Source organism: Pleurocapsa sp. PCC 7327, assembly GCF_000317025.1.
In the GTDB taxonomy this organism is placed as follows: domain Bacteria; phylum Cyanobacteriota; class Cyanobacteriia; order Cyanobacteriales; family Microcystaceae; genus Hydrococcus.
In genome coordinates, this window is sequence record NC_019689.1 from 4618187 (window position 1) to 4675857 (window position 57671).

Sequence of the window (57671 nt, forward strand, 5' to 3'; positions counted from 1 at the left end):
GCTAGCGCTGACCACAAAAATCCCGACTGGTACGGCTTCTATAAATTGAGTCAGTTGTTGCTCGCTCTCTCGCAAGGCAACTTCTACTTTTTGACGTTTCGCGACTTCTTCTTGAAGATGGACTAATAGTTCGGCTTGTGCCTTTTGTGCGAGTCGTTCTTTTTTCAAAGCAGCTTTCATCTGCTGGACGTGTTGTAGCGTTTTGTTGGTGGTAATTTCTAAATCTTGAAAATCGATCGGCTTGGTTAAAAAATCAAACGCACCGCGATTCATTGCGGCTCTAATATTGTCGAGATCGCCATAGGCAGACATAATAATGACCTTGATAATTGGGTTTTTCTCTCCTAGTTTGGTAAGCAAGGTTAACCCATCCATTTCTGGCATATAAATATCGGTCAATACTACATCGATATCGGGATAAACTTCTAATTTTTCTAGCGCTTCAATCCCATTATGAGCAAAAATGAGTTCGAGTTGATTCTGGCGAATTTTTTTTCTGAATCTCTGACGAAGTAAAGTTTCTAAGTCTAACTCATCATCTACTACCAGGATTTTATCTGGCATTATTTTCTCCTAGATAGTACAAATTTTTATTAAATTTATTATTATAAATTCCAAATTTTTTTCTTAAGCGTCTCAAATTCTATCGGTTTGTTAATATAATCATCTGCACCGTATTGCATGGCGATTTGATAGGTCTGCTCGTCTCCATAAGCAGTAATCATAAAAACTTTAACTTGAGGGTAGTTTTCTTTAAGGATTTTCAGCAGTTCTATTCCATTCATCCCCGGCATATTGATATCAGCCAAGATTAAAACGAGATATTCAGAATTTTTGACCTTTAAAGTTTGAAGAGCTTCTTCTGCTGAAAAAGCAAAAGAGAAGTTAATGGCTCCTTGTCTAATCTCTTTTCTAAATTTTTGAGTAAATAAAGATTGAACATCTTTTTCATCATCAATTACCATGACTTTCATATCGGTCTTCCTCGGTCGGGGACAACAGTTTTAGGTAAGGTAATAATAAATTCAGTATATCGAGAAGCTTCAGTTTCAATGCGAATATCGCCTTGATGGGCTTGTACGATGATATCGTGACTGATAGATAAACCTAGACCCGTTCCTTCTCCGGTTGGCTTAGTCGTGAAGAAGGGGGTAAATATTTTGTCGGCAATTTCTGACGGAATTCCATTGCCATTGTCGCGAATGCGTATTTCAACGGAGTCGCCTAAATTTTGAGTGCTAACAACTAACAGTGGTAAGAATTCTTGCTCTTCGCTATTGAGGGGATTGTGATATTCGGTTTTTTTCCGATGGAGGGCGTAACAAGCGTTGTTGATGATATTTAGAAAAACTCGACTGATATCCTGAGGAATAACATAGATGGGTTCGAGGCTATCGTCATAATGGGTTTCTATAGCAACATAAAAAGAAGAATCCTTGGCTCTCATTCCGTGATAGGCTAAATTGACAGCTTCTGCAAGCAGTGCATTGATGTCAGTTAGTTGTTGGGAGGCGCTTTCGCCCCGCGAGTGCATTAGCATTCCATGCACAATTTTATCAGCTCTTTTGCCATGTTCGTTAATTTTTTGTGCGTTTTGACTGAGATCGTGTAAGATATCTTGGATATAAGTTAAGCTATCCGAATCTAGGTTATCTTTTTGCAATTCGATTTCTTCGAGAAGTTCTTGGGCTAACTCTATAGATAGTTCGGCAAAATTGTTAACAAAGTTGAGAGGATTTTTAATTTCGTGAGCGATTCCAGCTGTTAGGGTTCCCAGAGAGGCGAGTTTCTCTTGAGCAATTATTTGAGCTTGGGTTTTTTTCAATGTTTGTAGAGCATTAGCTAATTCTTCATTTTTTCGTTGAAGTTCTCGCGTTCTTTCTTCTACTTTTATCTCTAAAGTTCTGCTGTATTCTTCCAATCGTTCATAAAGACGAGAATTTTCAATAGAGATAGCTGCTTGAGATGAAAGCATTTGTAAAACTTCAACGCGATCGGGAGTAAAAGCATCTGTAGTTAAATTATTTTCTAAATACAAAATTCCACAAAGTTTGCCTTGGTGAATAAGAGGAATGCAGAGAATCGATTTAGGTTGAGTTTTGACAATATAGGAATCGGCAATAAATTGTTTTTCGCAAGTAGCATTGCCGAAAACGACATTTTGATGAGTTCGGATAACATAGTTGACAATAGCAACTGATAAAAGAGTCGTTTGAGTAGCAGAATTAATAAAGTCTATAGGAATCGATCGCAAGGTGGCGACTTTTTCAGACTCTACCGAACTTTCTGCTTCAATTAGCCATTTACCTTCTTTTTCCAGAATGAGAAAACCTTTTTGCGCCCCAGCATTTTCAATTACAATTTTCATCAGGCTTTCTAGTAACTTTCCTAAGGCAATCTCACTCGATATGGCTTGATAAGCTTTTAGAATTGTAGATAGATCGAATGAAAAAAAAGAGGGAACTTTGTTTACAGAAGTACTTGGCAATTCGTCTGCGTTAGAATGTAGCATCTTATCGTTTTCAATATTTTTCTGCACGATGGTATTTGAGAAGAACTGAGGATAGTTTTGTTCTAAATGCCTAACTTTAGTCATTCCTCCCCATCTCAGATAGCCATAGTAAGCATCCCTTAGATAGACTCTAGCAATTTTGTCTTTGCCTTTACTAAGATAAAACTTAGCAGCTAGTTCGTTAGACAAATTTTCGTTAAGATAATATTCATTTTCGCGTGCTGATGCGATCGCGCGATCGTAAAGTTCCATTGCTTCTAAGTCTTGGTTAGAGATGCGCGCAATCTCTGCGGAAATTAATAGGTATTTATGTAAAAAGTTTTCCGGACAATTATCCGACCAAACTTTAAATTTTTTCTGATTTTCTAAGATAGTTGACCAATAATTCCATTTCTGTATTTCTTCAGTGGTTTCTGAATAAAGTGCTAATAAAGTTAATGAATAATAAAAGTAATGTTCGACAACTCGTAATACACCAAAAGAAAAAGCTAAAATTTTCTCTGATTCTTTTGCTACAATAAGAGCTAGCTTGTAGTTGTTAAATAAATAAAACAATTGCAGTTTAAGAATATAATAAAAATTTAAATGCATGCCAAGGTCAAGCTCTTGTATTTCTTTTAAATATTTTGCTTCACTAAAGCTATTATTACTAAACTCAAGTGCAGAATCGGTTAACCCTTGCAAGCATAAAATCATTTGCTGAAGAAGTCTCTGAAAATAAATTCCATGGATATTTTTGTTTTTATCTACATAATCTGTAAATATTTTTAATTCTTGAGCAATTAGAGCTAATGGATCTCCCTTTAAATATATTTTTGATGCCAGATCGTTAAGAGCGTAGGTAGCAAAATTAGGATCTCCTGTTTCATTTCCGAATTCAAAAGCTTTCCTTAAAAAATACCAATCTTCTTTGGTATGTTTTTTCCAATGATTAATAAAAGCACCAAACATGAAATAAATTTTACTGTCTAAAGTAAGATTCTGAAATTTTTTATTAACTTGAAAAGCTAACTGTCCAAATTCATATCCGCTTTGGTAGTTACCAAAACCCGATCCTATAATCAGTCCATAGGCACTATAAGCAAAAGCAGAAACTTCTGTATTCCCATAACGTAAAGACCTATTCATCATTTTTAACATTAAGAGAATTCCCAAATCTAAATTGATAAAGTAAGCTGGTGCAGCTAAACTCATAAAAATATTCATAATAGCTCTTGAATTTTTATTTACCATTTCAGGCAAGTTATAGATATCGTCAAGAGTTTTACCAGCAAGTTGAAATTGAATTCGGCTAAATTCTCTTTGAATAGCTTTTTTAATATCGGTTTTAGTTAAATTAATTTTAAAAAGACTAAGACTTTGTATTCCCAACTCAAAGGCTTCTTTAGTTTTTCCGATATTGGTATATAAAACTATCTTAAGTATATAAACCTGAGCTTTATCGACTTTAGTTCTAGCGTTTTCAAGAATTAAATTAAATCTTCGTTCTGCTTTATCAAATTTTCCAGTCAAGTATTCACACTCTGCCAGTTCGAGATTGAGAGAAAAACTTAATTGATAATCCGTTTTCCAGCTATCTCCGAGCAAGAAACCGAGAGCAGTTTCAAAATAGTTTGAAGCAGCTTCATAAGCCGAAGATCGCTTAGCCTTTTTTGCCGCTATCATATTTAGTCTGACAAGTCGCGCTTTTGCAATTTTAGTTTTGATTAGTTGACTGCTTGCATTTAAATGGTTGACAATTTCAAATATTCGTTCTTCTAATTTATCTGGGGAAGTATTATCTAAAAATAGATTTCCTATTTTTAAATGAATGTTTTGTTTTTTTTCTTCTGGAATGAGAGAATAAGCAGCCTGCTGAACGCGATCGTGAATAAAGTGATAAGTAAATTTACTATTTTCTTTGATGTCAAGTTCGGGCAAAATGCTGTCAAGCTTGTTAGGAATTTTATAATAATTTTCACTGGGTGAAATTAAGCCTTTATCTAAGGCTTCCCATAGTTTATTTTCTGTTTCTTTTAAATTGTCTCCAGTCACAAATGCTAAAGTATTTAGATTGAATTGATTTCCTAAGCAAGCTGCGATTTCTAGGGTTTTTCGCGTAGCTGTTGAAAGCTTCTTAATTTTGTCAACCACAAATTCGGCTACATTATCAGCGATTTGCAGACTTTTAATTTTTTCTAAATCCCATTGCCAGCATTTTTTCTTAAAATTAAATTTTATCAGTTGTTTTTTGTATAAAAAATTGAGAAGTTGATTAATAAAAAAAGGGTTACCATGCGTTTTATCTAAAATTGGTTTTGTTAAAGGATTAACCAGATTATCCCGACAGGTAAATGTATCGGCGATTAGCTGTCTAATATTGTAAGTATTTAATGGCTGAAGCATTAAAGTATCAACTTTTATCTCTAAAGCTTCTAATTTCTTTAAAGTTATCATTAAAGGATGGCTATCGCTGATTTCATTATTTCGATATGTACCAACAATTAGTAGATATTTAATCTCCGATTGAGTAATTAACAAATGAATTAAATTTAAGGAAGCGAGATCGCTCCATTGTAAGTCATCAAAAAATAAAACTAAAGGATGTTCTTTCTGGCTAAACACTCCGATAAATTTCTGAAGAACGGAATTAAATCTATTCTGAGATTCTTGCGCTGATAGTTGTGGTACAGTCGATTGTTTGCCAATAATCAATTCAACTTCTGGAATAACATCGATAATAATTTGACCATTACTTCCCAAAGCTTCTAAAAGTTTTTCTTTCCAAGTTTGTATTCTTTCTTCACTTTCAGTTAGTATCTGAAGAATCAATTCACGAAATGCTTCAATGAGAAAATAATAGGGAATATCTCGTTTTAGTTGAGAAAATTTTCCAGAAACAAAGTAACCTCCTCTTTGAATGATAGGTTTATGAATCTCATTGACTAATGTAGTTTTACCAATGCCTGCAAAACCCGAGATCAAAATAAGTTTATTTTTTCCTTGACTGACGCTCTCAAAGGTATTTAACAATGTTGCGATCTCTTGTTCTCTGCCATAAAGTTTCTGAGAAATTTTTAATTTTTTAGAAACGTCTTGACGAGCCAATATAAATTTTTGTATTTTGCCTTTTTTTTGCCACTGAATTAAGCACTTTTCCAAGTCATTTTTAAGTCCGTAATGACTTTGATATCTATCCTCTGCTGTTTTGCATAATAGCTTATCAATAATATCTGAAATTATTTGAGGAATCTCTTGATTAAGCTGATGAAGCGACACGAATTTTTTGGCAATATGACAGTGAACTAATTGCATGGGATCGGTTGTTAAAAAAGGCAAACAACCTGCCAGAATTTCATAAAAAGTAATCCCTAAAGAATAAAAATCAGTACGATAATCTATTGAGCGATTTATGCGACCTGATTGTTCGGGAGATATGTAGGCTAAATTGCCTTTTAATATACTGGGATTAGTAAAAATCTGATTTTCATCTGAAAGAGTAGATGCTAGACTAAAATTGGTGATTTTAACTGTTTGATTGACTGGATCGAGCCAAATTGTTTGAGGATTTAAATTTTTATGAATAACGTCGCGTTCGTGAATAGCTTGAATAATCTCTACAATTTCAATAGAAATTTTTAAAAAATCCGCGATCACCACTTTATTATTAAAGCAATAAGTCTTAAGTGGTAAGCCTGCAAAATCTTCATAAACCAAAACCATATTATTTTGAAATATTTCTAACTCATAGGGTTTGAGAATACCTGAAATATTTAACTCTTTAGTAATTTGATATTCTTGTTGTAGTTGAAGAATGTCTGTAGGTTGAAAAGATTCGGTTTGAAAAGTTTTTAGAATAAAATTTTTACCATCTTTGTTGCGATAACCTCGACAGATAACTGTATGACCATCTCGGTCAATTACTTCAGTAATCGTGTAATTTATAAGTTTATTCATATCAATTACTTCCGCTTCTCTAGCGAAGCTATCAACTGAATTCGATATGATTTTTATTATAAGCTCGGTTGGCTTTGAAGATTCTTATTGCCTCGAACTCTAGCGATCTTTAAGACCCAAAAAATCCGTCTAATATCTCCAAAATGGAAGATTGCACAGAAAGTTTCAGTTTATTTTCCTTTTTGTCATCGCAAAAATCTCTCTATGAGATCTAGGCGCGTAAGCCAAAAAGATCTATTATTGCTATTACGATTAGGTAAATAGCCATGATGTAGTTAAGAAGTCTGGGGATTGCGAGAATCAAGATGCCTGCCAAAAGCGCAAGCAGTCCATTAATCCTGAGATGTACTTGCACCACTTCTTGAGCGAGAAGCATTTGAGGAAGAAACCTATAGTCAAGCATATTTCCTCCCTTCTAGCGATCGGAGCGCTTTTAATAGAAAACGTGCTTCTAACTTAGCTCAACTCAAGCCAAGGCGAATATATCTTAGGAGGTAAAAGTAACGCTTTACTCTGTTAGGGGTTGAGATAACCGATTAACTCGTTCCCCGACCATTCCAGGGTATCGCCGATTGCCTTACCGTCGTGATAGGCAGCGAGTAGAACTTCGCTGGTTTTTCCCCACGCGATCGCACCCGTAGCATCCAGCGCGATCGCACCTAAATCTCGTCGATGCTCGTAGGATTCCTTCATCGAACGTTCCATCGCTTCTGCTAGCGATAACCCGTCGCTGACGCGCACCACAATCCGCGCCGCCAGACATTCATCGATGATATCTTCGCCAATTCCCGTACAGCTTACTGCCGCATATTTGCTGGCATAATTCCCTGCAGGCATGGCAGAATCGCTCACGCGTCCGATTCTCTCCAACCCTTTACCGCCTGTCGAAGTGCCAACCGCCAATCGTCCTTGCTTGTCGAGGACAACGACACCAATCGTACCCCGTCGCGCTTCCTGAGAAGTCACCAACGCCTGTTCGGCAACAACTCCTGCCATCTTTTTCCTAAAGTTATCTTCTCGTTCCTGAATCCACTCTTGCAGGCGGATATTGATGAGCGGATCGTAAATGGGAAGCTTGAGTTCTCGCAACAGTTCTGCTGCGCCATAATCGGAAAGAACGCGATCGCATTCGTTTTGCAGCGCTTGAGCGAGCTGAATCGGATTTTTAACGCGAGAGACGTTGATAACGCCACTGAAGCGTTGCGCCGCCCCGTCCATCAGAGATGCACTCATGCGGATTTGTCCGTCCGATTGCAGAACCGATCCCGTTCCTGCATTAAAGCAAGGGTCATCTTCTAGTAGCTGGCAACCCCGAACAACAGCATCAACAGCGTTCGTCCCTTGCAGCAGCAGATCGTAAATTTCTTTGACGACGAAATGGAGAGACTTACGCACAGCTTCCAGTCCGCCTTTCCCTTTGAGAGAACTGCCAGCCCCGCCGTGAATGATGAGTTTGGGTTGCCGATCGGTCATACTGTCCCTTTCTATTTGCCTAATCCATCAGCTAGCTTAGCAGTTATCCGTCTCTAATTAGTAAAGTTTTTTGAACTGAACTGTAGCAGGGTTAGCAAAAATGGTTAATAAGGTTTCAGATAATAAATAGTTGGACTATTAATCTATGATTATCAGTCAAAACTTGCCTATCGTTATCAGCACTATTTCGCTTGTCGTATCAACATTTTCTCTCGCGTTCGCGCTGTGGTCTTACAAAGCAAAGGTTACAGTTGCAGTTAAAAGCGCATGGGCAATAAAGCGAAATGGCAGTAGTTTATCTCTCAACATAATTTTGGAAATTACAAATAATGCAAATTCTCCTTTAACCGCAAAGGGATTATCGCTCATGATTGAGTTGCCAAACACACGCCTTCATAAGTCTTTTTTTCCACCTATATACCTCAAGGCATTTGAATCGTCAGAGGTATATATCGGAACCGAAGCTGCGCACCTCTTCACGCAAATAGCCGAGTCGTTTTTCGTTAACAAACGAATATTAGTTACCAAACTAGGCGGAGATGCGTCTAAAGTTGATATTAAGCACGAAGGAGTTTGTGTTTTTCCAAATAATTTTTTTGTCCCACCACAATTTGTTGACTCTTTTCTAAAACTTCATAATGCATCTGAAGAAAAAATTCATGTTAAGCTGTCTGTCGATACATCAAGGAAATGTGTAAAGAAATGCGTGCCATTTGAACTAGCCCAACAAGGCGTTTCAGCCAACTCATTTGCCTACGTTTCGCTACTAGAGGAGTTGAGTACTCTTCAGTAAGTTTCATTGGCTGAGTTCTTCACTCCCAGTTTTATGCAGAGCTACACGCAATTTTCAAGCTTTGAATCAATGTTACAAGCAAGTGGTTTTTCTGTTGAGTCTGCTGAGGATTTTCTCGCCATCCCTGAAACTGAATGGGATGAGTTTATCAGCCAAAGAACTCAGTTTTCTAATTGGCAGGAAATGCAGAAAGCCGCAGCAGCAGAACTCATGAACAAAAAGGTTGAATTTTCTTGAGTACCTAGCTAGACATATATTGCGGCATAACCATTCAAATCCAGCGAACAGAACGAACCGCTTTCTGCTTTGTTTCAAGGTTACTTATCGCCGCTCGACTCAATTGTTAGCGATTCAAAAACGCGATCGCTCGTCTTCTCGTCTTGAGACTGCAAGAAAGATCGTCAAAGTTGGCGAATTCCCTCAATCAATCCCTGACAAACTCCGGCAAGGAAATTTAAATCTAGCGTTTCTATGCGATCGCTCGGTTGGTGGTAGTGGGGATTGCGCATAAAAGCCGTATCCGTGACCATAATGGCTCGATAGCCCCGATCCCAAAACGGCGAATGGTCGCTCAGTCGCGTAGCAGGAACTAATCGACCTTGTTGGGGAACTAGCAGCCATTCGCAGGGCGTTCCAGAGCGACGAATGATACGGCTGAGACGAATTATGTCTCCAATTGGAGACAAATTGCCGATCAAAGCAATAAAATCACCGCGATTGGGATAAAAATACTGGAGTCCGATTGGATAGCGCTGGGAGTTGGGAGTGCGATCGCAATAACCGAGCATTTCTAAAGACAGCATTAAGCGCAGGCGTTGCCCTGCTTGCTTCAAATGCTCTGCATAAGCAGCACTTCCCAATAAGCCGTACTCTTCTAGATCGAAGGCAACCAAGCGGACTGGAGACTGAGGCGGTTCGGCAGCAAAAGCTTTTGCCAACTCCAACAACACGGCTACGCCAGAAGCATTATCGTCTGCGCCTGGGGTTCCTGGAACGGCATCATAATGAGCGCCGATTAAAATGGGGGGAGAGGTTTTATTCCCTAAACTGGGTAAGTTAAGAATGAGATTCTTGTGGGTGTTGCCCCGAATTTGAAATTCATGGGTTTCTACCTCTCCCCATTGTTGAAGTTCTTGGCGGATATATTGTTGAACGAAAAAATGTCCAGCCGAGGCTAGGTAGGGATCTCGCTCGCGTACGAGCATTGTCAGGTGATTATACAGGCAGCTTTTCACATTAACTGATACGCCGAATGGCTTCTAGCAAACCTCTGGCTTTATTCATCGTCTCTTCGTATTCTTGTTCTGGATCGGAATCTGCTACCAATCCAGCTCCCGCCTGCACGGAAACCAAATGTCGATTGTCATTGGTTGGGCGAACGACCATAGTACGAATCGCGATCGCGCTGTTTAATTGACCTTCAAAATCGTAGTATCCATAAACTCCAGAATAAGGTCCTCTCCGTTCTGGTTCGAGTTCGTGAATAATTTCCATCGCCCGGATTTTCGGCGCACCGCTAACGGTTCCAGCCGGAAAACAGGCTTTCATCAAATCCCATGCCGTCTTTGCCGGCGCTAATTCTCCCACCACATTACTGACGATGTGCATGACGTGCGAATAGCGCTCGATTAGCATAAATTCATCCACTTTCACGCTTCCCCGAACGCAAACCCGACCGAGATCGTTCCGCCCCAAGTCTACTAGCATGATATGTTCGGCGATTTCTTTAGGATCTTTTAACAAATCTTCTGCTAAAGCATTATCTTCAGCCGTCGTCTTTCCACGCCTGCGAGTGCCCGCAATCGGACGCAGAGTGGCTTTTATCGCTCCTTGTTCCGTTCGTTCGGCTTTAACCATGATCTCTGGACTGGAGCCGATGATTTGCCAATCGCCGAAGTTGTAATATGCCATGTAGGGAGAAGGATTGATCGTGCGCAGCGAGCGATACAGTTCAAAGGGATTGCCGCTAAAAGGAGCTTGCAAGCGTTGGGAGAGAACTACCTGAAAGATCTCTCCCGCACGGATATATTCTTTAGCTTTTCTGACGTTTTCGCAGAACTGCGATCGCGACGTGTTACTTTGGTATTCCAACTCAGTTGCCTGTGGGAGGTCTCTCAACGTTAGCGCGGCGGCTTCAACAGGTAGCGGCAATTGTAGTTTGATGACTAACTTCGTTACGCGATCGCAAGCTTGTTGATATGCCTCTTCTAAACTAATCGTTTTATCGCGTAGATCGGCATAGGCGATCGCCCAAATTTTATTCTTGACGCGATCGAAAATAATCAAATTATCGATTTGCATCCAGATCCCATCGGGCAAATCTTCATCAGTTGCTGGATATATTGGCACTCTCGGCTCGATCCAACGAATTAGTTCGTATCCCCACACCCCGAATAAACCGCCAATTCCTGGCGGCAGTTGAGGCAATTTCACGGGATGAATGGGTTCTAGACAGCCAGCCAGAATCTCGAAAGGATCGCCCTCATAGCTTTGAGATGAGCCATCGCGATACGTTTGCGTCGTCGTGTTGCCTTTAGCTTGCAAAATCCAAACCGGATCGCACCCTAAAAAACTATAACGTCCTAGTTTTTCTCCGCCTTCTACCGATTCCAATAAAAAACTATAAGGCTGACCCGCACACACCTTATACCAAGCAGAGACAGGGGTTTCTAGGTCAGCCACCCATTCTTGATAGACCGGAATAAAATTGCCCTGTTGAGCCAGGGCAGAAAACTGAGCAAAATCGGGAAAAATCATGGTCAGTTACGGTAGAGACGCGATATATTGCGTCTGTACATGAGTTATCAGTTACCAGTTATTCAGTTGTTAATTATGGGTCGCCGAACCAACTGGTTACTGATAACCGAATTATTTAGACATCGTATGGCATTTTACCAGAGAACTTCAGCGTTGCTGGCTCTGGATTTTTGCCGATACTTCTGTCTTTCTTCCCAACCGCGACGCGACCTTCATTAACTTTTTCTGGGAAAACGCCATCTGCGGGATGGAGATACTGGATTTCACCGTTGGGATAAATCCGGTAAATTTTATAGTTTTCGATTTTGGGCTTAAATTTTGTCCGCAACTGGGCGCCCAGTGCCAGACATTGCTCTTTGCGAGCGAGATAGAGGAGATTTTCTCCTTCGTTCATGATGGCTGCCCCGCCAGTAGGCATTTCAAATACCTGTTCCTTGGGGCTAGTCCAAGTAATAGCATATTTTTCTTCTACGTCGGCTTTGGTAAGTAAGCCACCAGTGCTGCCACCGAACTTGGGAGGTTTTCCAGTAAGCGCTTCTGCCATAATTTAATGTTATCTCTTGCGAAGGTATTTTAGGGAATCCTATCACTGAGTTCGTCGCTGACCGATCGCTTTGTCAAGAACTGTAACAAATCCAGGAACCAGAAGTCAGATCGACTTCTTCAAGATATAGCTTCTAGAACAACTTCTATAGCTCTCTGTTTCTGGGGATCGGCTCCTTGAGCGTAGGGAATCGGAGAAGGAACGCTAATATCTGGCGTTACGCCTTTTCCTTCTAATCTTTCGCCATCGACCGAGACATCGACAACGGCTAGATAGAGCAAATTCCCATCTTTCATCAAAAAAGGACGACCGGCGACGACATATCCCGCTGTCTTCGAGCCAACCACTTTACCAATATTGTATTTTTGAAAAGCAAAGGCGAGAATTTCTTTAGCGCTTCTGGTTCCTTCGTTAACCAAGGCGACGACTGGCTTTTCCCAATCGTAGCTAATCTTATTTCGACTGCCATCGCGAGAGGTATTGACGATGTCGGGACTTTTGCCCGCGAACAGGCGAAGATAGCCCATGTCTACACCGCCCCAACCGTCGCGCAAGTCTAAAACTAATCCATCTGCCCCTTTAAGGCGACCGTAGATTAGTTCTTCTTCAAACTGTCGCAGATCTCGCTCGTTGCTGACGCGCGACCAAATATGAATGTAACCAATTTTTCGATCGTTTTTTTCAATTATTTCAACGCTAGCTTTCTGAGCTTCCAAAAACATCTGAGTCGCGTTGTAGATTTTGGGTTCGATCGCGATTTCTTCTGGAGAGTTGGGATCGGCGGTTCGTCGAACCAGTAACTTGACTTTCTGTCCTACTTTATCCTGAAAAGACTTAATCGGTTGATAGGGTTTGCCATCTGCTTCTAGTATTTCGTCTCCTACCTTCAATCCGGCTTTAGCGGCAGGACTATCGTCTAGAATAGCGATCGCAAAGGTTTTGCCCTCAATTTCTTTGGTAAATGCCCCAATGCCGCTATATTCAAGCTTGCCATTGGGAAGATGTTTTTTGGCTTTTTGTTGTAGCTCGCTGTATCCGTCAAAAATTCCCAAAAGCTGATAGTAAGCAGGTTCTGCTTGAGTGTAGAGACGCGTGTGAGAAGTTTTCAATTCCGAGAGCATCTGATTGATAACGATAGCAACTTCTTCGACAGACTTAGTGTTTTCCACCTGCGGTTCGTACTTCTCTTTCATTGCCCTCCAGTCCACGCCGTTAAATTTTGGATCGTAAAAATTTTGGTTAACTGTTTCCCACACTTCATCAAAAAGTACAGACGGCGATTCTTGTGAGGTCGCAATGATTGGTAATAAGCTACATAGCAGCCATATGGACAGGCTAATGAGAGTAACTCTAGCCCAGTGGCTTAGTTTAGGAAATTTGTAGCCTTTCCTGTTAAATGACATAAAGAAAACTGTTGCATAAGGGTCGAGCTGTCAGTTTGGCTGCCCCTTCATAACGATAACGCACTCCCAAATGTTGCCAGAAATAGCAAGCGATCGCATCCTTTGGTCAATAGCGATCGACTTTTAACATCATCTATGATAAGTACGATCGCCGTAAAATTTAGCGATAGACCGCAACATCTTGCAGGCAATAGGTATGCGGGGAACTACGCAAGCGGCTAAGAATTCAAAGAGTGGTAGATGAGTGAGAAAACATTACCCATGCCAAAAGCTTTAGATCGGCGGAAAAATCTTTTATTTTTCTATTTTGCCTTCGTTCTAATGGCTGCAATTTTGCTTTTTCTCCGAAATCCAGTTTCTTTTGTCAGGGAAGATCTTTGGGGAGAAGATGGAAGAGACTACATTGCTGGCGTTATCAATCACGGATTTTGGCAAACTTTATATCTAAACTTTGTTCAGAAAGGCTACCTGCAATTTTTCAAGGTTTTTATTGCAGCTTTAGGTTTAGGAATCAATCAAATTTTCTTTAATGGGGAAATTCTCTTTCTGCCAAGAATAATAGCAGTAATGTCATACTTAATCTATGCCTGCATCTTTTGTCTTCCCATTCTTCTATTTCATTCTAAGATCGAAGTTAAGTATCTAGTTGCTATTGCTATCAGTACTTGCTTAGTCGATCTGGGACCAATGGATAGCTTTTTGGTTTTTGGAAGAATATTAAATGTTGGATTTTTGTCTATATATTTTTGTTTTTTGCTAGTTGGTTATCGCATTTTATTTATCGATAAAATCAGAAATTGTACTCTATACTTGATTGATTTTTTGATTTTTTTGTGCATAATAACTCAACCTATTAATGTTTTCTTATTTGTTTTTATTTTTATAGATTATTTGGCTAAAATACTCTTTATATTATTTAAAATTGGGATTAATATAACAAGTTTTAAACCTATATCAAAAAACTCAATAATAAGTTTATTTATACTTTGTATTGGAACGATTATTTACTTTTTAAGTATCTTAATTATTGATTTAAAGCCAAAGACTTATGCCACGGTATATGGCAATCCTCCAAATATGGAATATAGCTATAAACTCTTTTTTGGAAAATTATGGTTTAATCAGCTATTAGCTCCTATTTATGCTAGATTGCCAGAATCTTTAATAGTTTTTTTTCTTTTTGTTCTAGTAGTATTTACGCTAATTTCAAGAGAAAAACTACTGATATATTGTCTGTACTCTCTGATTAGTATTTCTTGGATGACTGTCTATTGGAGACCAGGTTTATTAGTAGCAATGAAAAATGTCGAATCGCTAAGAGTGACTGTTTATACTATGGCTTCAAATTTAATATTTATATTTATGACGTTTGTAATGCTAGCCGATTTAATAGAAAGATTTAGCAGCTTTAAGATTGCCAAGCTCAAGATTAATAACATACTAATTTGTTCTCTAGTCGGTTTATACATAGCAACGGGTTGGCATAGTATTAAGACGGCTAATTTTCAACCAACTATTTCTCTCAAACAAGGGTTGTGCATGGCTAAAGCTTCTGGCTCTAACCGAGAAGATGGTTTAGTTCAAGTACCCGCCAATCCCACTAGAGATATGGATATGTTGTTGCCAAAAAGACTGATAGAATGCAAAGTTAAATAGAATTCTATAGCAAAACCAAAAAGCGTTAGGGTGAGTTAATAATAGATAAAAGCAGACACAGTGCAATAGTATTTTTTGTTTCCCCATTTTCTAAGAATATGTTAATGATTTTCATTGTTGGGCAATTATGAAATCAAAAATTAGGGGACAACTTTTAAAAGTTTTACTTGTTGTGATTCAACAAATCTATAACAAAAATATTTCCATCGTCATAAATCCTTCTTCTCGTTTCGCCAAGTTTTTTCAAATTCTCGTGAAAATCCAAAGTGTGCTCTACCGCAACTCTGACCCATGGGTGGAGATGAGACGTTCCCGCCTTTTTCCAAAAGCTGCCCTTAGCTGCTGGTTCGCTTATATAAGCATATGCTACATATCTAATTGATTGGGAAGTTAGATAATCTGCCAATAATTTTTCTCCCTTAAAACAAGGCATGCCGGGGAGAGGACTAGCGCCACAAGGCACATCAATAATAAAGATTTGATTGCGCTTGAAATCGAGTAAAAAAGGTTTATCTAGCCTTGTTAAAATTGTCTCGCCCGCTGGAACCGATCGCTGCATTTTAGTATATTCATCGACCTCTGTTGATTCAAACACTACGGCTTCGTTAGCGATTCCACGTCGAATATTTTCCAGTTGGCTTTGGTAAAATTCTATTGATGCATTCCAACCATTGCCACTTCCAATAAGCATGCCGAGCGCGATCGCACTAATCAGCACGAAAGTCCAATTTTTTGGCAATTTATCCTGCTCTTGACTGCTTACATAACTCAAAATAATAACAGTCAAGACAGCGATCGCGGCAAAGACAAAAGGAAAGGTATAACGAGAGCTACGACCTCCAGTACTTAAAAGTACGATCGCCGCTCCTAAACAGGCACTAATTGTAAGCGCTACAGATGCAGCGCGCTCTTTCGACTCCGGTTTTCTCCAAAGTTGTAATCCAACATAGCTAATAATTAGTAAAACAAGAGCAATATAATCAACATCAATTGCAGTTTTAAACACCTCAAAGAGCATTTTGAATGAGAGGAGTTCGCTGTAAGGTAGTATGTATTTTTCGTCGTATACCGAGCCATGATAGCCTTTTCCTAACAGGGGATATAGTAAGGTTCCCGACGATTGATAGAGCGAAATCATCCAAGGAAGAAGAAAGATGAATGTTAATACTATGACTGCTAAAAACTCTAATATTGCTTTTTGTTTATTTTCCGTTCTGGCAATATAAAAAAAGTAGCTAGAAGACAGGAAAATAACAGCGGCTGGAATTAAATTAGTTTTTGCAGCACAGAGCGCTGCAGTTATCGCAGCTATAATTACAGCATTGGCTATATATTTATTAGCTCTTAATTTATCCCAATTGAGAGTACAAAAAAGGCTCAAAAATAGAGCCAGTCCAATAACGCTACTGGTGGAATTTCTATACGCCGGAATTATCAACAGCCATGGGATTAAGATTAAAATTGCTATTCTTTTCAAGAGATTTTTTTCTTGAATAAACCCTAGGATAAGTCCGAAAACTGCGATCGAGGCAATTCCCGGATCGATGAGACGAAGATTTTGTTCGGAAAGGATGCTCAGAACAAAAGTATGTAAGAATGATTGTCCTCCTAGAGAAGATACCAACCTTCGTTCGCTGAAAGGATCGGGTCCCATCGATCCTATTTGCAACATCTTTTCAGGAAAGACAAAATAGGCGTGATAGTCATCGTGCGAATGAAAATTATTAGTAGAAACCCAACCAGCATATTGAACAAAAATTAGTATAATAATTAGAATAGAGCTAACTAAAACTAATCGATCTTTCTGGCAATCACGAAGATACTGAAATAGACTATTTAAAATTAAGTTTCTATTCTGGTAATAATTGACTGCCCAAGCAATTACACCTAAGCTCAAGAGAATAATAATTGTTGTCGGCGAAATTGTCCAAGTAAGATTGAGTACTCCTCCAAAAATGATACTAAAAGCAATTCCCCAAGCCGCTTTTTGCCCCCAGTTAACTCGGTCTTTTGGGAAAAGAAAGAGGGCGATCGCTCCCCCCCAACCGATGCAAGACAACAGAACAAAAATTCCCCAGAAAAAGGCAAAAAGGTATGAATTTGCTGCTTCGTTAGGATCGAGAATGCTCATTATTATTTCACTCCTATTTAATAACCAAGTTTGTAATAATTCTTGAGTTAAATTTTAAAAAAAACTTATTTTTTTTACTTTAATAATTTAAAAGATCGAGAATAAAAATGTCGCCGTCATCGTATATTTTCTTTCTAGTCTTGCTCAGTTTTATGAGATTATCTTGAAAATCTAAAGTATGGTGAGCAATTGTTCGGAACCAAACATGTACGTTTGGCTTGAGTGACTCTATAGCTTGCTGGCGTGGAAAACCTGCTTCTTTTGCATAAGAATAAACCACATATTTTATAGATTTTGAAACTAGATAGTCAGCTAAAACTTCACTTCCTTGAAAGAAAGGCATCCCTGGCGGGGGACTAGCTCCACCAGGCCAGTCAACTACAAAAATTTGATTCCGCTTAAAATTCAGGAGAAAAGGTTTTTCTAGTCTGACTAAAATAGTTGTCGACTCTGGAATAGATTGCTGCATTTTGAGATATTGCTCAATTTCTTGAGCGGAAACTAACGGCCTATTACTTAATCCCACTCTGATATTGCCAATTAATAAGTTTGCATACCTCTGCCAGTTAACATGACTAATTGCATCGCTACCTCCTATGAGCAAACCGAGCATCAGCATAGCAATAAGCAAAAAACTGGAAGCCGAAACCTTGTTTTTATTTGTATCTTCTGGGTTAGCACAAGCATTGATTAGCAATATAAATATTGCCGTATAAAGAAAAGGAAATGGATAGCGATAGAAGCTGCTAGATGAACCTCCAGCAGATAAAGTTACCACTATCGTTCCTAATCCAACGCTAATTATTAAAGAAGGAATCAAGCCCCGTTTATTAACAAACTGCGGTAGGAATAAAAAGCACAACAAGCCAAGTACTATAAAAACAAAAAAATAAATCCAAAATATTAATCTAATAATAATTTGAATTGAGCTAGAAAATGTTAGCTCGCTTGAAGGTGATAGATAAGTACCATATACAGATCCATGATAGCCTTTGCCTAAAAGTGGATATAATAAAGTTCCTGATGATTGGTACATTGATATCATCCAAGGCAAAAGAAATACAAACACTAATATAAACGAGATAATAAATTCATAGATTGCTGTTTTGCATTGCCTTCCAGAACCAAGAATATAAAAAAAATAACTAGAAAAAAATAAAAGGCTACAAGTTGGAATCAGACTAGCTTTTAACGAGCAGATTGCTGCTGCAATAATTGCTATAATCAAAGCCTTAGAAAAAAAAATGTTTGATTTTAAGTCATCGCAATCAAGCAAAACAAAAAAACTCAAAAAAAGAGCAACAGGAGTTACAGTACTTGAAATATTCGGCTTGGGATAAGGAAGAATCAGAAAGACGATAAGTAGAAAAATAGAGAGATACTTAGATATATGTTTTTTTCTGAGATAACCTATCAGAATCCCTAGGGATATGACTAAAGCAATTCCCGGATCGATAAGATTCAAATTTTGAGTTTCAAGCATACTAAGAACGAGAGTTTGTAAGAATGATTGTCCTCCTAACGCAACCATTCTTCTTTCGTTAAAAGGATCGGCTCCGATAGATCCTATCTGGAGCATCTTCTGAGGAAAGACTAAATAGCCTTGGTAATCATCGCTGCGTTCAAATATATGAGTACGCACCCAGCCAGTACACTCTACTAAAATCAGTAAGAAAACGATAAAAACGCCAAGAATAAATAGCTTATCTTGGAAACAGTTGCGTACCCGATTGAAAAAATTTCTCAATGATCGTCTATTTTGGTAAAAATCGACTAGACAATTAAGAAAACCTGCTCCCAAGTAAATTAAAATTGTTGTGCGCGAAATAGTCCAAGTAAGATTTAATACTCCGCCGACACAAACACTAAAAGCCATCCCCCAAGCTGCTCTTTGTCCCCAATCAACTTGGTTCCTAGGAAAAAGGAAGCGATTAATGGCTCCTCCCCAACCAATAAAAGATAAAAAAATAAAAGTTCCCCAGGTAAAGGCGAATAAATATGAAGTTACTGCTATAGCGCGATTGAGAATATTCATTATTTTTTTGTTCCGATCCAAGCAAAAAGAAATCTATTATTGTCTTTTTTTCTTTAGCTATTGGATGCAATTCTGTGAGCATTCGCCATGACAGTTAAAGTGATAGTTGTTGCTGGAATAGAAGGAAAAACTGTAGCGTCTACGACATGAACCTTTTCAAACCCCAGCGGTCGTCCCAGAATATCGCTTTCAAAATCTGAGGGATTTAATCTCATGGGAAAAACGCCGCCGCTATGGAAACTTCTTCCAGCTTTGGCGATGCGTAACAATTGCGGGATCGGAATTCCCTTCAGATATTTTTGCTGACTCAATAGCTTAGCGATAACTCCTCTGATAACTTTTTTAGTCAGATCGTTTTGATTAGCACTGAGAATCAATTTGCTCGTAGATTCACCGCTATTTTTTTCTAATCGTACCGAAATAGTTGGTGAAATATCTGAATGGAGATATCCCTGTATAACCATCAACCTACCGAGTAGTTCTTCTGTTGGAATCTTAAAAAGTGGATATAGAGAACCCGTTATTTTCTGAATGAACGATAAATATAGATCGTTATATGTATAAATTCCTAAATGAATAGTATGCTCGCTTAAACTTTTATCGAATAATTCAATAAAAACTTGTGCTAGAGTATGAAGTTTTTCATTGACTATATCCTTTATATTTTTATAGCGAAGAAATGGTAGGAGAAAATATTGGCTATCTTTAATCGACAAAGCGCGATCGTAAGCTTGCAAAGATTCAAGAATTATTTTAGTGGTTGACAAAACTCCACAGGCTAAATACACTTTTTCAGCTTCAAAATTCAACGATTCGTCAGTTATTCTAGAGCGAGCAACGATTGTTGCGCTCCCGTTTGATTCAACTATCTTTTGAACGACGACATCTTTAATGTAATTAAAGTTTTTAGCTTGTTTGAGTTGTTCTAGGGTCGATGAAGTATTGTAGATTAAACCATAAGGACAGCCATACATGCATAACCCGCAGTAGACGCACCCGAAGTCATTTGTCTTGGGTTGGGTACGAATGGCTAGGCGAGAATAGCCGAATTTAAACCCTTGCGCTTCGAGTCTATTTTGGTTTCGCTTCAAATCTTCAATCAGTGCTATCGCCTGTTTGCTCGGACATAGTTTTTGGTAGTTACTACCGTACAAGGGAAAAAGCGATTCTAGATCGTCTTTGACTGCCGAGAAAGGCATGAATGAGAGCACGGATTCGTAGTGTGGTGCTAAGTCGGCAGTTGAAATCGGCCAGTCTGCTATGTCCGATTGTAAATAAGGGAGAAGCCCCGCTCCCCACACATTGCTTAAACCTGCTTTTGCTAAAGAGGGATTGCTTTCAACTCCCTCTTGAACGATGGGAATATATTTGTCGGTTTCGCGATAGGGAAAGTCGGAACCATAAATAAGTTTGAGAGGAACGCCCTTGCTTTCAATCGCCATCCCTTGGCGGATAAAATTTAGGCGAGCCGCATCCCACTCTTGGGATTGACTTTTACTTAATTGCTCGACAACTTCTCTTCGCTCAGGTTCTAGCTCTAAACCAGCGTCAATAATTGTCACATCCAAACCTTTTTGGACTAGCGCATGGGCACAAGCTACTCCGGCAGGACCAGAGCCAATGACATATCTCACACCAGAATCTCCTTTATCTAATTCAGACCAAAATATTTGCGTATAACTGCAATATTCTTTTCCACTTCAGAGCGAGAATACCGGGGATAGGTTGGTAAAAAGATTAACTCCTCAGAGACGTGCCTTGCATTGGGGCAATCGCGATAAAATTCTTTAAATGCTGATAAATCGGCGTTATTGTGATAATGTTGAGCCGCCACATCGCGACAATGCTTCATCATGAACTTGAGAAGCTCGTCTCTTTTGGCATATTGAATCGGGAAATAGGTATAAATATGGGAAAAATCGCGGCGATCGGGAGGGATAATTAATTCCTTAAGATCTTTGAGTCCCTCATAATAAGTCAGACCATTTTCAATCCTCACCTTGCTATCGCGATCGATCTTGTCGAGCTGAGATAAGGCAAGGCGAGCTTGAAAGGAAGTAAACTGAGATTTATATGATTCGGGAAGTTTATCTTTTCGACTCGCATCGAGTTCGATGCGGACAATTTTATTGATAAATTCAATATCGTTGAGGAAGCCAAATCGAAAAATCCAGTAGGTAAATAATTTAAAAACAAGGGGATTAGTGGCAATGTCGGCCAACAAGCCTGACTTGACTTTTTGAAATAAATATGGTACGGGAGGATAGGCAAAACTCGCTAACTCGGTACGGATTTTTTCAATGACATCTTGGCGATTGGAAATTACGGCTCCTCCTAGCCAGGCATTGATATTTTTGTACATGCCAAAGCTGAATACGCCTGCATCCCCGATCGCGCCTACTGGCTTTCCCTGCTCTCTGGTGCCAAATCCCTGGGCGCAATCTTCAATCAAAGGAACGTTAAAGCGATCGCAGATTTCTTTAATCCGGTGCGCCTCGGCAGCCAGCCCGTGTAGGTGAGTAATCAAAACTGCCCCCGTATTGGGATTGATAAGGCGTTCGACTTCGGCAACGGAGATATTACACGTCTCGCGGTCAACGTCGGCAAATACCGGACGACCACCCGCACTAATCACCATATTGGTGATATCGACAATCGTGTAGGGAGACATGATGACTTCCTGACCTGGCTTTATCAGCGCCTTGACGGTGAGGTAAACGCCTACCCGATTCTGAGGGACGCAGACCGCATACTCGGTGCCAAATCTGCTACAGAGTTCTTTTTCCAGAATTTCAATTTCTTTGCGGTCTTCCTGAGAGCGTTTTCTCAGTAGTAAATCTTCTAACAAGAAAAGATAGCTATTTCGATTAGTGTAAATTCGATATCGAGGATTGGGTGCAAAAGTTAACATCGTTAATATGCCTCACGAGGTAAACGTATTTAGGAGCGATCGGGTTTGACTAGATTTAGATACATATAGAGTCCCAGCCCTACTACTACCAAGCTCCCCATCAGAAAAACTTGGATAGCCGTTGCTGCGGCAATGCCCTGTGCAGGCTTGTAAGCCAATAAGCCCAACGTGAAAGCGAAAGCATACTGATAGGTGCCGACGAAGCCGGGAGCAGATGGAATGAGAGAACTCAAGCTAGTCACGCCCGTTACCAGCAGCATTTCCCATACACCCAGAGATACATTAACCGCCTTTAATACCGCCCAAATAACAAGCGCCTCCAGCAGCCAAATAATGAGAGAAAGATTGACAACCCGCACCGCGCCAACTCCGCGCATCACGCTCAAGCCTTGGCGAAAACTTTCTACGCGGCTAGAAATAGCAGACGGAAAACGGTCAAACCAATCCTTTGCCGACCCAGACTTTTTCCCCAAAAGCAAAAGGGCGATAAAAATACCGATAAAAAGTAGGGCGCTGACTGCCGTAAGACTGCTTAGGAGTGGATGATCGGGAATAAATAACTGTCCCAGAACCAAGCAAAGTACGACGATCAGACCATCTAAGACTCGCTCTGCCAAAATAGAACCGACAATTGCAGAACGGGACAGACGATAGCGCCGCCCAGCAAAATCTGCTCGGACTAATTCGCCCAGGCGAGCAGGCAAAACGACGTTGGCTGCATATCCCACTATCAGCGCGATTGCGACAGATTGAAGCGAGAGAGTTTTGACATCCTGGAGCAAGACGCGCCAACGCGATCCTCTCAGCCAAAGATCGGCAACGTAGAAACCAAGCGAAATAAACAGCCATCCCACATTAGATTGGGAGAGAATCGTGCTTACTTGCTCCAAACTGGTTTGGCGCAGGGCAAGCCATAAAAAAGCTGCGCCGATCGCAATTCCGATCGCTCCACGGGCAAAATTACGCCAATGACCGATGGTCATAAGTTTTAAGTTTCAACGTAATATAACAGGTTTGATATCGGACCAAAGAGCCGGAAATGTTTTTTAGTCACTTTAACATCCGCTGGAAAAAAACTTAACATGTCTTTTTCCGAGAGGATATTAAAATGCTCTTCCCTAGCCCAAAAATCCTGACCGACCCAGGTCAGAATTTGGCGAAACCAAGCAGGAGGCAGCCAGTGAATCAGGGGAAACCCCGTGACTAAATCGACTGGATACCAGCGGTTTGGCGTAGTAATGAAACAAGTCCGTCCGACGCGACAGAGTTCGCGAACGAAAGCTTTTTGTTTTTCGCGGCTTCCTACATGGGCGATGGTTGCAAAACTGACGACCAGATCGAAGCTTTTATCGGCAAATGGCAAATTCAGCCCATTGGCTTGTACGAATTTTAGTCCTGGGTAATCTTGCTCTAGAAATGATGCGTCCTCCATTCCCGAAGCTGTAAGGCTTTGAGGATAGGGATAGAGCCGCTCAAAAAAATTGCAATCTTCGCGACGATCTGAAGTGACTCCCACATCCAACACTGTGGTTTCTGGCGTTACACGGGCTACTTGCATCAGCGACTCAAACATTTTTTGACGAGCGTACCAAGAGAGTTTGGTAGCAAAACCGCCAATTTTAGGTCCGATGTAAGGGCTTTCTTTATAGGTCGAGGAAGTCATAAGCTAAGCCGTTCTAGTAGTCAGGTTTACTGAAAAATCAAGCAATTTCTCGGTGCTTTAATCCTAGTACGCTCAAAAAGAAGCTCGATAGAACGATCTGAAAACCAAGCGACAGCGAAGTCACTGCCGGGATAACGATTCGCATCGTCTTGGAAGGGTCGAGTACGCCAAAATCTTGGGTTCCCCAAATGCCAAAAGCATAGATAGAACCCCCTATTCCGGCTAACAAAAGCAGACTGCCGACAATCAGTCCTTTCTCTAAGTCGATATAGCGAAATAACCTGCTCAATCGGGGATCTTCAGGTAGTAGTCCTTCGCTAATCGCAAAGATTTTGGTGAATACGGCGAAAAGAACGGCTTGGAAGCCCACCAGAATTGCCGTCGCTGCGAACAAGAGCGTGTGGATGTCGAAGGGTCCTCTCGGTCCTGGTAAAAGCCAAAGTCCGACGACTAAACCCAGAAGCATCAGCAGTGCGCCAGGATAGAGAAACAGCCAGCGCGGACTGTAGAGCAGCAGGAAACGCAAATGCCGCCAACCATCTCGCCAGCTACGCAGGTGCGGAGGACGGCTGCGACCGTCGGGAGAGAGCGTGGTCGGGACTTCAGTAATTTTCATCTTATGCAGGGTGGCTTTAACCACCATTTCACTGGCAAATTCCATCCCAGTGGTGCGCAAGTCGAGTGCTGCGATCGCGTCTTTTCTAAAACCCCGCAGTCCGCAGTGAAAATCGCCGCAGGGACTGGCAAAAAATAGTCGCCCTACCCACGTCAGCACGGGATTTCCTAAATATTTGTGCAAAGGCGGCATCGCCCCTGGTTTGATGCCGCCTTGAAAGCGATTTCCCATCACCAAGTCGTGACCTGCACGCAGTTGTTCGAGAAAGGGAGCTAACTGAGTAAAGTCGTAACTATCGTCGGCATCGCCCATGATGATATACTGGCCCTTGGCGGTAGCAATTCCACCCCGCAGGGCGCTACCATATCCCTTCTGCTCGACATAAACGACGCGAGCACCCATGCGAATAGCAATCTCCTGCGAGCCGTCAGTACTGCCGTTATCAGCAACGACAATTTCACCAGCAATCTGGTGTTGGTCTAAGTATTGCTGAGCTTTCTTAATGCAGGTGGCTAGAGTTTCTGCTTCATTTAAGCAAGGCATGACAATAGAAAGTTCGGGAGAGAGAGTTTTACTGTCAGGCGACTGGCTGAAATTTAAGTGATTTATCATGATTTATTCAACCTGGCTCGCTATTACGAGCTAATGCGAAGTAAATCTTGCGCTATTGAAGAATTTTAACTTTACTCGCTAAACCTCTGAATCAATTCAGACCGTCAAAATTGCGGATAAATCTAGATAAATATCCAAAAAAACTAGAAAATTTGTTACTTATGCTGGAGTAAAGTAGTCAACAAGTTCAGTATAGTGACGGATTTTATTTAGTCAAGAGTGGTTAAGATATTTGAAGATTTATTAAAATTATGTAAATTAAAGAATTTTTTAGCGTTCTAGAACCCGTCTAACCCGTGAAAGCTCTTAAAACTTTTAAGACACTAAAACCAGAACAACTGAGCAATCTGCTCGTTTTATTTGCGACTGGTCTATTCTTTTGGACGAGTATCACTACCTTGCTGCCAACTTTGCCCGCCTATGTTGAGGATCTTGGCGGAACGCCGCAGCAGGTGGGAATAGTAATGGGCTGTTTTGCGATTGGTCTGTTGCTCTCCCGAACTTGGTTGGGACAATTAGCAGACCAAAAAAGTCGTAAGGTAGTCGTGCTAATTGGAACTGTGGTCGGCGGGATTGCACCATTGGGTTATCTGTTCGTGGAATCTATTTACCCTTTAATGGCAATACGAGCGTTTCACGGGATTAGTATTGCTGCGTTTACAACGGGATATAGCGCTTTAGTAGTAGACATATCGCCCGTGAAGCAACGAGGCGAGTTAATCGGTTACATGAGTTTAGCCGTTCCTATCGGTATGGCAATCGGTCCCGCTTTGGGGGGATATTTGCAAGCTTCCGTCGGTTATACGCCTCTATTTTTGGTTTCTGCCAGTTTGGGTTTTTTGGGTTTTGTCTTAGCCAGTCGAATAACACAAGACAGTCAGCAAACTATCTCTTCTAAGCAACTAGAAGATGAATTCACTCCACTTCAAAGTCGAAAGTTTTGGGAAATTTTCATGGCTCCTTCTTTTCTGGTGCTAACCTTAATTATGTTGCTTGTTGGCTTGTTGTTTGGAACGCTAGCATCATTCTTACCACTATTTATTCGAGAGATCAAGCTCGATTTGAATGCAGGATTATTTTATACGGCAGCCGCGATCGCTAGTTTTTCCGTCCGCATTTTTGTCGGTAGAGCAAGCGATCGCTACGGTCGAGGACTATTCATCACAGCTAGTTTAACCTGCTATAGCCTATCGATGCTACTATTAAGCTTAAGCTCCGCGACCACGCCGTCTTTGTTTATTCTTGCTGCAATTTTAGAAGGGGCGGGAGGCGGCGTGCTGATTCCCATGACGATTGCTTTACTTTCGGATCGTTCTTACGACGGCGAACGCGGAAAAGTTTATGCGGTTTGTATTGGCGGGTTTGATGTCGGGATCGCGCTTGCGGGTCCAATTCTAGGAGCCTTAGCAGCAATTATAGGCTATCGAGGCGTATTTTCTATGGGGATTAGTTTAGCCTCGATCTCCTTAGCATTATTTATTACCCTATGCAACAAAAACTTGAGCGATTCTCTTCGCTTTGCTTTCGGTAAAGGAAAGGATCTTTATGCTTTAGATTAATTCAAATTCTCCCTATATTCCTGTTTGAGAAATTCCACGAGTTTTTAAAATATCCGTCACCGTACAACAATAATTCATTAAGCCAAAGCTTTCAGGGCTAGTGATATTTTGATAAGTAGAATGCCGATTATTAAGAAGAAACCTATCCCAAGCAGCCATTTGAACCCGAAATACAGCTATAAAAAAATTAGCCAACCAAACATATAAAGGAATGCGAAAATAAATTCTTTTATTAAAATAAGCACAAATTTCTTCTATAGCTTCATTAACGGTTGTCTGTTGATATCCTAAGACAAATTGCCTGTTAGATGCCTCAGATGGAGGATTATCGACTAAATATCTAATGATTTGAGCGATATCTCGTGCGTGGATGAAGTGAAAGCTGCCGTCTGCTTTAAACCAACGAATTAAGCCTATCCACTTAACAACATCGGGCAAACCAGCGGCAATATGAGAATAGGGTTTATTTTCATCTCCTCCGAATACTAAAGTGGGAAATACTTTGGTAATTTTAGATGCCAATGCAAGTTTAGATAATCGAGAATAACATTCATATTTGGTGCGAATATAATCGGTTCCGATTTCGCCTGCTTCTTTGAGCAAATTATTGTTACTATCCAAAATACTAGCTGTAGAAAAGTAAATGACTTGCTCGCATATCTTTGGATCGAGCAACTCGATTAAGCAGATCGTTTTGAGAACGTTAATTTCAAATGATTCAACGGCTCCACCCCAACTGGTAGCTGCTAAAATAGCAACTTCTATCGTTTTAAGCAACTCGCTATAGTTTTCGATCTCTTGCAAATTTCCCTGTAAAATCGCTATTCCAGGACGCGCCTTATAATCAAATTTCAGCTTATTTGGATTTCTAACTAATAAAAATAGTTCGTGTTTAGTTTCCTGAATTAGTGCCTCCGCCAGATAGTGACCGATACAGCCACTCGCACCTGTTAAAAAAATTCGCATATAAAGATTAATTTTGCCGTTTAAATTTTAATATTTTCTCCTGTAGCATCGACGCGCGCGATTTGGACTAAAGACAACAGCCCTCTAACCATTGTTCCCAGGCAGCAGCCTGGGAAAGAGAAGTTTGAGGTTTTATCTTAAGAAACTATGTACAAATGGCTTGTCCCAGAAGACCTTAATCCAAAGTCCAAAATTCCTCGTCAACTGATACTTCCGACTGCATATTTCGCTTCTTCGTATCTAACTTGTTTTGCCGTCTCAAAGAAGTAAGCCACATTTTCTTCTGGCGTGTTTGGGAGAACGCCATGACCGAGATTGAGAATGTGTCCCCAGTTACCAGCCTTTTTAACGGTGTCAAAAATGCGACCGCGAATAAATTCCTTAGAGCCAAATAGCACGCCGGGGTCGAGATTTCCCTGGACTTTCACCTGCTTGCCCAATCTTGCCCGCGCCTCTGCCATATCCACCGTCCAGTCTACCGTGACAACATCTGCGCCTGAGAGAGCCATTCGCTCCAGCAGGCCTGCGCTGCCGCTAACGAGAAGAATTAAGGGCGTATCTGGATGGGTTTGCTTCACCTGCTCGAATACCCGCTTTTGATAGGGAAGGGCAAAGGTATCATAATCTTGCGGAGATAATTGACCTGCCCACGAATCAAACATTTGTACTACCTGAGCGCCACAGTCAATTTGGTAGCGGACATAGGTTGCGATCGCATCTGCAAGTTTTCCGAGCAACCGATGCAGTATTGTTGAGTCTGAGAATGCCATGCTTTTGATGATGGAGTAGGTTTTGGAACCTTTTCCTTCCACTGCATAAGCCGCTAGCGTCCAAGGCGCACCCACAAAGCCTAAAACTGTAGATTGATTGCCAACTTCGGAGCGCAGAGCCTGTAAGATAGTTTTGATAAACGGTAGAGACTCTTCTGGTTCGAGGGAACGTAGGTTATCGACTTGTTCGGATGTGCGTATGGGAGCGTGAATAATCGGTCCTTTCCCTTCGGCAATATCCATGTCGATGCCCAAACCAGGCAAAGGCGTGACGATATCGGAAAACAAAATTACGCCGTCTGGCTGGAAGGCTTTCCAAGGTTGCAGAGAAATTTCAATCGCCACTTCTGGGATTTCCGAGCGATCGCGAAAAGAAGGATACTTCTCTCTTAAATCTCGATAGGCTTTCATATAGCGCCCCGCCTGCCGCATCATCCACACGGGAGGACGGTCTACTGCTTCGCCACGTGCTGCTCTTAAAAGATAGGGTATCTCCGTTGACCCAGCCATATAATCTCCTAACCAAAAAAATTTTGTGTTATCGGGGCATTTTATGTGTCTGTGTGGCACATTCGTTTAGCTTATCATTGTTGATTCCCGTCTCGACAAAATCTTCCCAAGAATAAAATAGCCCGCCTGAGCGGGCTGAGTTCGTTTTGTCTAAAGATTGTCTAAAGATCGGTGTTGTTTACCGTCCCAGCATCGTATACTTAAAGTTTGTTGGACCTTGATAGCCCGAAAGCTCGGCTAATTCTTCCGGTAATTTAACGCCTTGATGCATCTTCCCGTTAATCTCCCAAGTTGGGAAAGACTGAATCTTGGCATCGGCGCAGGCTTGAGGTTGTGGATTATTGCCTTGGGGATCGCACTCGATATAGTTAATTTCTTGGAAGGCTTCTTGTCCTAGTAGCTGTTTTTGTTCGTAGCAGTGAGGACACCAAAATGCCCCGTACTCTTTCGCGCCGATGGCTTTTAAATGTTTTGCCAGGGCAATTTCTGCTTCTCCAGAAGTTGTGGTGATTTTCCAGCCATAGGGGGGTTGAGGATTGGTTTTCGCTTGGGGAATGGGAATGCGTCCCCCTTGTGCGGTTGGAAGGGTATCGACATTAGCGTATACGGCTAAAGTTCCCACAATCGTTATAGTTCCAACGATAATTGCGGTGAAAACAATTTGCCCTAACTCTTCCCATTCGCGCCCGACAATGGTTAGCACCAACAAACTGAGGGAAAATATGGCGGAACCTATACAATACGGACAGGGGGTTTTGAGTTCGGTGGCTAGAATAAACATTAAATAGCCGCTGAAAACTGTCATTGCCGTTGCGCCTATCAGTAAGAGCAGCCAAGTCCAGTCTTCTAGTTGTTTCCTCAGTCCTTTGTTGGTTTCTGGGCTAACAAACAACGGACTCAAAGCAAAGGTCGCCATACCGATATAGGCGAGGCTGCCAAAGAGGGACAGAGGTGGTCCAGAACGACCGAACGGATAGGCATAGGCGCTATCTAGCACGTCTTTACAGCCCCCTGCCGCTTGGGCAGCCTCAGCGGTGCAGGCAACGTCTCCGCCTGTTAATTTTGTGATGGTTAAATAGGCGGTGAGGATCGCTCCAACAATAGCGATCGCGCCAATGATTGGACGCGACCAACGATGAATCCAGGGAAGAGTACGTCGGCGACTCATAGTCAGTTACCAGTTATCGGTAGTGGCTTTTAACTATCAGCGATTTTAACATCCTTGCGGGAAGTCCCCCAGTGCAGGGAAACGGAACTGGGGGATGAAAGCAAGGGCAGGATATAGTTAGCTACGCGGAGAATCTTGTTGCTTGATAGATTTTTTCAAAACATCAAGCGATACTCCGCCACTGGAATTGACCAAGTATGAGCTAGACCAAAAAACAGGTTTCCAGTAGTATTTGTCAACATGAGACTTGAACTCCTTGCGAATTAGTCTGCTTGATGACGCTTTAAGAACTTTTACAAACTCAGAAATCTGGTTGTCTGGAGACAGACTGACCAATAAATGAACATGGTCTTCTTCGCCATTGAACTCAATCAAAATGCTTTTTTGTTGTTCGCAGAGCTCCGTGAAAATTGTTTGCATTCTAGTGAGAATTTCAGAAGTAATCACCTTGCCTCGATACTTCGTTACCAATACAATATGCAAGTGAATACAAAATAGAGCATGAGAACTCTTTCTGAGCAAAGGTTGCACTGGGCGTTAAGTGAATGGTACGCTCGCACCCATGAGAGTAACACGTAGAACCACCTTTCGCTTATATCCAACTAAATCTCAGGAGTCGAAATTGCATTATTGGCGACGACTTCATAAAGATTTGTTCAAGGCCTGTCTTTACCACAGAAAGACAGAATATCAGCGTTTTGGGAATTCTATTAGCTACTATGACCAGCAAAATATTCTGCCAGATTTCAAAGAATGTTGGCCTGAATATAAAGAATTAGGTGCGCAAGCTTTACAGGCAACGGTAAAGGGTGTTGACTATGCCTTTCAACGTTTTTTCCGTGGATTGAGTGGATACCCAAAATTCAAGTCTGCACGACATGATCGTGGTCGGACTTATCCAGGAATAAGTGGATGGAAAGCGCATACATCAGGCGATAACGGCTACCTGGAATTGTCTAATTTAGGACAAATTCAGATGAGAGGTAAAGCTAGAACTTGGGGGACACCAACAACTTGTACAATCATCTGGAAACCAGGTAAATGGTATGCTTCAATCACTGTAAACTGCGAACCAAAACGAGAAACTAGCACTGGTGCTATAGGTTTAGATTTTGGTACTCACCACGCTATTGCTTGTTCAGATGGAACAATAATTGCTCCTCCGAAATTTTTAGCCAAAACTCAACAAAAAATAAAGCAATTATCTAAGAGATTGCGTCGCAAGCGTGCGCCTAATTTCAAAAAGAAGATTAAAGCATCTAAACGTTGGAGAAAAGCCAGGAAACAAATTAGTAGACTTCAAAGTAAAGTGACCAATCAAAGACAAGATTGGCAACATCAAGTAGCTACACAGATAGGAAAGAGTAATTCACTGGTAGCTACTGAGAAGTTGAACATCAAAGGGATGACTCGTAAAGCAAACAAGGGCAGCCAAAGAAAACATCAAAAAACAGGACTCAATAGCTCGCTGTTAGATGTTGGGATTGGCAATCTAACTTCACTAATCAGATCTAAGCTCAGTGAATGTAGTGGGGTATTTGTTGAAGTACCTCTCAAAATTGCACCATCCCAAACTTGCCCTCGGTGTGGTTACAAAAAGAAAAAAGAGTTAGCCGAGCGTGTGCATCATTGTGAAAACTGCAACTTCACTGCGGCTCGTGATGTGGCAGCATCAATGGTAATGCTCAATTACGCTTTGGGGTTAGGAACTAGCCTCTCAAACGCTGATGCTGAACCTCTTTCTAAGACCCCACAGCATTGTGGAGGGTTTAGGAAAGTTCAGCAGGTGAAGCGTCAGAAACCTCGGAGGTAGCGCAAGCGAAGTCCGTAGGTAGTTCATCAATGTCTCACTGAGTTAGCTTAACAGAAGTTACAGATTTAAATTTTTCTTTGGCGGCCGCGACTTGGCGCGCCGCTTCGACAAACTGAGCGACTCGAATCGGATCGATGGGTTCGGTAATTTTTCCGTTTCGTTTAAGGGAACTAGCAACGATCGCGCCGTCGGCAGCTTTCATCAGTTGACCGATATTTTCCCACGTCGCGCCGCTGCCGATGAGAACGGGGGTTCCCTTTGCCGCAGTAGTTGCCAGTTCTAAGTCCTCGAAACTCGGTGGACTTCCCGTTGCCCAGCCGGAAAGAATGACTGCATCGGCTAAACCCCGTTCGATGGTTTCTTGGACGGCTGTCGTCAGATTAGGCATTCCCAAAGGACGGGCGTGTTTGACGAGTACGTCTGCTAGAATCGCTACGTCAGCGCCCAGTTCTCGACGGTAGCGCATCAGTTGATGGGCTTGTCCTTCGATGAGTCCTTGATCGGTCGCCATTACTCCGGTAAGCACGTTGACGCGGATAAATTGAGCGTTGACGCAAGACGCGATCGCGAGGGCACTTTTGGCATCGTTGCGCAATAGATTGATCCCTACTGGCACGACTACCAAATTCATAATGCGATCGACAATCAACGTCATCGCGCTCACCACTGCCGGATCGACGCAATCTTTCGCAAAGGGAGCGTCAAAGAAATTTTCGACTATAATTCCGTCTACGCCTCCGGCCGCTAATGCGGTTGCTTCCTGTTCTGCTCGCTCGATAACCGCTTTCAGGCTGCCCCCCCAACGCGCCGAGGTGGGCAACGGCAACAGATGAACAACGCCGATAATTGGATTGGGGGTGTTAAAAATTTGGGTTAAGTTCACTGAAATCTACCTAATGCACCGACTGTTTATCTGCCATCTGCTTTATGTCCAATAGAAAATTGTATCGAGAATGGGACTCGGATGGCGAGCGAAATTTTTACTTCGAGATCTGCGCTCGTTTCCAAAATCAGTTAAAATATCTTAATAAATTGCGAGAAAATTATTGCCAACTCTTTCTAAATTTTAAATCGAATGGGCAACAAGCCAACTATTGCCATTTCCCATTTGGGCTGCGAGAAAAATCGAATCGACTCCGAACACATGTTGGGCTTGCTGGCTAAAGCTGGCTATCGAGTAGACGCCAACGAAGATTTAGCTGATTACGTTATCGTCAATACCTGTAGTTTTATTCAAGCCGCTAGAGAAGAGTCCGTTCGTACCTTAGTCGAACTAGCAGAAGCCGATAAGAAAATTATTATCTCCGGGTGCATGGCGCAGCATTTCCGCGAACAACTACTCGAAGAGTTACCGGAAGCTGTTGCCATCATCGGAACTGGAGATTATCACAAAATCGTTGAAGTGCTCGAACGAGCAGAGGCAGGCGAACGAGTCAAAGAAGTTTCTGACCGACCGACGTACATGGCCGACGAAACGACCCCTCGCTACCGCACGACAAACGAAGGAGTCGCTTACCTGCGAGTTGCTGAAGGGTGTGACTATCGCTGTGCTTTTTGTATCATTCCCCATTTGCGAGGCAACCAGCGATCGCGCTCCATCGAATCGATCGTCACAGAAGCCCAACAACTGGCCGATCAAGGCGTACAAGAAATAATCTTAATTTCCCAAATTACAACCAATTATGGGTTAGACTTGTATGGAGAGCCAAAGCTAGCCGAACTCTTGCGGGCGCTGGGAAAAGTTGACGTTCCTTGGATTCGGATGCACTATGCTTATCCGACCGGACTGACTCCAAAAGTTATCGACGCTATTCGAGAGGTACCCAACGTTCTGCCCTATCTAGATTTACCCTTACAGCACTCCCATCAAGATATTCTCAAAGCAATGAATCGCCCCTGGCAAGGGGGCGTTAACGATGCTATTATCGAACGCATTAAAACTTCGATTCCAGAAGCCATCTTGCGAACGACTTTTATCGTCGGCTTTCCTGGAGAAACCGACGAGCATTTTGCCCATTTAGTCGATTTTGTCAAGCGCCACGAATTCGACCACGTAGGCGTTTTTACTTTCTCGCCGGAAGAAGAAACACCAGCCTACAGCATGCCCAATCAAATTCCTCAGGAGGTGATGGAGGAGAGGCGCGATCTTTTAATGCAAGTGCAACAACCCATTTCCGAAAAGAAAAATCGCGCTTGCGTCGGGCAAATCGTTGAAGTCCTCATCGAGCAAGAAAATCCTGAAACGATCGAATTTATTGGACGTTCGGCGCGCTTTTCCCCGGAAGTGGACGGAGTGGTTTACGTTCGAGGAGAAGGGGCATTAAATTCAATCGTGCCGGTGAAGATTATCGATTCCGATATCTACGACCTCTATGGCGAAGTTGCTTGGGAAGAATAAAACGGCTTAAACTGACATAAATTCGCTAAAAATAGAGAGTTTAAGGTCAAATTTTCAATTTTGAACGCATAATCAACCAATAATCACGCTTAATTATGACTATTTCCTTCAAAAGCTTAGGATTATCAGACACTAGAGTCAAACAGTTAGAAAATTTAGGTTTTATCAATCCTACAAATATTCAAGCCCAGGCAATTCCCCTGCTACTAGAAGGTCGCGATGTTGTCGGTCAATCGCAAACCGGAACGGGAAAAACCGCAGCCTACTCGCTGCCAATCCTCGATGCGATCGATACGCAAAATTCTGCCGTGCAGGCATTAGTTTTAACGCCGACCAGAGAATTAGCCCAACAAGTTGCCGAAGCGATTAAAGATTTTACAGGCGATCGCCGACTCTTCGTTCTTACCGTCTATGGCGGTCAATCGATCGAACGTCAAATCCGCAGTCTGGAGCGAGGCGTTCAGATCGTCGTAGGCACTCCCGGACGTGTTATTGACCTGCTCGATCGCAAAAAACTCATCTTAGACCAACTTCGTTTTGTCGTACTCGACGAAGCCGATGAAATGTTGAGCATGGGTTTCATCGACGACGTGAAAAAGATCCTCAAACAGACGCCAGCAAATCGTCAGACGGCTTGTTTCTCAGCAACTATGCCGCGAGAAATTCGCGAGTTGGTCAATCAATTCTTACTATCTCCCGTCACCGTCACCGTAGAACAGCCGCAAGCAGCTCCCGCTAAAATCGAGCAGCATGTTTATATGGTTCCTCGTGGCTGGACGAAACTCAAAGCCCTGCAACCGATTCTAGAAATAGAAAATCCAGAATCTGCCATTATCTTTGTACGTACCAAGCAAACGGCAGCCGAACTGACCAGCAAGCTACAAGAAGCTGGTCAATCCGTCGATGAATATCATGGCGATCTCAGCCAAATTCAACGGGAAAGACTCGTGCAGCGCTTCCGGGAAGGGAAGGTTCGCTTAGTGGTAGCAACTGATATTGCCGCGCGGGGTCTGGACGTGGAGAATTTGTCTCACGTGATTAACTACGACCTGCCCGATAATACAGAAACCTACATTCACCGCATCGGTCGCACCGGACGAGCAGGTAAGACAGGAACGGCAATTGCTTTGGTAGAGCCGATCGATCGCCGAGCGCTCAAGCAAATCGAACGCCGCCTCCGCCAAAATATAGAAGTCAGCCGCATTCCAACTCGCTCTCAAGTAGAAGCCAAGCGCTTAGAAAAACTGCAAGCGCAGATTAAAGAGTCTTTGGCAGGAGAACGGATGGCTTCTTTCTTGCCCCTCGTGCGGGAATTAAGCGCTGAATACGACCCGCAGGCAATCGCGGCAGCAGCTTTGCAAATGATGTACGACCAAAACTGTCCCAATTGGATGAAAACGGATTGGGAAGTCCCTGCGGCAGCTCCCTTACCCAAACCCAATCTCAAGCGCAAATACAACAAAAACAATCGCTCGTCAGACAGAAAGCCTGTCTCTCAGAATCAACTGCGCTAACGCATCGACTAAAGGGAAAACAGTCGAGAGCCAGGAACTTAAGTTCCTGGCAAATTATTAGGTTATGTATGTCGCCGCTTTTAAAGTATTAAAAGTTGTAACTATTTTGTGAAAGAACGGGAACGAGCTATTAACTCCAGTCAAGCACTGCGATACCCTAGATCGAGTCCCTTATTGATGCTTCGCTAACAATACATTTTATGACCGTTTCTAGTCCTAGCCGCACCATTCGCATTGGTTCTCGCAAAAGCCAATTAGCCCTCGTTCAGACTTACTGGGTGCAGGAACAACTTCAAAAACACTATCCCGACAGGCAGTTTGAAGTTGAAACCATGAGTACCCAAGGCGACAAAATTCTCGATGTCGCTCTCGCCAAAATTGGAGATAAGGGACTATTTACCAAAGAACTCGAAGTGGGAATGATCGACAAGCAAATCGATCTAGCCGTCCATTCTCTCAAAGATCTGCCCACCAAGTTACCCGAAGGCTTAATTTTAGGTTGCGTCACCGAACGAGTTAACCCCGCCGATGCTTTAGTTGTCAACGAAAAGCACAAAGATAAGCAGTTGGAGACTTTACCAGAAGGCGCTGTGATTGGAACCTCCTCGCTGCGGCGCTTGGCCCAATTGCGCCATCATTTCCCTCACCTTACTTTCAAGGATGTGCGCGGAAATGTCAATACCAGACTCTCTAAACTCGACGCGGGAGAGTACGACGCAATTATTCTAGCAGTTGCAGGATTGCAGCGATTGGGAATGGGCGATCGCATTCATCAGGTTATTTCCTCTGACATTTCGCTTCATGCCGTCGGACAAGGCGCGTTAGGGATTGAATGTCGCGCTGATGATGCAGAAGTTCTGGAAGTTCTGAAAGTATTGGAACATGCCCAAACCCGCGATCGCTGTTATGCGGAACGGGCTTTCTTAAGAGAATTAGAAGGCGGATGTCAAGTTCCCATCGGAGTCAATACCAAAATCGAAGGCGATACTCTCACCTTGACCGGAATGGTAGCGAGTTTGGATGGCAAAAATCTGGTCAAGGATACGATTAGCGGTCAACCCAGCGATGCCGAACAATTGGGACGCGAATTAGCTATCCGCGTGCGTAACGCTGGCGCAGAGGAAATCTTGGCAGAAATTTTCGCGCAAATTGAGAGGGGTTAGTCATTAGTCATTAGTCATTGGTCATTCGTCCTTGAAAAAGGACAAGTGATGTTGGTTTCGTTAATATCGGAATAATAATCACTATAAACTCAGAGCTTACACCTTTGGCATCAACGCCTAGAACTAAAGTTCTAGGCTCAAAGCTCAACTCGATTAAAATCGACTGAAATTCCTATCGGGTCTTCTTTAGAAGACTTTTTGATCGGTTAATTACAACAGTAGTTGTTAAGAAGGGTGCAAGATCTCGTCTTATAGGACTTGATATTTGGGTTCCAAAAAATTTATTTCTTGGTGAAATCAAGTCACAATGAAATAACCCTGCATCCATAAAGAGAGAGAAAAGAAAGAAATAAAATCTAATGGCGACAAATTGCCATAACAAAAAACAATGACTAATGACTAATGACAAAGGACAAAACAATGACTTCAATTTTACTCAAAGATATTGTAGATGAATTTGAGTCTCAAATAGACGATCCAGAGGAAAAATTTATTACTACAGGAGTCAGCTGGGAACAGTATGAAAAGCTACTTGACAGACTCGGCGACAGTCTTCGATATCGGGTAACTTATTTAGACGGCATTTTAGAAATTATGTCTCCTAGTCGCCGCCACGAACGAAGTAAATCAGTAATTGCTTCTCTTCTAGAAGCCTACTTTCAAGAAAGGCGTATTCAATATTTTCCTCTTGGTTCAACGACGTTGTGTAAAGAAGAGAAAAAAGGTGGTACGGAACCAGATGAATCTTATTGTATTGGTATGGATAAAGAAATTCCAGATTTAGCTATTGAAGTAGTAGTAACCAGTGGTGGCGTAGATAAGTTGGCAGTATACAAAAAGCTAGGTGTTAGAGAAGTCTGGTTTTGGCAAAACGATCGATTTTCGGTTTACTGTCTGCGAGGAGACGAATACGAAAAAATTCCAGCTAGTGAATTGTTACCAAATCTAGATTTGGAGCTATTATCACAGTATGTAACCCATACCGATATCCTAGAATCAATCTTAGAATTTCGGGCACAAATTCGTCAAAATAAATAGATAAAGATTAACGAGCAAGACACTCCACTACTAATGACTAACGACTCCAATATCGATCGCGTTCAAGAACCTATCGTAACGGCTCCACCAGAAGTTCGACAAATTATCGAAAAAGTTTTACAACTCGAGAAGGACAAACTTTATTTAAAAGCTCCTCGAAATATTAATGATGATGTTCTCAAAATTGTGAAAGAGGTTATTCAATAATTAGCGTTCTAAACGCGCGTTGCGTGCCTTTAAAATATATCGTCAGAGTTTTTGGAGTAAATTTATTAGACTTCTATGAAGCTTCTCTCGATTAAACTGTGTAATTTTCGACAATTTTATGGAAAAACTCCTGAAATAATTCTGGCTTTTGGGAAACAAAATACAACGATTATTCATGGGAATAATGGTGCGGGTAAAACAACTCTCCTCAATGGGTTTACCTGGGCACTTTATGAGAAATTTACGGCTGCTTTTGCATCTCCTCATTTATTGATTAATAAACGAGCAATTCATGAAGCGAATATTGGCGTATCGGTTGATTGTTGGGTAGAAGTTCAATTCGAGCATGAAAATAAACGCTATCAAGTCAAGCGTAAATGTTACGCTTGTCGCGATAAGGATAACAAGATTCAATATAGCCAAAGTAAGTTTTTTATGTTGATAGCGGGAGATGACGGACGTTGGTATCCTCCGCTGCAACAGCCAGACGATATTATTAATAGAATATTGCCAGAAAGTTTGCATCAATATTTTTTCTTTGATGGAGAACATATCGACCATATTTTTCGAGCGAGTGAAAAGAGTAATATCGCCGAAGATACCAAAGAGTTATTAGGCGTTAAAGTTTTAGATCGCGCGATCGAGCATTTGAAAAAAGCTAAAAAAGCTTTACAAGAAGAATTGAAAGAGATTGGCGATCCAGATACAAAAAAGCTCTTGCAAGCGCAATCAAAATTAGAAAAAGAGAAAGAGCAATTACAGCAAAGCCGGCAACTAATTATTCAAACATTAACTCAACAGGAAGGGTTGAAAAAAAGCCTTTCTCATCGTTTATTAGAGTTGAGCGGGGCAGAAGAATTAAAACAACTTAAAGAAAAACTAGAAAAACAAGAAAATGTCTTACGACAAAATCTATTAGAAGCAAAAAAGAAAATTCAGCGATCGCTCTCAAATCGAGGCTATAGTATTTTCCTTCCTGAAATTATCTCACAATTTAATTCTTTAATTGACGAACTGCGAAAAAGAGGAGAGTTACCTAGTGGCATTAAACAACAATTCGTTCAACAGTTATTAGACAGAAAACGCTGTATTTGTGGAATCGAACTTGTTGAAGACAGCGATCCTTATAAACAAGTTCAAGAATGGATGAATCGAGCCGGAATGGCTGATGTAGAAGAGTCAGCAATTCGTTTAGAATCTCAGGTTATAGAGATTGAAAAACAAGCTTTAGAATTTTGGCAAGAAGTCGATACAGAACAAGCAAAAATCAATCAATGGAGAATAGAATTAGCACAAGTTGAAAATGAATTAGACGAGATCGGTAATAAATTTAGACATTATCCCGATGAAGAGATTAAAGCCATTCAAAAACAAGTAGATGAAATAGAAGACGCTATTAAAGAATTTATTTTAGAACAGGGGTCTCATCAACATCAAATAGAAGTCATCGAAAAGGAAATTGAGGAAATTGCTAAGCAGATTTCTAAGCAGAAAATCAAGGAAGAAAAACAAGTATTAGCCCAGAGACGAATTCGAGCAACTGAGGAGGCGATCGCGCGGTTAATAGAAGTCAAAAATCGTCTAGAAAAACAATTCCGTCTCTCTTTAGAAAAGCGAGTTAAAGAAATCTTTAGTTCGATTTCTTTTACCCCTTATATTCCTAGAATTAGCGATAGTTATGAACTCAATCTTGTAGAAAATACATCGGGAATCGCCGTTCCCGTTGCTGCCTCTACAGGAGAAAATCAGATTTTGAGCTTATCATTTATCGGAGGAATTATCGATAGAGTAAGAGAATGGAGTCAAAAAAATACTCTTATGGGACCCGATAGCAGTACCTTTCCAATTGTCATGGATTCTCCCTTTGGAAGTTTAGATGAAATCTATCGACGGCAGGTGGCAAAAACTATTCCTCAATTAGCCAATCAATTGCTCGTTTTAGTGACAAAAACGCAGTGGCGAGGAGAATTAGAAGAAGAAATCAGCAATTATATCGGTAGAGAATATGTTTTAGTTTATAACTCTCCCAAACCAGATTGCGAAGAAGATGCGATCGCGCGAGGTGGAAAGCGTTATCCTTTAGTTAAGCGAAGTTCTAATTCGTTTGAATATACCGAAATAATTGAAATCGAAAAAGATGGTTAATTCCAGAGTTATTTCATTGTGACTTGATTTCACCTTGATTTCGCCAAGAAATAAATTTCTTGTCCCCCAAATATCAAGTCCTATAAGACGGACTTTAGCATCTTAGACAAAGAATTTATTCTCTGGCTACTTTGAGGCGCACTCAGAAAGAAGATGACGGGCAAATTAATCGCTGGTTGTTACAAAAATTTAATTAAAATTTATTAAGCCTAAATGATGAAGGGTCGCGAGATCCGCGCTCAACCACCGCTAGAATTCATTCCTCCTTCTCTCAATCCTATAGTTTTGCGAGGTTCTCAAATCATTTTGCCGCTGTGGTTGCGGTGGAAAACGAATATTGCTAGCATTCAAGCCGATCGCGTCGAAATTTTAGCCGATCTTTACCATCAGTTTCAACAAGGAAAAATTCGTTTTTTGATGGCATTTCGCCATCCCAATAGCGAAGATCCCTACGCCATGGTTTATCTTCTTTGGAAATTACTTCCCCAGGTGGCAAGAAGACAAGGGATCTCGCTACAAACTCCTACCCACGCCCATTTTATCTACGATCGCGGCATTCCTCTTTGGGCAGGCGAGAGGATAGGATGGCTTTACTCTCAGTTGGGCGGCACTCCCATCGTGCGCGGCAAAATGGACTTGATGGGATTGCGATCGGCGCGTCAGTTGTTTGCAGAGGGTCGTTTTCCTATGATGGCAGCACCAGAGGGAGCAACCAACGGTCATAACGAGATTGTCAGTCCTATAGAACCAGGAATTTCACAACTCGGCTTTTGGTGCATTGAAGATCTACAAAAAGCCCAACGTTCCCAACAAGTTCTCATTGTCCCCGTCGGCATACAGTATCGTTACGTTACTCCTCCCTGGAAAGAAATAGAAAAACTCTTAACGCAATTAGAAATCGAAACTGGTTTAACCACTCTCCAAACATCAGAAGCATCCGATGAAAAGATTCTCTATCAGAGACTTTATCGATTGGGAGAGCATCTTTTATCGCTGATGGAGGAATTTTATCGAGAGTTTTATCATCAAACCTTACCACAACCGAAGACAGAAACAAGCCAGTTAGATGCTGAGGCAGTCTTATCAATTCGATTGCAGAATTTACTAGACGTTGCTCTCAAGGTTGCAGAAGAGTTTTTCGTCTTACCACCAAAAGGTAACTTTATCGATCGCTGTCGTCGTCTAGAACAAGCGGGATGGGATTATATTTATCGCGAAGAACTCAAATCCACCCATAATCTCTCGCCAGTAGAACGGGGATTGGCCGATCGCATTGCTGAAGAAGCCAACTTGCGGATGTGGCATATGCGACTGGTAGAAACTTTTGTTGCCGTTACGTGGTACTACGTGCAGGAAAAACCGACGGCAGAGCGAATTGCAGAGACAACCTTACTGTTGTGGGATTGCGTCACTCGCATCAAAAGTGGAAACCCTTTCTTTCGCCCTCGCCTGGGAAAACAGCAAGTTCATATGACAATTGGCGAACCGATTTCTGTTTCAGATCGTTGGCATGACTATAAACAAAATCGCCGTCAAGCCGTTGCCACGCTAACGAAAGACTTACAAATGGCATTGGAGAGTACGATCGCAAAAAATTGAGCGGTTACCTTTGGTTGTTCCATTGCTCTAACTCTATGAGAACTCGAACTTTCTCATCATTGATATCTCTTCCAGGAGGCACTGAAGGATTGAAAAAGAGATCGCGATCGCCGATATTTTCTCCTACGTCAACTTTAAACTCTTCGCCAAACGCTTCAAATTCGGCATCGTACATCGACAAATTACCAACTGTGCCTTCAGAAAAGTAAGGAGCTGTTTCCTGCGAAATCTCAGGGAAAAAAACTTCCGGATCGTTCGCGAAACTGCGATTTTCAATCCTGTCGAAAAAGTCCCGCGTCGATCTTTGTACTCTTTGCGCCGTAATTGTTTTTTCTACTGGTTCTGCTTGAGCTGTATTGGCACAAATCGTCAAAAAGGCTCCTATGCCTAAAATTAGACTAATTTGGCGGAGCATAAAACTTTCCCCCAATACTTTATCTATCTCTATGTTATTAACGCGTACAATCGCTTTTGCGACAAAAATGGCAAGGTTTGCATGGTGTATCGCACGAGCGTTTACATAGCCAAGGCATCTGCCTAATCTAGCAATCTAGCAAAAAGGAGTATGATTCCCCTTTTTCATTCACTAGAACGACGGTTACGCAAGAAAGACGGGAGATCGACCGAACCCTGAGCTTGCAATTTTTGGGTAGAAGAAATTATCGGTGAGGGCCAGTTTGGGCGAGGCGGGGTAGTAATTTGAGAATTGGGATTTGAATTGGGGGTTTCAGCGTCAGACTCGTCTATTTCCAAAACCTCAGAAGCATCGATCTCCATAATGAATGCTTCTTCTAGTGGCTTGTCGAGACTAGAATCGATTGCATTGGCATCTTTTGGTGGCGAGGGGGGAAAGCGATCGCTTTGGCTCGACCAAGGTTCGATCGCGGTAACTTTAGAAGTCACAGGGGGAGTTAGGGAAAAATTAGACGACTCACTGAGGACAACGCGAGCGTCTGAGGCGCCTAAATACTGCTCTAGTGCCGCTTTGTACTCCAAGGCATAGCGCTGCTGGCGATGAAGTCGAGACCATAATTCCCGAATATGTTTTTCCATCGCGAGGAGTTTTTGGTCTTTGTCGTTGCAGTCTTCTTGGAGCAGGGCGCATTCTCGTTCTAAGCGAGCAATTTGTTGTTGGGCGAACTCAAGCTGTTGCGAGAGAGTGGCAATCTTCAGTTGCTGGCGTTCGACCTGCTGCTGGGAGGCATCTAATCGAGCCACTAAACGGGCAATATGGTTTTGGGCTTGCTGAAGTTGTTCTGCCTGTTGGGCGATCGCTTCCTCTGCGCTTTGCGATCGCTCCTGTAACTGTTGCTGCGATTCTTTTAGCGCTTGTCTGAGTTGAAGGATGGTTCGATCGCGTTCTTGGTTTTGTTCTTCGAGTTGATGGGCGATCTCAAACCAATCAGTGTCTCCTTCTAGTCGTTCGCTATACCAGTTACTGTCAGCCTCGACTAAAGAAGCCTCTAGTTCGACTGTCTCAGATTTAATTCCAGGAGATGGCGGCTCCGAGGAATCAATCGTTTCCATCAGAGAACAGAGTTGCTCCTCCAGCGTCTGCTGGCGTTCGGAATCGTCCGAATTTTCAGGCAACTCGTCGTCTGTAGAGTTTGCCAACTCTATGAGGGATAAAAGTTGTTCTTCTAGATTCTCATCTGGTATCGGAACGCTTCGGTTTTCCGACAAGTCGCTGTCGGCAGAAGAAAAATTGGATTGTGAAGGAGGAATATTTGAGGAATTAGCGTCACTCATCACAGGTCAATTCGTTAGAACCTATCGGAAACTCTCTCGTTGTTTTGAGATTCGTTAACGCGATCGCGCTTTAGTTACGCGCCGCTAGCATTGGCTACGAGTGTCAATGACCGCAGAATTTGCGTTTTTGTTCCCCCAGTTGGGAAAGACAAAGGGAAATCGGAATTCGGAATTCGGAAGTAGGGGGAGTGTGGGAGATGTGGGGAGTGTGGGGAGAGGAGGGGACAATTAACTACTAACCACTGTACGGGCGGGTTTTTGACAGTAACTGTGGGGAAATCTCTCGTGTTTTTAGATAAACCCATCCCTACTGACTAATCCAAAATCCAAAATCCCAATAGCTCCTAACAAACCTTTGCTAAAATTTCCCGATGCATCAGAGCGCGATCGACTAGAGACCGAATTTGAGCGGGTGTCAAAGATTCCCCATTGACATAGTGTTCCAACCAGGCGGTGCTAATGACGTTGGGATCGTTGGGAAGGTCTTCTAATTCCCATCCGGGCAGATTAATTTCTTCCATCAACCGACTCACTTTGGGATCGTAACTGAGGGCAAAACAGCGACATTCTTCAGCAGCTGCCATGATGAGGCTATGGTAGCGCATCCCGATCGCCATTTCTACGCCTCGGAATAATCCCTTTAATTCCCTGGGATCTTCGAGGGAAATGAGATGACGCTCTCCGGGAAGTTGCTCGGCAATAGAACGGGCGATCGCCAGATCCTGAGACGCTTGGAAAGGAACGAGTAAAATACAGGTTTTCGTCGCTTTCTGAAAATCGATTAATGCCTGAGTCAGATTGGCAAGGCGTTGAGGAGTCAGTTGTGGATGAGAGCGCAAATTGACAGCGACTCTGGGAGCGGGCAAATCCCACAACCCTTGAACGGGTTTTGCTTCCATTGCCCAAACCGGATCGGGGGCAAGAATGGGAGAAAGGTTCCACTCAGCTACTAGGGCAGCCGAGACGCGATCGCGAACGCTGATAGCCGTGCATCCTTGCAAAACCCGTTTCGTCATCGATCGCGTTATCGAACGCTTGAGAGGACCGATTCCCTGCGCCCAAGCGATCGTTTTTAAGCCTCGCTGCTGCGCCAATGCCATCAATCCAATATAATAAAAAGGACTGGCAAAACTGGTAACGTCTTGGATCAAGCTGCCGCCTCCCCAAATAAACAGTTCTGACGCTTTGAGCGCCCGCAAAACCGGAAAAGCCGAACGGCGATCGCAACTTTCTACCCCATAGCGCTTGCTAGTCTGGGCTGGATTGCCGGAAAGGACGATGGGAGTTATCCGTTTGGGCAACATTTGTACTAAAGACACTAATAAGGCTTCATCTCCGGCATTTCCTTTCCCGTAATATCCACAAATGACTGCCCGCATTACTTTTTGTCCTTGTTTGTTGGAAGATTTTTGCTCGATCGTTTATATTTTCTCAACAATTGGCTCAGTGTCATCCCAATTCGCAATTCACAATTGGAGCTATTAGACCTTTTATGAAAAAAGATTTTCATCTTCGATTGTGAGCGCGATCGCCATCATGCTCGTCTCTTGCCAAAATATTTAGATATCATGTTGAGCAATCGCTCAACATTTCCCAGATTCTTCCTCTTTAATTGCGAATTGTCAACCGCCCCGGACGGAGCGAAGCTCCGAGGATCGCTTCTCCAAGAATTGTTTCGATCGACAACTGACTGCCAGCGCGATCGGATAAGCTGGATAAAGACTTCCTCGATATTCGCGAGAATATAGACCTCATACCGTTTTCTCTTTCTAAGAGAGGTACAGTCTAATACCATTTTGGATGAAAGGATTTTGGATTGGGGATTGGTCAATTGTCCTTTGTCATGGGTCATTAGTCATTTGATGAAAGGATTGATTCTCCCTGTACTTCTGACTTCTGCCTAAAAGCCTTCAAACTTCTGTCTTCCGAATTCCGACTCCGCCGCGCAGGACTAACGTCCGAGCAGCGCCGAGTTCCGACTTCTGAGAGAGAACTGCTATCATGCCAACTCCGCGTCAACTGGCTTTTGATGCTCTCCATGCTATTTATCGACGGGGAGCTTATACAGATGTTGCTCTAGATCGCGTCTTGCGCCAAACTAACCCTAGCGGTGCCGATCGCGCTTTGGTTACAGAATTAGTTTATGGTATCGTCCGCCGACAGCGATCGCTCGATGCTTTAATCGACCAACTCGGCAAAAAGAAAGCCTCTCAACAACCGCCAAATTTACGCATTATTCTCCAGATCGGTTTATACCAGTTACGCTACCTCAGTCACATTCCCGCTTCTGCCGCTGTCGATACCAGCGTAGAATTAGCCAAAAAAAACGGATTAAAATCGCTGTCTGGCGTAGTTAACGGACTTTTGCGCCAATACGAACGTCTAGCGGCCCAAGGTAGCGATCCTCTAGAATTGCCTACAGATCCCGTTCAACGACTGGGAATCGCCTACAGCTTTCCCGACTGGATTATCCAGCTTTGGCTAGCGCAATTCGGAGTTGCAGAAACGGAAAAGTTATGCGAGTGGTTTAATCGACCTCCTGAGATCGACTTGCGGGTCAACATTCTCAAAACGACTATCGATGAAGTCGCAACTGCCTTGGCTGATGCTGGCATTACTGTCTCTCGCGTTCCCTACTTACCGCAGGCGTTAAGATTAATAGGAGGAGCGCGATCGATTCAACAATTACCCGGTTTTCAGGAGGGATGGTGGACGGTGCAAGATAGTAGCGCCCAGTTAGTCGCCCATTTGCTCGATCCCCAACCCGGAGAAGTCGTCATCGATGCCTGTGCCGCACCGGGAGGCAAAACAACCCATATTGCCGAACTGATGGGCGATCGCGGTACGATCTGGGCGTGCGATCGCGTCGAATCTCGCTTGCGCAAACTTCAAGAAAATATCCAACGCTTGCAACTCCAATCGATTCAAATTTGCACGGGCGACAGTCGTCAGTTTTCCCAATTTAGGCAAAGGGGCGATCGCGTTTTGCTAGATGCTCCCTGTTCTGGACTGGGAACGCTGCACAGGCGACCTGACATTCGTTGGCGACAAACCCCAGAAAAGATCGCTCAACTGTCTCGCCTACAAGAAGAACTGTTAACGCAAACAGCCACCTGGGTAAAATCTGGAGGTACATTAGTATATGTAACTTGTACGCTCAATTCCCTAGAAAACGAAACAGTAGTACGAGCTTTTTGCGATCGCCATCCCGATTGGCAAATTCAACCGCCATCTCCCGACTCTCCCGCCGTCCCCTTTACAACCAGCGAAGGATGGATTAAAGTTTTACCTCACCTACATCAGATGGATGGTTTTTTTATGGTGAAGTTGAAGAAAAAATAAAAGATATCAGAAGAAACCTTTCTTGTAGGACAAGTTAGATACGTAATATTTTTTAATGATGAAAAAAGACGTGGACGCAAAACAACTCCTAAAAATTTTGGTTGGTGTTGCTTGGCTAGACGGCATCATTCAACCAGAAGAACGAAACTATTTACGCCGCATGGCAGCCAACACTGGAATAGCTGATGACCCAGAAATTCAATCGCTTTTATCCGAACTCAAACCCGTAAAACCAGCAGAATGTTACCAGTGGCTAGAGGACTATGTAGGCAAAAATCCTTCTCAGAAGGATTATTATGGATTGTTAGAAGCCATTAGCGCTCTAATTTACAGCGATGGCGATATTCCAACGCAAGAAGCTAAATTGCTAACTAAAGTACAGCTTCTCGATCCGTCTAGCGAATCTCCCAAATCGACTGGTGACAAAGTTCTTAAAACCATTCAAAAACTATATCGAAAAGCTATTAGCGAGCATGCTTGAGCGAAGGCACGAGCGGGTTCGTTCATAACTCACTCATCATCGGTTTTGCTTTCTCTAGCTTTATTTTCTATAGAAATGCAGAGTGTTCGGCTTTGACCGAAGCAGCCAAATTTGTAAGCCACAGTGACAGGAAAAAACACTGGTTTGTGGAGCGAGGGATAGAATAGAAGAAAAGTCGCGATCGCAAGTGAGATATTCACCGGAGTAGAAAATCTTTAAGCTCTTATCAATCGGACTCGATCGCAAGTGCGAAGAAGTAGAACTTTAAGCATTAAAAGCCTGCCACAAGCGGCAGGCTTTGTTTGTTAATCGCTAGAACCGATTAGCCGACTACATCCCCTTTTTTAACTAAGTGAGCTTCTAGGAACCACAAGCGCTTGTCGATGTCGCGGGAAATTTCGGTGTAAAGATCGGCGGTGTCTGCATCTCCCAGCTCGTCAGTTTTGTCGATTGCCCCCCGAAGGTGAGCGGCATATTGAGCGTAACGTTCTGCTAAGGCTGTTACATGCTCTGCGCCATCTACAATATCATAAGGGTATTCTGGTAGGATGGACTGTGCTGCGGCAATGCGAGCCGTTCCCATCGCCGTAGCGCCAAGCGCGGTAACTCGTTCGGCAACCAGATCTACATACCCTTCCAACTCGGTAGCTAGTTCGTCAAATAGCTCGTGCAATTGGTAGAAGTGCATGCCCTTAACATTCCAGTGAGCTTGTTTGACTTGGGTTTTAAGATCCAACGTGGCAGCCAGGGTTTGATTGAGAATTTCTACTACTGACTTGCGAATGTCAGCCGATAAATCGATGCGAGTCGGATAGAAACGTGTAGACAATGCAGATTTGCCCGTTTGAGTTACTTGTGTTGTCGCCATGATGATTTCTCCTTTCTCTTATTAAGCTTTACAAGATTAGCGATCGAATGTCATCAGCCAAACGCTGTATCCATAAACATCATCGCTACGAATCCGGTCATCACTCCAAAGGTTCCCTCTTGAGCCAAACCCTTACAATTAATTTCCGGAATAATCTCATCCACGATAACGAATAACATTGCGCCCGCAGCAAACGCCATTGCCCAAGGCAATATCGGTTGAGCTAGACTGACTACACTCGCTCCAACAATCCCGCCAATTGGCTCGATTAAGCCTGTTAAGAAGGAAACGCCTAAAGAGTAACTTACTGAATATCTTAAGTTTCTCAAGGCAAGCGCCACAACTAATCCTTCTGGCATATTTTGCAAGCCAATTCCAGTTGCTAAGGCTAGTCCGCCGCTAGGATTTTCGCCGCCGAAACCAACGCCAACTGCTAATCCTTCTGGAAAGTTGTGTAGGGTGATGGCAAGGATAAATAGCCAAATTCGCTCAAAATTTTGGCGCGTAGCTCCTTTCTGTCCTTTGAAAAAGTGTTCGTGCGGAAAGTTTTCGTGAGCTAACCAAATTAATCCAGCTCCTAACAAAATCCCTACGCTGAGAATAAAAGCTGCTTTGGGTTTAGAATAACCCTGTGCGATCGCGGCTTCTACTCCCGGAACGATTAGAGAAAAGGAAGTCGCTCCTAGCATCACCCCACCCCCCAATCCTAACAAAATCCCCTGAAACCGTTCGGTCATATTGACGGTTAACAAGATAGGTAGGGCGCCAACGCCAGTTGCTAATCCTGCGATTAAACTAGCAACGAAACCAATAGCAACTGTTTCCATCCTTTCTTTGTGTATTTTAAAACAAAAACGGGTTTTGGAGTAGTAAAGATTGCTCGTCGACACAATTCGTATTCGTTACGAGTTTGTTCTACTTTCTAAAGTGTACTCATAACGAATACGACTTGTCAAGGGAGTTTTTAAAAGAATTGGCTTGAAAATTGCGATCGCCTTTTCTCGTAGCTGTTCTCAATTCAATGCGGTACAATCAAAGAATTTTGGATGACTTTTAATATGTCCAAACATTATATTTTTTTTACTAGAAATGTCTTGCCCCAACCCGAAGCCCATATCATTCACGATGTTAATACGGCTAATGCAGCAGCCAATTTGGGGTATCCAGCAATTTTAGTCTATATTCAGCAGGGAAAAAAAGCTCTCAATCCTCTCGATTGGTTTTATCCATTTCGACCGAAAAAACCGTCAGAAGAATTGATTAACTTTTACAATATTCAAGACAAACTAAAGGTTATTCCCCTCTCAATGCCATCGCCGATTAGCGAAAAGGGAGGAAAATGGACTCATCCAAGCACCTACGTTTGCAAGTACTATTTTCCCGTTCATATCTTTCCCCATACTAAAATATTGCATACTTTAGACTGGAATTTGGTAAAAACAGCGATTAGAGCTGGCATTCCTGTTATTTACGAGCGAGAACACGATCGCAACGGCAAATACGAACCGGAAATTGTTAATAGTCCTCTTTTTCAGGTAGCAATTACCGTTGCCGATTCAGTCAGAGAAAACATGATTCAAAATGGCATGCCGCCAGAGAAAATCGTCAAACTTCATCTGAGCTACAATCAATCCTTTTTAGTCAGACAACCAGAAGCGGCGGCAGAATGGCGAAAAAAATTGCTGGTTGACGCAAGAGAGCATTTAGTCGTTTACTCTGGGGGATTGTACAAGTTTAAAGGAGTCGATTTGTTATTGGATGTTGCTAAAGAATTACCCCGCCTTCAGTTTGCCTTTGCTGGGGGGAATAAAACTCAACTGAAAGCCTATCGTCAGTTAGTGCAAGAAAAGCAAGTTAAAAACGCTATCTTTTTAGGCTACATACAACACGAACGACTGCCCAGTTTGCTCCAAGCGGCGGATATCCTAGCTCACCCTCATCTTTCCGGGCAGGCAGCGACTTTTACCTCTCCCCTCAAATTCTTTGAATATTTGGCTTCTGGAACGCCAATCGTTGCCTCTGAGATTCCCCCGCTAAGGGAATTCAAAACGGCAAACATCGTGGCTGGTTGGTGCGAGACTGATAGCGTTGCTGCTTATACCCGCGCTCTGAAGCAGGCGTTAGAAACGCATCCCAGAAAAGTTGAGGGATATTCCGAACAAATCGAGTTCGCACGCCAGTTTTCCTGGGAAAGCAGATTGGCGAAAATTATGAGCTATGTAGACGAGTCGCTGCAACCGTCTATTGTTTATTAATTTGTCGGATCTTGGGGAAAGGTTGCCTTGTATTCTTCTAGCAACTCGTCCAATTCTTCCAAAGCTTGGGAAACATCAAGACGCAAGGTTCCCAAATTGGGTTTCTCCAAAAGTTGGACTAGGAACTCTCGCTTTTTGGCAACGCGATCGACTTTCTCTTGAAGGGCGGCTTTATCCATGCTGCTATTTCCTATGGGTAACTCTAGCTTTTATTTAACACATTTTTTATGGCGATTGCTTGTTGATTTCGGCTAGTAGTTCTTTAACCGTATTACTGCAAGGGGTTTCTCTTATCTTTCCCCTATTTGATGTTAGGATAATGACCCGTTTCACGCCTTTATTTGTAAAGTAGAAATTAGGGCAGCGATTTTGCTACGCATCGATTGCTTAATTACCTATGGATCGTTAACTTACTATGAAGAATTCCGCTTATGTTAATACTGGCAACGCCTGGGACTTGGATCTTTTCAAGCCCCAACCGACACAGGACAGCGAGTTTCTCAAACTGCTGGGTTTTCTTCCTGGACTTAAAGAAATCCTGATGTTACGCCAAGTGCATGCCCTAGAACATGCTACCGTTTGGATTTTAAGCGAGACAAGTCAGCTTGGGGAGGAACAAGGTCCAGAAAATTCTCATCCGCAGGATAACGAAACCTTGGGCGGCTTGTCTACCGACCGGGGATTTTATCTCTACGGTCAAGTCAACCAGTTAGACTTACAGCGAGCCGTCCGCATCGCTCTTCAAAAACTTCAAGGGGGCGAATGGGATTTAGCAGTACACCCTCGCTGTGGGACTAATCTTTCAGTCTCAATGCTTTTAACGGCAGGATTAGCGTTGGGCGCTCACTTCCTTTTGCCGAGAGGTCCAATCGAACAACTAATCGGGTTAGGTCTAGCCGCTACCGTAGCGACTCAATTAGCCCCCGATTTAGGACTCACCGTTCAAAAGTATCTGACTACCGCGATTCCCTTTAATCTGAAGCTAACCGATATATCAGCAACCAAAGACCTCTGGGGACGTTCTGCCTATTTTGTTGCAGTACAATGGCAAGAGCCGCAATAAAACTTAAACTTTTGAGTCGCTAGGGAGTTCAGATCCAGTAGTACGCTTTTATAGAAGAAAAGAAAAATCTAGGTGCCTGTCCTTCTCAAGGATAAGGTACTAGCAATCTTGAATTGGATACCGATATATCAAGGAAAACAAACTTATGGCAATCGAACGTGGAGCAAAAGTTAGAATTCTTCGCAAAGAATCCTATTGGTACGGAGATGTAGGCACTGTCGCCAGCGTTGAAAAAGGCGGCATTATTTATCCTTACATCGTTCGCTTTGATAAGGTCAACTACACTGGGTTTAGCGGCAACGCTAGCGGGGTAAATACTAATAACTTTGCCGAACACGAACTTGAAGTAGTTGCAGCTCCTGCGAAGAAGGCCAAATAAAGTGACTATGGTTGAGGTTGGGAGCCAAATTTCCTTGCCCTCAACCAACCGCTTAGTAGAAGAGGGTATTGCAACACCCCCTTAACCTATTCCTGCGTTAACGAGCGAACGGACTTAATCGTGCCAGAACTGCCCGAAGTAGAAACCGTCTGTCGGGATCTCAATCAACTGACCCAAAAGCAAGTTATTTGGGGTGGGGAAGTATTACTCAAGCGTACTCTTGCCTACCCTCTTTCTACGTCGGAATTTTGCCAAAACATTGTAGGAACTAAGATCGCTTGCTGGCAGCGACGCGGTAAATATTTGTTGGCTCAACTGACGAACGCTTCATCAGAAAGTGCTGGTTGGTTGGGCATTCACCTGCGCATGACCGGTCAACTGTTGTGGTTGGAGCGCGATCGCCCTTTGCAAAAACACGTGCGCATTCGCCTGTTTATGGAAGGCGATCGCGAGTTGCGTTTTGTCGATACGCGGACGTTCGGTAAGATTTGGTGGGTGCCGCCAAAAGAGTCGCCAGAAAGGATTATTACGGGTTTGAAAAAATTGGGTGTCGAACCGCTTTCTCCCGATTTTTCTTGGCAATACCTCCAACAAAAGCTGCAAAATAGCTGTCGTCCGATTAAAATCTTTTTGCTCGATCAGAAAATTATCGCAGGCATTGGCAATATTTATGCCGACGAAGCTTTGTTTAAAAGTCAGATTAGACCAACTGCGATCGCACGAGATCTAACCCCAGAACAAATCGAACGCTTGCGACTGGCAATTATTGAAGTTTTGCAAACAGCTATTGACAAAGGCGGCACGACCTTTAGCAATTTTCGAAATGTCAAGGGAATTAATGGCAACTATGGCGGCGTCGCTTGGGTTTATGGTCGTGGCAACCAACCTTGTCGTCTCTGCGCAACTGCGATCGCGCGAGTGAAATTAGGCGGTCGTTCTACTCATTTTTGTCCTCAATGTCAACAGTAGCTTGGCAGCGATCGCCAATGCCACTCCATGCCTTACTCAAGGACTTTCCGTGAGGAACTGTTAAAATAGACTGTGTTCTAGAGTAGGGTAAACTTTTCTAACCGTGACTTCAGTTCAACCTTCTCCGGCAACCGGACAAACTGTCGAACTGGCACCGAGCTACAAAATCCCCTTGGTGCTAATCGTAGCTGCAATTCCGATCGCTTGGATACAAATTTGGGTAGGTTTAGTTATCTCTCTGTTTGGGCTGTTTTTAATGCTTCAGACAGCAACTATTCGACTACAATTTACGAAAACGGCGCTAGATGTCTACCGCTCTGGAAAATTAATTCGGAATTTTCCTTATGCCGAATGGCAAAATTGGAAAATTTTTTGGGATCGAGTACCAATATTATTCTATTTTAGGGAAATTAAAAGCATTCACTTTTTGCCAATTCTATTCGATCCAAAAACTCTAAAAGCTTGTCTAGAAAAATACTACCCGCTAGAAAGATCGAATTAGGAATACAGTAAAGCAGGTATAGATCGCAGAATTTTAAGAGATTATTCGATTAATGAATTCAGACGAATTACCCACCCAAAAATCAGATTTAACTCCTAAGACACCAGATAAATCAAAAGAGTTTTTAGCGAAAGAAGTGGAAGCTGAAAAAATCGAATCGCAACCCGAAGCTTCGGATTTTTCTGAAGTAGAGTTTGTCGAACAAATCATAGAAGAAATCTCGCATGAATCAGCTTCGCCAGTTTTAACAGAATCGAGTCAACCCAAGGTAGAACAACTAACTCAACAAGTTGCCGACCTAGAACGCCAAAAACAAACCCTCGAAGCAGAAATTAAAGAATTACAACAGAGAAAAGCTCAAATGCTTTCCGAACAGATCGCCGAAACCCAAGAAACCCTGAGACGCATGGTTCAGGAAGCAATGAAAGAACTCGAAGGACGCAAACAAGCTCTAGAAATCTCAATCGAGCAACTCGAACGCCGTAGAGATCGCATTCGCGAAGAAATGCGTACCAGTTTTGCCGGAGTATCCCAAGATCTAGCGATTCGAGTACAAGGATTTAAAGATTACTTAGTCGGTAGTTTGCAAGATTTAGCGGCGGCAGCAGAACAGTTAGAATTACCCGCCTTTGAGAAATGGGAAAAACCAACAGAGACAGCGGCAAGACCCGAACCTCCCTCTGAAGAATCCCTCGCACCGCAATTTGCCCAACAGAGATTTCAAGATCGAACCAGAGAAATTCAAAGAATTTTAGAACAATATCGCACTCGTCCCGACTATTACGGTCCTCCTTGGCAATTGCGACGTACCTTTGAACCAATTCACGCCGAACGAGTACAAAACTGGTTTTTCTCTCAAGGCGGACGAGGAGCAATTCGCAGTATGGGCAGCCGCTTGCAAAATATCCTGATTGCTTCGGCAATAATTTCAGTATTGCACAGGATTTATGGCGATCGCTCTCGAACGCTGGTACTGGCAAATACTCCCGAACGATTGGGAGAATGGCGGCGGGGACTGCAAGACTGCTTGGGAATCTCTCGCAGCGATTTTGGACCAGAACGCGGCGTGACCCTGTTTGAGTCCGCAGAAGCGTTAGTCCAAAAAGCCGAACGCCTGGTCGAGAATAAACAACTTCCCCTGGTTATTATTGACGAAACCGAAAATGAAGTGAATCTTTCTCTTCTACAGTTTCCTTTGTGGATTGCTTTTGTTGCCGATCCCCAACAAATGTCTAGCTACACGTATTAGGTAGGATTAGTGGTTAGTTGTTAGTTTAATTGCTAAATCCATTGTCAGTGCCACTCAATTGACTGAAAATTAACCGACTTATGTTTTAAACTAACCTTCAACCGCTATGACAGCTAGAGTCTATGAAGATTGAGGGATTATCTAAAACATGAGCCTAAGACAAAAGGCACTAAAAGGAGTCATTTGGTCGGCAATTCAGAATGGAGGTAGACAATTACTCAGCTTAGCCGTTTTTTTCATTCTTGCTCGTCTACTCGCTCCTGAAGCGTTTGGTTTAGTCGCTTTAGCGAGCGTCTTTATTGCTTTACTAGAAGTTTTTCTCGATCAAGGATTTTCTGCAGCCATTATTCAACGTCAGGACTTGCAGTCAGAACATCTCGATACTGCCTTCTGGACTAATCTGTTTATTGGCACCCTTATAACCTCGTCTAGCATCGCTACTGCTAGCTTAGCGGCTAGCTTTTTTAAACAACCAGAGTTAACATCGATTATCCGTTGGCTATCTGTGAGCTTTTTGCTTCGCTCTCTTTGTGCGGTGCAAGATGCTATTTTTCAGCGCAATCTTGCTTTTAAAACCTTAGCCATACGCTCGCTCGTTGCCGAAAGCATTGGCAGTTTGGTTGGCGTGACAATGGCTTTTATGGAGTTTGGCGTTTGGAGTTTGGTCACTCGGCAATTAGTTAGCGATGTTGTTCAAGTTTTGGTTCTTTGGTGGGCAAGCGATTGGCGACCTAAATTTAAATTTTCCCAAAAGCATTTTCAAAATCTTTTTTCTTTTGGCATCAATATCGTTGGGATTAATTTACTGCTATTTTTTAATAAAAGAACTGACGATTTTTTAATTGGTTATTTTCTCGGTCCCATTCCTTTGGGATACTATGCGATCGCTTATCAGGTCTTTACTATCATTACGCAATTGTTGTCTTATGTAACTGGTTCGCCTGTAGCGAGGTCTCTATTTTCTAGATTACAGCAAGAGCCAGAACGTTTGCGACAAGCTTTTTATACAGTAACTCGCGTTGCTAGTCTAATTGCTATTCCGACTTGTATAGGCGTAACGCTGCTTGCTCCTGAGCTAGTCAAAGTTTTGTTTGGAACTCAGTGGACGAAGAGTATTCCCGTCATACAAATTCTTTCCTTTGTTAGCGTAGTCAATTCCATCGGCAGCTTTAGCAACATTGTGATTCAAGCTTGTGGCAAACCTTCCTGGAATTTGTTATTAGGACTAATCAATACTCCTGCGAATCTAATTGCTTTTTCCGTAGCTGTACGCTGGGGTATTGTAGCAGTCGCTTTAGCTTTTGCCATTCGTGCCTATCTATTTTTCCCTATTCCTTTATTCTGCGTGCGCCAGCTAATTGACATTAAACCACTCGTCTATTTTCGTCAGTTTCTTGTTCCATCAGTAGCTTCATTAATAATGGCTGCTACTATATTTGTAGCTCAATATGCTTTGAGAAATTTGTTAAACAATTCTTTGCTGTTAGGTATTTGTATAGTTTTAGGGATGTCGATTTATTTAATAACAACTTGGCTAATCTCACCCAATCTTATTAGAGAAGTTTTTAAAATTGCCAACATTCATAAATTTTTTCCAAAAAGAGTAACCCCGAATAAAAATTCGGTAATTTTCAGAAAATAATATCGCTAAAGTAGTTATGACAGTCAATTTAACTATCGGTATTATTACTTGTGGTAGACCCGATCGCATTAGTAAATGCCTCAATAGTATTAGCAAATATACTGATTTGGCTCATTCAATTTTGGTTGTAGACAGTAAAATCACTAGCGAAAACTTAGAAATTTATCAAGGCTTTCCAAACATCACAAGTATTACTTTTGAGTCTCCTATTAGTCCTGCTGCTGCTAGAGCGATCGTTGCTCAAAATGTATCTACTCCATATATTTTATTTTTGGATGATGATATTCAAATCATGCAGGGCACTGTATCAAAAATGGTTGAATACTTAGACAAAAATTTAGAGGTCGATATTGTAGGAGGAGCCTGGCTAGAAAGAGGGAAATATCGAGAAATAGGGCAATTCTTTAATTTGGGAACGGTAGGCGATCGCCCGATTATTTACAAAAGCTTTTTAAGTCTGAATGAAGCTATAAAATTAAACCTAAGTAGCGTGCGAGTGGATGGCGTACAAGCTACATTTTTAGCTAGAAAAAAAATTTTCGATCGCGTTCAATTCGATCCTAGATATGGCTTTTATTTTGAATTGTTTGACTTTTTTTTACAATGCAAGCAGCAAAATATTTATTTAAAAGCTTTACCCGATGTTATTTTTGAACATAATCCCACTACTTACCGCATTCCTACTTTAAGACAAACCAGCGATAGCGAAAGCGATCGACAAAAATTCATTGATAAATGGGGAATTTATCCAATTGGTTCGTTAGGAGGAAGATTAGTAAAACTTTCTGAACCCCAAAAATTTCGCTTATTTCACTTTTTCAAATAAAGAAAAGATGGAGACAAATACTAAAAGTCCTATTTTTATCGTTGGCTGTCCTCGTTCGGGAACGACGTTGCTTCAGCAGATGTTAGATGCTCATCCCGATATTGCGATCGCGCCTGAAACACATTTTATTCGTAACTTTTATCTCAAGCGAGAAACCTATGGAGATTTAACTCAAGATGTTAATTACTGTCGATTAATTGAAGATATTGTAGCGCTGCCTGTATTTCTAGAAATGGGACTCAACGCCGAGTATTTTCGCGAAGCGGCATGGAAAATTGAAAGAAGTTATGCAGCCATTTTCAATCTGATATTACAGCAATTTGCTTATACCAAAAACGCTCGAATAGTTGGTGAAAAAACGCCAAATCATTTACTATACATGTCAATATTAGAGCAATTTTTCCCTACTGCCCGATTTATTCACATAATCCGAGATCCACGTGCAGTCATCAAC

General features: G+C 42.3%; 50 protein-coding genes (2 of these 50 running past the window's edge). 23 read left to right on the forward strand and 27 right to left on the reverse strand.

Features of this window, described 5'->3' with window-relative positions; genetic code table 11:
- The 5 genes from PLE7327_RS20775 to PLE7327_RS20795 form a co-directional block, all read right to left on the reverse strand.
- On the reverse strand, positions 1 to 564 hold the 5' portion of the coding sequence (locus PLE7327_RS20775; protein ID WP_015145732.1) for an AAA-like domain-containing protein. Its footprint begins 1602 nt before the window's first position; 564 of the gene's 2166 nt are visible here — the first part of the coding sequence; its start codon is at positions 562 to 564; the stop codon falls past the left edge of the window.
- A gap of 41 nt (positions 565 to 605) precedes the next feature.
- Positions 606 to 974 carry a response regulator gene (locus tag PLE7327_RS20780; protein ID WP_015145733.1) on the reverse strand — a complete coding sequence of 123 codons (369 nt, stop codon included), beginning with the start codon at positions 972 to 974 and terminating at the stop codon, positions 606 to 608.
- Positions 971 to 6448, reverse strand: a complete 5478-nt coding sequence (locus tag PLE7327_RS20785; protein ID WP_015145734.1) for an ATP-binding sensor histidine kinase — start codon at positions 6446 to 6448, stop codon at positions 971 to 973. Before PLE7327_RS20785 ends, PLE7327_RS20780 begins: the two co-directional genes overlap by 4 nt.
- Positions 6449 to 6659: 211 nt before the next feature.
- The gene (locus PLE7327_RS20790) at positions 6660 to 6851 is read right to left on the reverse strand and encodes a DUF3096 domain-containing protein (RefSeq protein ID WP_015145735.1); all 192 of its coding nucleotides are present in this window, start codon (positions 6849 to 6851) and stop codon (positions 6660 to 6662) included.
- 113 nt (positions 6852 to 6964) lie between these two features.
- Positions 6965 to 7921, reverse strand: a complete 957-nt coding sequence (locus PLE7327_RS20795) for an isoaspartyl peptidase/L-asparaginase (RefSeq protein ID WP_015145736.1) — start codon at positions 7919 to 7921, stop codon at positions 6965 to 6967.
- Between the two features lie 145 nt (positions 7922 to 8066).
- Between PLE7327_RS20795 and PLE7327_RS24115 the strand changes: the two genes are divergently transcribed.
- Both PLE7327_RS24115 and PLE7327_RS25030 read left to right on the forward strand, forming a co-directional pair.
- Complete coding sequence (locus PLE7327_RS24115; protein ID WP_015145737.1) at positions 8067 to 8714, forward strand: hypothetical protein; 648 nt, start codon at positions 8067 to 8069, stop codon at positions 8712 to 8714.
- A gap of 6 nt (positions 8715 to 8720) precedes the next feature.
- Positions 8721 to 8951 (forward strand): hypothetical protein, encoded by a 231-nt coding sequence (locus tag PLE7327_RS25030; protein WP_217523241.1) that lies wholly within the window; start codon positions 8721 to 8723, stop codon positions 8949 to 8951.
- Positions 8952 to 9115: 164 nt separating this feature from the next.
- Here the strand turns inward: PLE7327_RS25030 and PLE7327_RS20805 are convergent, their stop codons facing one another.
- From PLE7327_RS20805 to PLE7327_RS20820, 4 genes are all read right to left on the reverse strand, one after another.
- Complete coding sequence (locus PLE7327_RS20805; RefSeq protein WP_015145738.1) at positions 9116 to 9919, reverse strand: M20/M25/M40 family metallo-hydrolase; 804 nt, start codon at positions 9917 to 9919, stop codon at positions 9116 to 9118.
- 31 nt (positions 9920 to 9950) lie between these two features.
- Positions 9951 to 11471 (reverse strand): anthranilate synthase component I, encoded by a 1521-nt coding sequence (gene trpE / locus PLE7327_RS20810; RefSeq protein WP_015145739.1) that lies wholly within the window; start codon positions 11469 to 11471, stop codon positions 9951 to 9953.
- A gap of 115 nt (positions 11472 to 11586) precedes the next feature.
- Complete coding sequence (locus PLE7327_RS20815) at positions 11587 to 12015, reverse strand: photosystem I reaction center subunit II PsaD (protein ID WP_015145740.1); 429 nt, start codon at positions 12013 to 12015, stop codon at positions 11587 to 11589.
- Between the two features lie 119 nt (positions 12016 to 12134).
- Positions 12135 to 13418: a S41 family peptidase gene (locus PLE7327_RS20820; protein ID WP_015145741.1), complete on the reverse strand. Its 1284-nt coding sequence runs from the start codon at positions 13416 to 13418 to the stop codon at positions 12135 to 12137.
- Positions 13419 to 13658: 240 nt separating this feature from the next.
- Between PLE7327_RS20820 and PLE7327_RS20825 the strand changes: the two genes are divergently transcribed.
- Positions 13659 to 15074: a hypothetical protein gene (locus PLE7327_RS20825; protein ID WP_015145742.1), complete on the forward strand. Its 1416-nt coding sequence runs from the start codon at positions 13659 to 13661 to the stop codon at positions 15072 to 15074.
- Between the two features lie 163 nt (positions 15075 to 15237).
- Here the strand turns inward: PLE7327_RS20825 and PLE7327_RS20830 are convergent, their stop codons facing one another.
- The 7 genes from PLE7327_RS20830 to PLE7327_RS20860 all read right to left on the reverse strand — a co-directional run bounded on the left by PLE7327_RS20830 (position 15238) and on the right by PLE7327_RS20860 (position 25042).
- Positions 15238 to 17205, reverse strand: a complete 1968-nt coding sequence (locus tag PLE7327_RS20830) for a hypothetical protein (protein WP_015145743.1) — start codon at positions 17203 to 17205, stop codon at positions 15238 to 15240.
- A gap of 79 nt (positions 17206 to 17284) precedes the next feature.
- Entirely contained in the window at positions 17285 to 19240 is a 1956-nt protein-coding gene (locus PLE7327_RS20835) for a hypothetical protein (RefSeq protein WP_015145744.1), read from the reverse strand.
- 53 nt (positions 19241 to 19293) lie between these two features.
- On the reverse strand, positions 19294 to 20874 hold the full coding sequence (locus PLE7327_RS20840; protein ID WP_015145745.1) for an NAD(P)-binding protein: 1581 nt from the start codon (positions 20872 to 20874) through the stop codon (positions 19294 to 19296).
- A gap of 17 nt (positions 20875 to 20891) precedes the next feature.
- Complete coding sequence (locus tag PLE7327_RS20845) at positions 20892 to 22151, reverse strand: DegT/DnrJ/EryC1/StrS aminotransferase family protein (RefSeq protein ID WP_015145746.1); 1260 nt, start codon at positions 22149 to 22151, stop codon at positions 20892 to 20894.
- Between the two features lie 29 nt (positions 22152 to 22180).
- Positions 22181 to 23134 carry a lysylphosphatidylglycerol synthase transmembrane domain-containing protein gene (locus tag PLE7327_RS20850; protein ID WP_015145747.1) on the reverse strand — a complete coding sequence of 318 codons (954 nt, stop codon included), beginning with the start codon at positions 23132 to 23134 and terminating at the stop codon, positions 22181 to 22183.
- Between the two features lie 5 nt (positions 23135 to 23139).
- Positions 23140 to 23814 carry a class I SAM-dependent methyltransferase gene (locus PLE7327_RS20855; protein ID WP_015145748.1) on the reverse strand — a complete coding sequence of 225 codons (675 nt, stop codon included), beginning with the start codon at positions 23812 to 23814 and terminating at the stop codon, positions 23140 to 23142.
- Positions 23815 to 23851: 37 nt separating this feature from the next.
- Entirely contained in the window at positions 23852 to 25042 is a 1191-nt protein-coding gene (locus PLE7327_RS20860; protein WP_015145749.1) for a glycosyltransferase family 2 protein, read from the reverse strand.
- Between the two features lie 296 nt (positions 25043 to 25338).
- Between PLE7327_RS20860 and PLE7327_RS20865 the strand changes: the two genes are divergently transcribed.
- Positions 25339 to 26601, forward strand: coding sequence for an MFS transporter (locus tag PLE7327_RS20865; protein ID WP_015145750.1), 1263 nt, complete (start codon positions 25339 to 25341; stop codon positions 26599 to 26601).
- 12 nt (positions 26602 to 26613) lie between these two features.
- Here PLE7327_RS20865 and PLE7327_RS20870 read toward each other — a convergent pair whose 3' ends face one another.
- From PLE7327_RS20870 to tnpA, 4 genes are all read right to left on the reverse strand, one after another.
- Positions 26614 to 27567 carry an NAD(P)-dependent oxidoreductase gene (locus tag PLE7327_RS20870; RefSeq protein ID WP_015145751.1) on the reverse strand — a complete coding sequence of 318 codons (954 nt, stop codon included), beginning with the start codon at positions 27565 to 27567 and terminating at the stop codon, positions 26614 to 26616.
- A 200-nt stretch (positions 27568 to 27767) separates the two neighbouring features.
- Positions 27768 to 28847 (reverse strand): uroporphyrinogen decarboxylase, encoded by a 1080-nt coding sequence (gene hemE / locus PLE7327_RS20875; protein ID WP_015145752.1) that lies wholly within the window; start codon positions 28845 to 28847, stop codon positions 27768 to 27770.
- A 178-nt stretch (positions 28848 to 29025) separates the two neighbouring features.
- Positions 29026 to 30015, reverse strand: coding sequence for a vitamin K epoxide reductase family protein (locus tag PLE7327_RS20880; protein ID WP_015145753.1), 990 nt, complete (start codon positions 30013 to 30015; stop codon positions 29026 to 29028).
- Between the two features lie 117 nt (positions 30016 to 30132).
- Entirely contained in the window at positions 30133 to 30546 is a 414-nt protein-coding gene (tnpA, locus tag PLE7327_RS20885) for an IS200/IS605 family transposase (protein WP_015144594.1), read from the reverse strand.
- A gap of 31 nt (positions 30547 to 30577) precedes the next feature.
- Here tnpA and PLE7327_RS20890 point away from each other — a divergent pair, with 31 nt between their 5' ends.
- Positions 30578 to 31828 (forward strand): RNA-guided endonuclease TnpB family protein, encoded by a 1251-nt coding sequence (locus PLE7327_RS20890; protein WP_041393677.1) that lies wholly within the window; start codon positions 30578 to 30580, stop codon positions 31826 to 31828.
- Positions 31829 to 31862: 34 nt separating this feature from the next.
- On the opposite strand, the gene btpA is transcribed toward PLE7327_RS20890, so the two are convergent.
- Positions 31863 to 32711: a photosystem I biogenesis protein BtpA gene (btpA, locus tag PLE7327_RS20895; RefSeq protein ID WP_015145754.1), complete on the reverse strand. Its 849-nt coding sequence runs from the start codon at positions 32709 to 32711 to the stop codon at positions 31863 to 31865.
- Positions 32712 to 32903: 192 nt separating this feature from the next.
- On the opposite strand from btpA, the gene rimO reads away from it, so the two are divergent.
- The 7 genes from rimO (at position 32904) to PLE7327_RS20925 (ending at position 41892) form a co-directional block, all read left to right on the forward strand.
- Positions 32904 to 34226: a 30S ribosomal protein S12 methylthiotransferase RimO gene (rimO, locus tag PLE7327_RS20900; RefSeq protein WP_015145755.1), complete on the forward strand. Its 1323-nt coding sequence runs from the start codon at positions 32904 to 32906 to the stop codon at positions 34224 to 34226.
- A gap of 95 nt (positions 34227 to 34321) precedes the next feature.
- Positions 34322 to 35740: a DEAD/DEAH box helicase gene (locus tag PLE7327_RS20905; protein ID WP_015145756.1), complete on the forward strand. Its 1419-nt coding sequence runs from the start codon at positions 34322 to 34324 to the stop codon at positions 35738 to 35740.
- A 200-nt stretch (positions 35741 to 35940) separates the two neighbouring features.
- Positions 35941 to 36903, forward strand: coding sequence for a hydroxymethylbilane synthase (gene hemC, locus PLE7327_RS20910; RefSeq protein WP_015145757.1), 963 nt, complete (start codon positions 35941 to 35943; stop codon positions 36901 to 36903).
- Positions 36904 to 37323: 420 nt separating this feature from the next.
- Complete coding sequence (locus PLE7327_RS20915) at positions 37324 to 37941, forward strand: Uma2 family endonuclease (RefSeq protein ID WP_015145758.1); 618 nt, start codon at positions 37324 to 37326, stop codon at positions 37939 to 37941.
- Between the two features lie 33 nt (positions 37942 to 37974).
- Complete coding sequence (locus PLE7327_RS25035) at positions 37975 to 38148, forward strand: hypothetical protein (RefSeq protein ID WP_015145759.1); 174 nt, start codon at positions 37975 to 37977, stop codon at positions 38146 to 38148.
- Positions 38149 to 38223: 75 nt separating this feature from the next.
- Entirely contained in the window at positions 38224 to 40293 is a 2070-nt protein-coding gene (locus PLE7327_RS20920; RefSeq protein WP_015145760.1) for an AAA family ATPase, read from the forward strand.
- Between the two features lie 213 nt (positions 40294 to 40506).
- On the forward strand, positions 40507 to 41892 hold the full coding sequence (locus PLE7327_RS20925) for a hypothetical protein (RefSeq protein ID WP_015145761.1): 1386 nt from the start codon (positions 40507 to 40509) through the stop codon (positions 41890 to 41892).
- 4 nt (positions 41893 to 41896) lie between these two features.
- Here PLE7327_RS20925 and PLE7327_RS20930 read toward each other — a convergent pair whose 3' ends face one another.
- The 3 genes from PLE7327_RS20930 to csaB all read right to left on the reverse strand — a co-directional run bounded on the left by PLE7327_RS20930 (position 41897) and on the right by csaB (position 45020).
- The gene (locus tag PLE7327_RS20930; protein ID WP_015145762.1) at positions 41897 to 42307 is read right to left on the reverse strand and encodes a hypothetical protein; all 411 of its coding nucleotides are present in this window, start codon (positions 42305 to 42307) and stop codon (positions 41897 to 41899) included.
- A 164-nt stretch (positions 42308 to 42471) separates the two neighbouring features.
- Positions 42472 to 43641: a hypothetical protein gene (locus PLE7327_RS22925; RefSeq protein ID WP_015145763.1), complete on the reverse strand. Its 1170-nt coding sequence runs from the start codon at positions 43639 to 43641 to the stop codon at positions 42472 to 42474.
- A 344-nt stretch (positions 43642 to 43985) separates the two neighbouring features.
- Positions 43986 to 45020, reverse strand: a complete 1035-nt coding sequence (csaB, locus tag PLE7327_RS20940) for a polysaccharide pyruvyl transferase CsaB (RefSeq protein WP_015145764.1) — start codon at positions 45018 to 45020, stop codon at positions 43986 to 43988.
- 622 nt (positions 45021 to 45642) lie between these two features.
- Here csaB and PLE7327_RS20950 point away from each other — a divergent pair.
- A complete protein-coding gene (locus PLE7327_RS20950) occupies positions 45643 to 46983 on the forward strand; it encodes a 16S rRNA (cytosine(967)-C(5))-methyltransferase (RefSeq protein WP_015145765.1) in 1341 nt (446 codons plus the stop codon).
- Positions 46984 to 47041: 58 nt separating this feature from the next.
- Positions 47042 to 47464: a TerB family tellurite resistance protein gene (locus tag PLE7327_RS20955; protein WP_041392458.1), complete on the forward strand. Its 423-nt coding sequence runs from the start codon at positions 47042 to 47044 to the stop codon at positions 47462 to 47464.
- Between the two features lie 322 nt (positions 47465 to 47786).
- On the opposite strand, the gene dps is transcribed toward PLE7327_RS20955, so the two are convergent.
- Both dps and PLE7327_RS20965 read right to left on the reverse strand, forming a co-directional pair.
- Positions 47787 to 48332, reverse strand: coding sequence for a DNA starvation/stationary phase protection protein Dps (gene dps, locus PLE7327_RS20960; protein WP_015145767.1), 546 nt, complete (start codon positions 48330 to 48332; stop codon positions 47787 to 47789).
- Between the two features lie 53 nt (positions 48333 to 48385).
- Entirely contained in the window at positions 48386 to 49159 is a 774-nt protein-coding gene (locus tag PLE7327_RS20965) for a ZIP family metal transporter (RefSeq protein WP_015145768.1), read from the reverse strand.
- 231 nt (positions 49160 to 49390) lie between these two features.
- Between PLE7327_RS20965 and PLE7327_RS20970 the strand changes: the two genes are divergently transcribed.
- Positions 49391 to 50587, forward strand: coding sequence for a glycosyltransferase (locus PLE7327_RS20970; protein WP_015145769.1), 1197 nt, complete (start codon positions 49391 to 49393; stop codon positions 50585 to 50587).
- Here PLE7327_RS20970 and PLE7327_RS20975 read toward each other — a convergent pair.
- Positions 50584 to 50766, reverse strand: coding sequence for a hypothetical protein (locus PLE7327_RS20975; RefSeq protein WP_015145770.1), 183 nt, complete (start codon positions 50764 to 50766; stop codon positions 50584 to 50586). The genes PLE7327_RS20970 and PLE7327_RS20975 overlap by 4 nt on opposite strands.
- A gap of 236 nt (positions 50767 to 51002) precedes the next feature.
- On the opposite strand from PLE7327_RS20975, the gene PLE7327_RS20980 reads away from it, so the two are divergent.
- The 8 genes from PLE7327_RS20980 to PLE7327_RS21015 form a co-directional block, all read left to right on the forward strand.
- On the forward strand, positions 51003 to 51650 hold the full coding sequence (locus PLE7327_RS20980; protein ID WP_015145771.1) for a DUF6391 domain-containing protein: 648 nt from the start codon (positions 51003 to 51005) through the stop codon (positions 51648 to 51650).
- Between the two features lie 145 nt (positions 51651 to 51795).
- On the forward strand, positions 51796 to 52029 hold the full coding sequence (locus tag PLE7327_RS20985) for a photosystem I reaction center subunit IV (protein WP_015145772.1): 234 nt from the start codon (positions 51796 to 51798) through the stop codon (positions 52027 to 52029).
- A gap of 120 nt (positions 52030 to 52149) precedes the next feature.
- Positions 52150 to 52998, forward strand: coding sequence for a DNA-formamidopyrimidine glycosylase (locus tag PLE7327_RS20990; RefSeq protein ID WP_015145773.1), 849 nt, complete (start codon positions 52150 to 52152; stop codon positions 52996 to 52998).
- A 103-nt stretch (positions 52999 to 53101) separates the two neighbouring features.
- The gene (locus tag PLE7327_RS20995; RefSeq protein WP_015145774.1) at positions 53102 to 53500 is read left to right on the forward strand and encodes a DUF3119 family protein; all 399 of its coding nucleotides are present in this window, start codon (positions 53102 to 53104) and stop codon (positions 53498 to 53500) included.
- Between the two features lie 52 nt (positions 53501 to 53552).
- Positions 53553 to 54749: a DUF3086 domain-containing protein gene (locus tag PLE7327_RS21000; protein WP_015145775.1), complete on the forward strand. Its 1197-nt coding sequence runs from the start codon at positions 53553 to 53555 to the stop codon at positions 54747 to 54749.
- Between the two features lie 148 nt (positions 54750 to 54897).
- Positions 54898 to 56391, forward strand: a complete 1494-nt coding sequence (locus tag PLE7327_RS21005; protein WP_015145776.1) for a lipopolysaccharide biosynthesis protein — start codon at positions 54898 to 54900, stop codon at positions 56389 to 56391.
- Between the two features lie 16 nt (positions 56392 to 56407).
- Positions 56408 to 57217, forward strand: coding sequence for a glycosyltransferase family 2 protein (locus tag PLE7327_RS21010; protein ID WP_015145777.1), 810 nt, complete (start codon positions 56408 to 56410; stop codon positions 57215 to 57217).
- Positions 57218 to 57224: 7 nt separating this feature from the next.
- Positions 57225 to 57671: the beginning of a sulfotransferase gene (locus PLE7327_RS21015; protein WP_015145778.1), read on the forward strand. The gene runs 510 nt beyond the window's last position; the window shows 447 of its 957 coding nt (coding positions 1-447); its start codon is at positions 57225 to 57227; its stop codon lies beyond the right edge, outside the window.

Bases quoted from the DNA above. Each gene is read 5' to 3' on its own strand.
- dps (WP_015145767.1), bottom strand. From the start codon at position 48,332: ATGGCGACAACACAAGTAACTCAAACGGGCAAATCTGCATTGTCTACA.
- trpE (WP_015145739.1), bottom strand. From the start codon at position 11,471: ATGATTTTTCCCGATTTTGCTCAGTTTTCTGCCCTGGCTCAACAGGGC.
- rimO (WP_015145755.1), top strand. From the start codon at position 32,904: ATGGGCAACAAGCCAACTATTGCCATTTCCCATTTGGGCTGCGAGAAA.
- PLE7327_RS25035 (WP_015145759.1), top strand. From the start codon at position 37,975: ATGACTAACGACTCCAATATCGATCGCGTTCAAGAACCTATCGTAACG.
- PLE7327_RS20815 (WP_015145740.1), bottom strand. From the start codon at position 12,015: ATGGCAGAAGCGCTTACTGGAAAACCTCCCAAGTTCGGTGGCAGCACT.
- PLE7327_RS20965 (WP_015145768.1), bottom strand. From the start codon at position 49,159: ATGGAAACAGTTGCTATTGGTTTCGTTGCTAGTTTAATCGCAGGATTA.
- PLE7327_RS20795 (WP_015145736.1), bottom strand. From the start codon at position 7,921: ATGACCGATCGGCAACCCAAACTCATCATTCACGGCGGGGCTGGCAGT.
- PLE7327_RS20870 (WP_015145751.1), bottom strand. From the start codon at position 27,567: ATGCGAATTTTTTTAACAGGTGCGAGTGGCTGTATCGGTCACTATCTG.
- PLE7327_RS20785 (WP_015145734.1), bottom strand. From the start codon at position 6,448: ATGAATAAACTTATAAATTACACGATTACTGAAGTAATTGACCGAGAT.
- PLE7327_RS20835 (WP_015145744.1), bottom strand. From the start codon at position 19,240: ATGAATATTCTCAATCGCGCTATAGCAGTAACTTCATATTTATTCGCC.
- PLE7327_RS20780 (WP_015145733.1), bottom strand. From the start codon at position 974: ATGAAAGTCATGGTAATTGATGATGAAAAAGATGTTCAATCTTTATTT.
- PLE7327_RS20825 (WP_015145742.1), top strand. From the start codon at position 13,659: ATGAGTGAGAAAACATTACCCATGCCAAAAGCTTTAGATCGGCGGAAA.
- PLE7327_RS21005 (WP_015145776.1), top strand. From the start codon at position 54,898: ATGAGCCTAAGACAAAAGGCACTAAAAGGAGTCATTTGGTCGGCAATT.
- PLE7327_RS20830 (WP_015145743.1), bottom strand. From the start codon at position 17,205: ATGAGCATTCTCGATCCTAACGAAGCAGCAAATTCATACCTTTTTGCC.
- PLE7327_RS20985 (WP_015145772.1), top strand. From the start codon at position 51,796: ATGGCAATCGAACGTGGAGCAAAAGTTAGAATTCTTCGCAAAGAATCC.
- PLE7327_RS21010 (WP_015145777.1), top strand. From the start codon at position 56,408: ATGACAGTCAATTTAACTATCGGTATTATTACTTGTGGTAGACCCGAT.
- hemC (WP_015145757.1), top strand. From the start codon at position 35,941: ATGACCGTTTCTAGTCCTAGCCGCACCATTCGCATTGGTTCTCGCAAA.
- PLE7327_RS20905 (WP_015145756.1), top strand. From the start codon at position 34,322: ATGACTATTTCCTTCAAAAGCTTAGGATTATCAGACACTAGAGTCAAA.
- PLE7327_RS20930 (WP_015145762.1), bottom strand. From the start codon at position 42,307: ATGCTCCGCCAAATTAGTCTAATTTTAGGCATAGGAGCCTTTTTGACG.
- PLE7327_RS21000 (WP_015145775.1), top strand. From the start codon at position 53,553: ATGAATTCAGACGAATTACCCACCCAAAAATCAGATTTAACTCCTAAG.
- PLE7327_RS20925 (WP_015145761.1), top strand. From the start codon at position 40,507: ATGATGAAGGGTCGCGAGATCCGCGCTCAACCACCGCTAGAATTCATT.
- PLE7327_RS20820 (WP_015145741.1), bottom strand. From the start codon at position 13,418: ATGTCATTTAACAGGAAAGGCTACAAATTTCCTAAACTAAGCCACTGG.
- PLE7327_RS20880 (WP_015145753.1), bottom strand. From the start codon at position 30,015: ATGAGTCGCCGACGTACTCTTCCCTGGATTCATCGTTGGTCGCGTCCA.
- PLE7327_RS20950 (WP_015145765.1), top strand. From the start codon at position 45,643: ATGCCAACTCCGCGTCAACTGGCTTTTGATGCTCTCCATGCTATTTAT.
- PLE7327_RS20915 (WP_015145758.1), top strand. From the start codon at position 37,324: ATGACTTCAATTTTACTCAAAGATATTGTAGATGAATTTGAGTCTCAA.
- hemE (WP_015145752.1), bottom strand. From the start codon at position 28,847: ATGGCTGGGTCAACGGAGATACCCTATCTTTTAAGAGCAGCACGTGGC.
- PLE7327_RS20920 (WP_015145760.1), top strand. From the start codon at position 38,224: ATGAAGCTTCTCTCGATTAAACTGTGTAATTTTCGACAATTTTATGGA.
- csaB (WP_015145764.1), bottom strand. From the start codon at position 45,020: ATGCGGGCAGTCATTTGTGGATATTACGGGAAAGGAAATGCCGGAGAT.
- PLE7327_RS20845 (WP_015145746.1), bottom strand. From the start codon at position 22,151: ATGTTAACTTTTGCACCCAATCCTCGATATCGAATTTACACTAATCGA.
- PLE7327_RS20970 (WP_015145769.1), top strand. From the start codon at position 49,391: ATGTCCAAACATTATATTTTTTTTACTAGAAATGTCTTGCCCCAACCC.
- PLE7327_RS20890 (WP_041393677.1), top strand. From the start codon at position 30,578: ATGAGAGTAACACGTAGAACCACCTTTCGCTTATATCCAACTAAATCT.
- PLE7327_RS20790 (WP_015145735.1), bottom strand. From the start codon at position 6,851: ATGCTTGACTATAGGTTTCTTCCTCAAATGCTTCTCGCTCAAGAAGTG.
- PLE7327_RS20855 (WP_015145748.1), bottom strand. From the start codon at position 23,814: ATGACTTCCTCGACCTATAAAGAAAGCCCTTACATCGGACCTAAAATT.
- PLE7327_RS20980 (WP_015145771.1), top strand. From the start codon at position 51,003: ATGAAGAATTCCGCTTATGTTAATACTGGCAACGCCTGGGACTTGGAT.
- PLE7327_RS20850 (WP_015145747.1), bottom strand. From the start codon at position 23,134: ATGACCATCGGTCATTGGCGTAATTTTGCCCGTGGAGCGATCGGAATT.
- PLE7327_RS20975 (WP_015145770.1), bottom strand. From the start codon at position 50,766: ATGGATAAAGCCGCCCTTCAAGAGAAAGTCGATCGCGTTGCCAAAAAG.
- PLE7327_RS20860 (WP_015145749.1), bottom strand. From the start codon at position 25,042: ATGATAAATCACTTAAATTTCAGCCAGTCGCCTGACAGTAAAACTCTC.
- PLE7327_RS22925 (WP_015145763.1), bottom strand. From the start codon at position 43,641: ATGAGTGACGCTAATTCCTCAAATATTCCTCCTTCACAATCCAATTTT.
- PLE7327_RS20955 (WP_041392458.1), top strand. From the start codon at position 47,042: ATGAAAAAAGACGTGGACGCAAAACAACTCCTAAAAATTTTGGTTGGT.
- PLE7327_RS24115 (WP_015145737.1), top strand. From the start codon at position 8,067: ATGATTATCAGTCAAAACTTGCCTATCGTTATCAGCACTATTTCGCTT.
- PLE7327_RS20805 (WP_015145738.1), bottom strand. From the start codon at position 9,919: ATGCTCGTACGCGAGCGAGATCCCTACCTAGCCTCGGCTGGACATTTT.